Source organism: Limnohabitans sp. (genome assembly GCF_046052825.1).
GTDB lineage: Bacteria > Pseudomonadota > Gammaproteobacteria > Burkholderiales > Burkholderiaceae_C > Limnohabitans.
The window spans coordinates 1-57,671 of sequence record NZ_JAVLFP010000102.1 but is presented as its reverse complement, the minus strand read 5'-3'; the positions used below and the strand labels follow the sequence as shown (position 1 = coordinate 57,671).

The window sequence follows — 57,671 nt, the reverse complement described above, 5'->3', positions numbered from 1 at the left end:
TCATGCAAAAACAACACGGCATCGGCATGCACAATTTGTTCCCATGCCCGGGCAATGCCCATCCGCTCGACCTCGCCCACTTCAGGATGTTCACGCAATCCCGCCGTGTCCACAACGTGCAGAGGAACCCCCTCAATTTGTATGGTTTGTTGAACCACATCGCGGGTGGTTCCGGCAATCGGAGTGACGATGGCAAGCTCGCTCCCGGCCAACGCATTGAGCAACGAGCTTTTGCCGGCATTGGGCTGCCCAGCAATCACTACGCGAATACCTTCTCGCAACAAGGCGCCTTGGCGGGTACGCGCCATCACTTCAAGGAGTTTTTCTTGCAAGCGTGCAAGTTGTCCTGCCGCGTCGGCTTGTTGCAGAAAATCAATGTCCTCTTCTGGAAAGTCGAGCGTCGCCTCTACCAACATGCGCAAGTGAATGAGTGCATCGCGCAAATGGTGAATCTCAGCAGAAAACTCTCCGGACAGCGAGCGTGTGGCACTGCGTGCAGCGGCTTCGGTGCTCGCGTCAATCAAATCAGCCACAGCTTCGGCCTGAGCCAAATCGAGTTTGTGGTTCAAAAATGCACGTTGGGTGAACTCTCCAGGCTGCGCGAGTCTGAGGCCGGTTAAAAGCGGCGCTGCGTTGCCGTGTGTGCCAGCCGCCAGCTCCAAACACCGCGCCAACAACAACTGAAGCACCACAGCACCACCATGGCCCTGAAGCTCAAGCACATCCTCTCCGGTGTAGCTGTTGGGTGCAGCAAAGTACAAAGCCAAGACGTGGTCAATTGGGACGCCACCATCATCTTTAACCGGCAAATACGTGGCCTCACGTGCCTTGAGCCTACGGCCACACACCGCCTCTACCAGTGGCACTAGATGCTTCCCGCTCAGCCGTACGATTCCGACCGCTCCACGCCCAGGTGCGGTTGCAATGGCAACGATGGGGGCGTCGTGTTGTGACAGCATGGTGTGGTTTGTCTGGAAAAAACCCCGCCATTCAAAAGAACTGCGGGGTTTGAGGACAACAACGCTCTTGACTTAGAACTTTGGCAAATTGAACTGTGGCGGTACACCCATGCGGGTATTGATGATCCATTGCTGAGCAATGGACAAGACGTTGTTGGTGATCCAATACAGCACCAAGCCCGCAGGGAAGAAGAAAAACATGACGCTGAATGCCAAGGGCATGATCCACATCATTTTGGCTTGCATCGGGTCTGGTGGCGCGGGATTCAGAGCAGTTTGCAACATGGTTGTGGCTGTCATGACCAACGGCAAAATGAACAACGGGTCTGGTGCTGCCAGATCGTGAATCCAGCCAATCCACGGGGCGTTGCGCATCTCCACGGTTGACAGCAAAACCCAATAAAGTGCAATGAACACTGGTATTTGAATGGCGATGGGTAGGCAACCTCCCATGGGGTTGACTTTCTCTTCGCGGTAGATCTTCATCATCTCCATCTGCATTTGTTGCGGGTTGTCTTTGAGGCGCTCTCGCATTTCCATGATGCGCGGGTTAACCGCTTTCATTTTTGCCATGCTTTTGTAAGCATGTGCATTGAGCCAGTAAAACCCAGCTTTGAGCAAAAGGACCAACGCCACGATAGACCAGCCCCAATTGCCCAAGTAATGGTTGAGTTTGTCGAGCAACCAATACAGAGGTTTAGCCATGATGGTTAACCAACCGTAATCTTTGACCAACTCCAATCCCGGGTAGATAGCTTCGAGCTTTTTCTCTTCTTGCGGTCCGGTATAGAACGTGGCAGAAACGCTTTTCGCCTCGCCTGGCTTGATGGTTTCCAAGGGGGCAATCATGGTCGCTCGGTAACAACAGTCGGGCATGGCTGAGCCAATGTCAACTGCGTCCATCGAAATATTGCGATTCAGTCCGTCAGGCAAAACCCATGCGCTGACAAAGTAATGCTGCACCATGGCGATGTATCCATTGGTCGCCTCTTTTTCGACGTCTACTTTTTTCTTTTTGATGTCTGCAAACTCGACCTTTTGGTATTTCTTTGCCTCTGTATAGACGGCCGGGCCGGTAAACGTTGAATAAAAGGACGACTCCCCATCTGGCTTGTTGCCATCTCGCACCAATTGGTAATACAACTGAAGAGAAACATCTTGATTGCTGGCATTGATGATTTCGTGCTTAACAGCAATGTCATATGCGCCTGGCTTGAGCGTGTAGGTCTTGAGCAGTTTGACACCATTCTCAACCGGCGACTCGAAACTGATCGATAAGTCCTTGTCCTCCGCCTCTAACTTGCGGGGCCCAGGTCGAAGCGTCATGATTGTTTTATGGGTCGGAAATGCTGTTCCAGACGCGCTCGCGATCAGCCCAGTTTGTGCCAGGTAGACACGGTCTTTGCTGTCATCCAACAGAACTTCGTTGTGGCTTGGACGATGCACATCAATGTGCTTGAGCAGTTCAGCGCGCGACAGCGTTCCCCCTTCGGTGTCAAACGTGAGCTTGAGAACGTCCGTGAGAATTTCCACTTTCTCACTTTTAGCTTGGCTTTGAGATACGCTGACAGGTAGATTCATGCCTGTGGCAACTGGGACATTGACGGCCGTAGGCACCGAAGTTGCGCTCGTGGAATTTGCGCTCGTAGCATTCGAACTTGCTTGTGGTGTTGTTTTTTGTGATGCTGGCGTTGGGAAAAACGTGGCCTTTTGTCCGTTGTGTACCTGCCACTGATCCCACAGCAAGACCATGGAAAAACCAAAAATCACCCACAAAATGGTGCGGCGAATGTCGTTCATGAAGTTTTCTTTCCGGAGTTGGAAGATGACAAAAAAGTAAAAATTTTCAATTCTTTGGGTACGGGGTCGCATCCGCCGCCACACCAAGGGTGGCAGCGTCCTAAACGTTTCAGTATCAAGTAACTGCCATTTTTTGCACCGTGAATGGTCAAAGCCTGTAGGGCATACACAGAACAGGTAGGTTCAAAACGGCACGCCGAGCCCAACCAAGGACTCAACAAAAGGCGATAGGCCTGAACACAACGAGTCAGCAATGCCTGCATCATGTGACAGCAATCTTCTCAAACAATTGTGTCAGCTCGGCCCTGACTGCGTGCTTAAGCGTCAGCGAGGACGCACTCACGAAATGTTTTCGATCAAATCCTGTCCTGAGACGAACCACATAGGCAGTGGGTTTGAGGCGCCCCTTGAATGATGCACAGACATGGTGAATTTGTCTTTTGATCAGGTTGCGCGTCACGGCGTGCTTGGCCCAGCGCTTTGGTGTCACTGCACCTAGCATCAGCATACCTTCGGCAAACAGGGCCGGGGTTTTCTCAAACCCAGGCCCTGTGAAGGCTTTGTCGGCATGTCGCCATTCGTGCAAAACAAAATGTGGTGTTCTTGCCACCGAGCTTGCGGCCATGACGGCTTGAAACTCTGACCACTGCTTCAGACGTTCCACGGCACGTAGCTCGCGGGTCTGTTCAGGGGCCAAAGATTAGACTGCCAAACGCTTACGGCCTTTGGCGCGACGTGCGTTGATCACTGCACGGCCGCCGCGGGTTTTCATACGGACCAAGAAACCGTGGGTACGGGCACGGCGAGTTTTAGAAGGCTGGTAAGTGCGTTTCATATTGATTCCAAATATCTGAACCCTGATGATCAGGGAAACCGATGATTATCTCAAATTTTTATCTTCTCCACAAGACCCGCTTGCGATACGCCTTTTAGGTTAATTTTTTGACCTGTCAATATTTTCGGCTTCTGTGGATAATTTTTTGATAAAGTGGCGATTCGTGTGCTTTTTCACACAGCTATCCACAGAAAGAATCATGACTCAGGGATCCTCCCCATCCAGCAATCCTGACCATTTACCCGATGGTTCTGGCGATGGATTATGGCAAGCGTGTGTTGATCAATTGGCGCAAGAACTCCCAGAGCAGCAGTTCAACACATGGATCAAACCCTTGGTCGCAACGGTTGCACAAGATCTCAGCCGGGTTGTTGTTCTGGTTGGAAATCGTTTCAAACTGGACTGGATTCGCGCCCAATATGCCAACCGAATCTCTGCGATCTTGCATCAAATGTATGGGCAGCCCGTTCAACTTGAGTTAGCAATCACTCCCAAAGAGACGCCCGTAAAAACTAGGCCCGCATCTTTTTCGCAAGAATTAGAGTCACTGCCTGAGAGCTTGATTGGCTTAGAAGAAACTGCACCTAGCGGACCCAGAACGAGGCTCAACACCGCTTTGACATTTGAAAGTTTGGTTGAAGGCACTGCCAACCGCATGGCGCGTGCTGCAGCCATGCATGTTGCCACCATGCCAGGTCAACTTTACAACCCCTTGTTCATCTATGGTGGGGTGGGGTTGGGTAAGACTCACTTGGTCCATGCTGTGGGCAATAAGTTATTGGCTGAGCGACCAGACGCCAAGGTTTTATACATCCACGCAGAACAATTTGTTTCCGATGTGGTTAAAGCGTATCAGCGCAAAACGTTTGACGAATTCAAAGAGCGTTACCACTCACTGGATCTGTTGCTGATTGATGATGTTCAGTTTTTTGCCAACAAAGAGCGAACCCAAGAGGAGTTTTTCAACGCTTTTGAAGCGTTATTGGCTAAAAAATCACACATTGTGATGACCAGTGACACCTATCCAAAAGGCCTGACAGATATTCATGAACGTCTGGTGTCTCGCTTTGATGCTGGTTTGACCGTTGCCATTGAGCCACCAGAGCTTGAAATGCGCGTTGCCATCTTGATCAGCAAAGCACGTAATGAAGGAACCGAAATGCCTGAAGAAGTCGCATTCTTTGTGGCCAAAAATGTGCGCTCAAACGTACGAGAACTCGAAGGTGCGCTGCGAAAAATTTTGGCTTATTCGCGTTTCAACCAAAAAGAAATTTCTATTCAACTCGCTCGTGATGCCTTGCGTGACTTGCTATCAATTCAAAATCGACAGATCTCTGTCGAGAACATTCAAAAAACAGTGGCTGACTACTACAAAATCAAAGTCGCTGACATGTATTCAAAAAAACGTCCTGCCTCGATTGCAAGACCAAGACAAATAGCCATGTACCTTGCAAAAGAACTGACTCAAAAAAGTTTGCCAGAGATTGGTGAGTTGTTTGGTGGTCGAGACCACACAACTGTGCTTCATGCGGTGCGAAAAATCAGTGCTGAACGTTTGCAATTGAGCGAACTCAATCAACAACTCCACGTTCTTGAACAGACGCTCAAAGGCTAAATCCACGATGTACAAAGTTGTGGATGGATCATGAACAACAAGCAAGTTATCCACAGAAGTGTGCCGAATGTAAAAGTTATCCAGATTATTGAAGCACTCGAAAACAAGCTTGCCAACACCTTTGAAAGCGACCCAAGTGCTTGAAAAAAAAGAGGAAAATACAGTTGTCCACAGAAACATGCTGTGCTTATCTACTACTACTAATTTAAATTAAGAAATCAAGAGGAAACCATGATCGTTTTGAAGGCTACCCAAGACAAGGTACTTGCCGTCTTGCAATCCGTTGCAGGGATCGTTGAACGTCGCCACACCCTACCCATCTTGGCCAATGTGCTGATCCGCAAAACTGGTGGATCGCTCCAATTAACGACCAGTGACTTGGAAATCCAAATCCGCACGACGGCTGAACTTGATGGCGATGCAGGTAGCTTCACTACCACCGTTGGTGCACGCAAGCTCATCGATATTTTGCGCACCATGCCATCAGACCAAACTGTCAGTTTGGAATCGAATCAAAGCAAACTTATCCTCAAAGGAGGTAAAAGTAGATTCACGTTGCAAACTTTGCCAGCAGAAGATTTCCCGTTGGTGCAAGAAGCAGCAACTTTTGGCCCTGCTTTCAGCGTCCCCCAAAAAACGCTGAAAGATTTGTTACAACAAGTCTCCTTTTCAATGGCCATCCACGACATTCGTTACTACCTCAACGGGATTTTGTTTGTCGCAGAGGGTAAACAGCTCAGCTTGGTTGCCACGGATGGTCACCGCTTGGCTTACGCTTCGGCAACTTTAGAGATTGAAGTTCCTCGACAAGAAGTCATCTTGCCTCGCAAAACAGTGCTGGAAATGCAGCGCCTCTTGAGCGACAAGGAAGGTGCCATCGAGATGCAATTTGCCAGCAATCAAGCCAAATTTGGTTTTGATGGCATGGAGTTTGTTACCAAATTGGTCGAGGGGAAATTCCCTGATTACAACCGTGTGATTCCAAAGAACCACAAAAATACCATCACCTTGGGTCGTACAGCATTGTTGGCCACATTACAGCGAACAGCAATTTTGACCAGTGAAAAATTCAAAGGTGTTCGCTTGAATTTAGAACCTGGTGTGCTGCGTGTTGCTTCGAGCAACGCAGAGCAAGAAGAGGCCGTCGATGAACTTGAGATTGACTATGCAGGTGAGGCCATTGAAATTGGCTTTAATGTGACGTATTTGATAGATGCTCTCACCAACATGGACCAAGACATGGTTCAAATCGATTTGGCAGATTCCAACAGTTCAGCACTCATCACCATTCCAGATAACACAACGTTCAAATATGTTGTGATGCCAATGCGCATCTGAGTTGCAATTGCCCCTTATTTTTTTGATAGATCACGCAAGGCCCTTGGCCTTGCGAACGAAGACTTGCCATGACTGAACCTACTCCAACTACCAACAATCAAGCTGCTGCCGTTGAGGGCTATGGTGAAGGATCGATTCAAATTCTTGAAGGACTTGAAGCGGTACGCAAACGCCCTGGGATGTACATCGGAGACACATCAGACGGCACAGGTTTGCACCACTTGGTTTTCGAGGTGGTGGACAACTCAATCGACGAAGCGCTTGCAGGACACTGTGATGACATCGTGGTCACCATCCACAGCGACAACTCCATCAGTGTGACTGACAACGGTCGTGGTATTCCGACCGGCGTCAAGATGGATGACAAGCATGAGCCTAAGCGCAGTGCCGCTGAGATTGCTTTGACCGAATTGCATGCTGGAGGTAAGTTCAACCAAAACAGCTACAAGGTTTCTGGTGGTTTGCACGGAGTAGGCGTGTCGTGCGTCAATGCATTGTCCAAGTCCTTGCGTCTGATTGTTCGCCGCGATGGCAAGGTTCATACGCTTGAATTTGCCAAAGGGTTTGTTCAGAATCGTTTGATTGAAGTTGTCAACGGCGTTGAAGTCTCTCCCATGAAAGTCACTGGAGAAACAGAAAAAAGAGGGACCGAAGTTCACTTTTTACCGGACGTTGAGATCTTCACCCAAAACAGCGATTTTCATTATGAAATTTTGAGCAAACGCTTGCGAGAGCTGAGCTTCTTGAACAACGGTGTGCGAATTCGTTTACTCGATGAGCGCACGGGCAAGGAAGACGACTTCTCGGGTGCGGGGGGTGTCAAAGGCTTTGTCGATTTCATCAACTCAGGTAAAAAAGTTTTGCATCCCAATGCTTTTTATGCCGAAGGGGATCGTCCTGCTGACACATATGGTGGCATTCCCGGCACCAGCATTGGTGTCGAAGTTGCGATGCAATGGAATGACGGCTACAACGAGAGCGTGCTTTGCTTTACCAACAACATTCCACAGCGCGATGGTGGAACTCACCTGACGGGTTTGCGTGCAGCGATGACGCGCGTGATCAACAAATACATCGAAGAGCACGACTTTGCCAAGAAGGCCAAGGTTGAGGTGTCGGGAGATGACATGCGCGAGGGTTTGTGCTGTGTGTTGTCTGTCAAAGTGCCCGAGCCTAAATTCAGCAGCCAAACCAAAGACAAGTTGGTGTCCAGTGAAGTCCGCGCGCCGGTTGAAGACATCGTGGCCAAAACGCTCACGGATTATTTGCAAGAGCGCCCCAACGACGCCAAGATCATTTGCGGCAAGATTGTGGATGCAGCACGTGCCCGCGAGGCGGCGCGCAAAGCAAGAGAAATGACCCGCCGCAAAGGTGTCTTAGACGGCATGGGCTTGCCTGGAAAGCTGGCCGATTGCCAAGAAAAAGACCCAGCGCTGTGCGAAATCTACATCGTCGAGGGTGACTCTGCGGGGGGTTCTGCCAAACAAGGGCGTGACCGTAAATTTCAAGCCATCCTTCCTTTGCGTGGAAAGATTTTGAACGTTGAAAAAGCGCGCTATGAAAAGCTGTTGACCAGCAACGAAATTTTGACGCTGATCACGGCTTTGGGAACGGGTATTGGCAAAGCGAGCGCCGAGTCAGGCAAGTCAGCCACCGATGATTTCAACGTTGACAAATTGCGCTACCACCGCATCATCATCATGACCGACGCAGACGTTGACGGTGCCCACATTCGAACCTTGTTGCTGACGTTCTTTTACCGTCAGATGCCTGAGTTGGTGGAGCGAGGCCACATCTACATTGCCCAACCACCTCTTTACAAAGTCAAAGTTGGCAAAGAAGAGCAGTACCTCAAAGATGGCCCTGCGCTCGACACGTTCTTGTTACGGATCGCGCTCAAAGATGCCAGCATCACCACAGGCGGGGCCAATGCACAAACATTGACGGGAGACACATTGGCTGAGTTGGCGCGCAAGCATCAACTGGCCGAGGCCGTCATTGCGCGCTTGAGTGGGTTCATGGATGCAGAGGCACTTCGTGCCATGGCTGACGGTGTATCGGTCAATCTGGACACGTTGGCCGAAGCCCAAGCGTCTGCAGTGGCGATGCAAGCCAAGTTGCGTGAGTTGGGCAGTGGCTCGGAAGCGTCAGGCGAGTTTGATGTTCGTACCGACAAACCGATTTTGCGCATCAGTCGCAGCCATCACGGCAACGTCAAGAGCAGCGTCATCACACAAGACTTTGTGCATGGTGCTGACTATGCTGCTTTGGCCGAAGCGGCCCAAACCTTCCGTGGGTTGCTCAGTGAAGGCTCTCGTGTGCAGCGTGGGGAAGGCGAGAAGGCCAAAGAAGAAAAAGTCAGTGACTTCCGTCAAGCGATGCGGTGGTTGATTGCTCAGGCCGAGCATGCAACGGCACGCCAACGTTACAAGGGCTTGGGTGAAATGAACCCAGCGCAGCTTTGGGAAACCACCATGGACCCGAATGTTCGACGTTTGTTGCGTGTGCAAATTGACGATGCGATCGAGGCCGATCGCGTGTTCACCATGCTCATGGGTGACGAGGTCGAACCCCGTCGCCACTTCATCGAAAACAACGCGCTGCGCGCTGCAAACATCGATATTTAATGGGCTCTTCTTGCTTCTTGTAGGTTCGAACGGTGCTCCGCCCCTGTGTCGCTACCTTATGGCGTGCGACACGTTACGTGAAGTTACGCGTCTCAACCCATCAAGCCGGCACGAAAGTCGTCTACCGCCTGCGCTAACTCTTCGCGTGTGTTCATCACAAACGGGCCGTATTGCGCAATCGGTTCATGCAAGGGTTTGCCAGCGATCAAGATCGCACGTGTATTTGCTTGCGCACGCAGCACCACACCGTCGCCACCGTTGCTCAAGATGGCCATGCGTTGTGCAGGCACAGCCGTTGGAGCGCCTGCTGTGACAACGTCTAACCCGCCACGGTACACGTAAAGAAACGCATGGTGGCTCGATGGAATGGCTTGCTCCAGAACGACGCCATCTTGATCGGGGAAATGCACATCCACATACAGCGGCTCGGTGTGCTCGCGTGTCACCGCCCCCGTCACATCGTGTGACGCGCCTGCAATCACACGCACCAACACCTGTTCAGGTGTGGTGACTTCAGGAATCTCAGCGCTCTGAATGTCGCGGTACCAAGGCTCACACAACTTGTCCTTTGCAGGCAGGTTGAGCCAAAGTTGAAACCCTTCCATGGCCCCTTCTTCTTGCTCGGGCATTTCGCTGTGCACAAGGCCTCGTCCGGTGGTCATCCACTGCACGCCACCGTTTTGCAGCAAGCCCTCATGACCGCCACTGTCACGGTGTCTCATGCGACCCGCAATCATGTACGTCACGGTTTCAAAGCCGCGGTGTGGGTGGTTGGGAAAACCGGCAATGTAGTCATCGGGTTTGTCGCTGCCAAAGGCGTCGAGCATCAAAAAAGGGTCTAGACGCTGCTGCAAGTCGTGAGACAGCAGACGTGTGAGGCGTACGCCTGCGCCATCTTGTGTGTCTTGTCCGCGCACCAAGCGCTCAACCCCACGCGCGTGTGAGATCGTGTTCATGCGACTTGGTATCCCTCTTCAACCATGACCTGTGCCAGGTCTTCATGGGGATGCGTGCTCTGAACATCGACTTTGTTGTGTGCACGGTCAACCGCTACCTTGGCTTGCGGGTCCAGCCGTAACACGGCCTTTTTCACGGCCATCTCGCAGTGAGTGCAAGTCATGCCGTTTACTTGGAATGTGTGATTCATGAGTCTCTCCTTAACCAGAGAGTAAGCTTACCGCGTATGAGTGAGAACACCTGTGACATTGGAATTGGCGGCATGACCTGTGCCTCGTGTGTGGCACGTGTCGAGCGAGCCATTGCCAAGCTTCCGGGTGTGTCCGGCGTCAGCGTCAACTTAGCCACCGAGTCCGCACGCGTGGTTTGGCAGGATTTCGAGCCCAGCCACGATGCGCGCCTGCGTCGCGCTGTGCGCGATGCAGGCTATGAACCCTTGGCCCCAGAGCACCTTGAACAACAAGCGACTGGCCCGTGGGTGGGGTTTTCTCCGGTATTGGCTGGATTGGTGTTGAGTTTGCCCTTGGTGCTGCCCATGTTGGGTGATGTGTTGGGCCAGCACTGGATGCTGCCTGCTCTGTGGCAATTTTTGCTGGCCACGCCGGTGCAGTTTGTCTTGGGTGCGCGGTTTTACAAGGCGGGTTGGCACGCCTTGCTCGCGGGCACGGGAAACATGGACTTGTTGGTGGCCTTGGGCACCACTGCCGGGTGGGCCTTGTCGGTGTGGCTGTGGAGGTCGGCTTCAGAGGGTGCCATGGTGCACTTGTATTTCGAGGGCTCGGCCGTGGTCATCAGCTTGGTGTTGCTGGGTAAATGGCTAGAAGCCCGCGCCAAGCGCCAAACCACCGACGCCATTCGTGCGCTGCATGCCTTGCGTCCCGCGCGCGCGCGCGTGATCGGGCCCGATGGCGAGCAAGACATACCCATTGAAGAGCTGTTGGTCGGCGACCGTGTGGCGGTCTTGCCGGGCGAGCGTGTCCCCGCCGATGGCCTGGTGCTCGAGGGGGACTTTCAGCTGGACGAATCCATGCTCACGGGCGAACCGCTGCCTGTGCCCAAGGGTGTTGGGGCCCGCTTGACGGGTGGCAGCATCAACGGGGACGGCCGCGTGGTCATGCAGGTCTTGGCCACAGGAACCGCCACCGTCTTGGCCCACATCATCCGTTTGGTGGAAGACGCGCAATCGGCCAAGGCCCCCATTCAGCGTCTGGTGGACCACGTCTCCGCCGTGTTCGTGCCCGTGGTGCTGTTACTGGCCTTGCTGACCTTGTTGGGATGGTGGTGGAGTGGCCATGGTGCGGAACTGTCGCTGATTCATGCGGTGGCAGTCTTGGTCATTGCCTGTCCTTGTGCCCTGGGTTTGGCTACCCCGGCGGCCATCATGGCGGGAACCGGCGTGGCAGCCAAGCATGGGATCTTGATCAAAGACGTGCAAGCCTTGGAGGTGGCGCACCGTGTGGACACGGTGGCGTTTGACAAAACAGGCACCTTGACGGTGGGCCAGCCACGCCTGTTGTCACTCATGCCCCTTGCGGACGCATCAGAGGGTGCAGATGCTTGGTTGGCCATGGCCGCCAGCTTGCAAAGCGGCAGCGAGCACCCCTTGGCACGCGCGGTGGTGCAGGCAGCCAAAACCCAGAACATCGCCTTTGCCGCCCCACAAGCCGTGCGCGCAGTGCCCGGCTACGGCAGCGAAGGCCAAGTGCAAGAGCGCGTGTTGCTGCTGGGTAGCTTGCGGTGGATGACTGCCTTGAAGTTGACTGGCTCCGCCAGTCAGGCCGCGCCCTGGGAGACGCAAGCCTTGGCCTTGCAGAGCCAAGGCGCCACCGTCTCGGTACTGGCCGAGCGCGTTGGTTCGGGCGACATGGCGCAGCTGTTGCCGCGCGCCTTGTTGGCGTTTGGCGACGAACCCAAGCCCGGCGCGCAAGCCGCCCTGGCCGCGTTGCGTGCACGTGGCCTGCGCCTGGTCATGATCTCTGGCGACAACGCGGGCGCAGCGCATGCCATGGCCCAACGCCTGGGACTGCACGGTGACGAGGTCCACGCAGAGGTGCTGCCGGCTGACAAATCGGCCCTGGTGCAGCGTTTGCAGCAGGGTCAGAACGGGGCCCGTCGGGTGGTGGCGTTTGTGGGCGACGGCATCAACGACGCGCCTGCACTTGCCGCCGCTGATGTGGGCATGGCGATGGCCAACCCCCATGGGGGCGGCACCGACGTGGCCATGCAAGCCGCAGGGATCACGCTCATGCGAGGAGACGTGACCTTGGTGGGCGCGGCGCTGGACATTTCCAGCCGCACCGTGGCCAAGATTCGACAAAACTTGTTTTGGGCTTTTGCCTACAACGCAGCAGGCATTCCGCTGGCGGCCTTTGGGTTGTTGAGCCCGGTGGTGGCGGCTGCGGCCATGGCCTTGAGCTCGGTCAGTGTGATGACCAACGCCTTGTTGCTCAAGCGTTGGTCACCCCGTGCAGAGCCTGAAAAAACTCAGTGACCGTTGTGGCCGGGTGGCTTGGGACTGTTGGAGAACCAGGCCACATACAGCGCTGGTAACACCAACAAGGTCAGCAGCGTGGCGGTGAACAAGCCGCCAATCACCACAATGGCCAAAGGACGTTGCGTCTCAGAACCGATGTCATGGCTCAGTGCCATTGGCAGCAACCCCAGCGCGGCCAGCAAGGCCGTCATCAGCACCGTGCGCAAGCGCTGCAGGGCGCCTTCTTTCACGGCGTCGATCACAGAGAGACCCGCATTGCGCAGTTGCTGAAAGACCGACAACATCACCACCCCGTTGAGCACCGCCTGGCCCGACAACGCAATAAAGCCAATCGCCGCAGACACCGACAGGGGGATGCTGAAAATCCACAACGCGACAAAACCACCAATCAAGGCCAACGGCACATTGAGCAAAATCAGCCCCGCTGTTTTGAACGAGGAAAACGCATCAAACAACAGCACAAAAATCAACAACAGCGAAATGGGCACCACCACGGCCAAACGTTGCATGGCGCGTTCTTGGTTTTCGAACTCTCCCGACCAGGTGACGGCGTAGTTGTCGGCAATTGTCACGTTCTTGGCCACACGTGCTTTCATGTCGGCCACGATAGAGCCCATGTCGCGGCCTTTGACAAAAATGCCAATGGCCATGGTCCGGCGCCCGGCTTCGCGCGCAATGTTCATCGCGCCACTGGCTTGTCGAATGGTCGCCACGTTTTCCAAGGTGGTGTAGCCGCCACCTGGCATGGCGATCGGCGTTGTGGGCAGGTTGGCGGCTGTGCGCTTGTCACCGGGCAAGCGCACCACCACGCTGAACTTGCGCTCACCCTCCCAAATTTGGGTGGTGGCGCGGCCCGCCAATGCCGACTCAATCACGTCTTGAATATCGCCCACATTCAGCCCTAAGCGAGAGGCGCGTTCACGGTCAATGTCCACCACCAGCTGAGGCACCTCGCCCAAGCGGTCTATTTCGGCGCGTTGAACCCCTTGAACTTGTTTGAACTCACGTTGCATGGCCTCGGTGGTGCGACGCAACTCGGTCAAGTCATCCCCCGAGACCTTGACCACAATCTGTCCCTTGATTTGCGAAATGGACTCCAACACGTTGTCGCGGATCGGCATCGAGAACGCTGGATCCACGCCGGGAATGACGGCCAATTTTTCATCCATCTCTTCAATCAACAGGTCGCGCGTCATGCCCTTGCGCCACTCCTCGGCGGGTTTCACGTCAACAAACACCTCGGCCATGCTGAGGGTTTTGGGGTCGGTGCCGTCTTCGGGCTGGCCGGCTTTGGACACCACGGTGCGCACTTCGGGGATAGTCAATAACTGAATACGCGCTTTGCGCAAAATTTTGGATGCTTCTTCTTGCGATACGCTGGCAGGCATGTCCCAGTTGACCCAGAAGGTGCCCTCGTTAAGCTCGGGCAAAAACTCCGAACCCAAATGGGCGGCTGCCACGATGGAGAGGGCGAAACAACTCAGCGCGACCGTGACGACTTTGCGGGGCTTCTCAATCGCCCAATCCAGCACCGGGGTGTAGACCTGTTTGGCCCATGCCACCAGACGGTTGTCTCCGTGTGGAATGCCTTTGCGCAGCATCCAGTAAGCGAGCAAAGGCACCAAGGTGAGCGAAAAAATCAAAGCACCCACCAAGGCCGTGGTCACCGACAAAGCCATCGGTTGGAAGATGCGGCCTTCATGGCGTTGCAACGCAAAAATTGGGATGTGCGCCGCAATGATGATCAACATGGAGAACAAGGTAGGACGCCCGACCTCATTGGCCGCATTGGTGATCAACGTTCGCCGCTCTTTTTCGTTCATGCCCTCGCCGCGTTCGGACAAGCGGTGCATGATGTTTTCAATCACGATCACCGCGCCGTCCACGATGATGCCGAAATCCATGGCGCCCAAGCTCAGCAAGTTGGCGGGCACGCCCATGATCTTGAGGCCCAAGAACGTGGCCAGCAAGGCCAGCGGAATCACCACCACCACCGCCAATGAGGCGCGCAGATTGGACAAGAACAGGTACAGCACCAACGAGACCAGCAGCGCCCCCTCGACCAAGTTTTTGAACACGGTGGTCAAGGTTTTGCCCATCAACCACGAGCGGTCGTAGAAGGGCTCGATTTGCACCCCATGGGGCAGCACGCGGTTGTTCAGGTCGGCAATTTTTTCTTTCACGCCTTTGAGCACGACGCTGGGGTTTTCACCTTTGCGCATGATCACGATGCCGGTCACGACATCGTCGTCCATGTCTTGGCCGACGGTGCCCAAACGGGGCACCGCGCCAATGCTGACTCTGGCCACGTCACGCACCAGTACCGGCGTGTTGCTGCGCGCGGTGACCACGATCTGGCCAATGTCGTCGGCCGAGCGCAACAGGCCCAGGCCGCGGATGGCGAACTGCTGAGTGCCTTGCGCCACATAGCTGCCGCCTGCGTTGGCATTGCCACGACCTAAGGCCTCTTGCAGGTCCTGCAACGTGAGCTTGTAGGCGCGCAGCTTTTGCAAGTCAGGTTGAACCTCGTATTGTTTGATGTAGCCGCCCATGCCCACCACGTCGGCCACACCAGGAATCTTGCGCAGGGCGCGCTCGACGGTCCAGTCTTCGATGGTGCGCAAATCGGTGGAGGTCTTGCCGTCGCCCTTGAGTCGGTAGCGCATGATCTCGCCCACCGGTGTGGCATTGGGCATGACGTCGGCTTCAACGCCGGGCGGCAAGTCGACACCCCGCAAGCGCTCGTTGACCTGTTGACGCGCCAAATTGACCTCAGCTTTGTCGTCATAGGTCACCACGGTGAAGGACAAACCAAACTGCGTGTGTGAGAACACCCGTATGGAGTTGGGCAAGCCCGACAAGGCCACCTCAATGGGCAGTGAGACCTCTTTTTCTACCTCTTCGGCAGCGCGTCCTGGGTAGAGCGCAATCACCGTCACTTGGGTGTCGGTGACGTCGGGGAAAGCTTCAACCGACAGGTTCTTGAAGGCAATCACACCCGACATCACAAACAACAAGGTGCCCAGCAGAATGAACAGCGGCTGGTTCAACGCATAGTGGATCAGACGTTTCATTTTTGTTCCGTGCTGCTGCCACCGACCGATGTGTGTGGTTTGGCTTGGTCTTCGGCGTTGCGGAATTCACGTGCCAGCAACAAGTTGTTGTCTTTCACCACCTGCTCATTGGCTTTGATGCCTTCGATCACCAACACCTCTTGCAGGCCTTCATAGCCGAGCTTGATCCGTCGCGGTTCAAACACCCCAGGCTCAGTTTGCACATAAGCCCAATGCTCTGTGCCTTGAAGTTGCACCGCGCTGGCGGGCACCAACACACCGGCAGCCAACTGGCGCTCAATGCGTGCTGTACCCAGCATCTCGGCCTTGAGCAAACGCGAGTGGTTGTCGACCACGGCGCGAACTTTGATGGTTCGGCTGGTCGGGTCAATGAAGTCTCCCGTGGCGGCAATCGTGGCTTCAAACTTTTGACCCGCAAAACTGGGCAAGACCAACGCAATCTTGGTGCCTGGTTTGAGGGACGCCACGTCGGACTCACGCGCGTCAATCTGCACCCACAGGGAGCTGGGGTCCGTCACCACAAACAAAGCCGGGTTGCCTGGGCCCCCCTGGTCTGGCCGCACTTCCAGGCCGGCGCTCAAGTTGCGCTCGACCACCACGCCAGACACGGTGGAAGAAAGTCCCAGTTGCTGGTTCACCGAATGGCCGCCGCCGTACATGCTGGTGCGTGCTTGTGCGCGGGATACCTCGGCCTGAGCCCGCGAAGCGTCGGCTTGCGCCTGTTCTAAGTCTTTGCGAGACACGATGCCCGCGTCGAACAAGGTTTGCTGGCGTGTCAAGGCGCGTTCGGTCAACAGTGCATCGGCCAGGGCTTTGGCGGTGTCGGCTTGGGCGGCGCCGAAGTCGGGCGAAGCAAACGAGGCCAAGACTTGGCCGGCCTTCACGTATTGACCGACGTCTGCATGGAGTTGCACCACACGGCCCGCAAACGCGGGGTAGATGCGTTGCGTGCGCTCTTCATTCCATACCAAGCGTGCTGGCAAATCTATCGTCACACTTTGCGCCGCTATGGCGGCGGTGGTGCCCAGCAGCGCCAGTTGCGGGTGACCTGCCGGAAACCGCAATTGTTGGCCTTGCACGATGGGTTGGGCCATCACAGGGTGTGTGGCGAGTTCTGGCTTACTCATCCAGTAATAGCCCAAGCCTAGCAAAGCCACCAGGCCGGCGGCGGCGCTCCAGCGCTGTAGGGGTGAATTCAATAGGGCTTGGCGCGTCGGTTGCGTGTGGTTGTCGTGGTTCATGGTGTGGCGTGGTTCAGCGTGTGGGGTTGTTTTCAGACGGGGCGCGAAGTTGCCACGCGGTGTGCGCTTTGGCGTAGTCGGCGCGGGTGTAGGCGGCCTCGATCAGGGTGGCGCGCAAGGTGCGCCGCGCATCCAGCAAGTCGGTCAAAGACGAGGCGCCTTGGGTGTAGGCCAACTCGGCTTGCTCGGCCACCCGGCGCGCGCGAGGCAAGATGTCTTGTTCGTACAAAGCTTCGCGCTGTTGTGCAGCATTTCGCTCTTGCAACAAGCGCTGAAAGTCGGCCACGGCTTCGTGACGCGTTTTCTCTAACAGGGCTTGGGCTTGCGTCAGCTGCGCCTGGGCGCGGCCAATTTCACCTTCGTAGCCATACCCCCATTGCAGCGGCACGGACACACGCAACTCCAGCAAGCGCGTGGACTGCGTGGGGTAGTGGTCCAGGCTGCTGCCCAAGGTCAGGTCAGATTTTTTTTGGGCTTGTGACAACTCCAGCGCGGCACGTGCGGCTGACACACGTTCAAGCGCCGCCAACACATCGGGGCGTTGGTCGATCCACGCATCTTGCACAGCGCTGGCGTTGAGCATCTTTTGCAGCGCGGGCCAGTCGGCTTGGATCACCCACTCTTTCAGGTTGATGCGCAGGTTGGTGAACTGACCCAGCAGCAGCAAGGCCCGTTCTTGGTCGAGTTGCGCGCTGTGCGCGTCGGCTTGTGCCCGTTGCGCTTCGATTTCTAGCCGCGCTGAATCTTGGGCTGAGAGATCGCCGGCTTTCAGGCGCAGGGTGGCGCTGTGTGCCAACAGTGTTGCACTCTTGGACAGCGCTTGCATCTCGCGGTTGCGCTCCAACGCAGCCAGCAAATCGAAATAGGCCGAGGCCGCGCCGAGTTGTTGCATCACCCGCATGTCTTGCAAATCTGCAGCTGCTGCGTTGGCTTGCCGTTCGGCACTTTGGGTGCGCAAGCCGCGTTTGTTGCCTCGCTCCCAAGTCCAGTCGATGCCGCCAGACTTGTCGATTCTTTTTTGACCCAAGGAGCCGGCACCAATGCCATGCTCCAGGTCGATTTGGCTGGTTTTGGCCGTGAAGACCGGGAAGGGCGACCGATCTGCGGCCAGCACATCGGCGCGAGCGGCTTCGGCGGCTTGTCGTGCCATCGACACGTCTAAGTTGTTGCGTGCTGCTTCCAGCACCTGGGGCAGACCCAGGGTTTCGGCGCTGGTCACGCCCCCCCACAGGCTCAAAGAGATGGCCAACACCCAGCTCAGGCGGCGCGGATACAGGTTCTGTCGTATGCTCATGCTGCGTTTATCGCGCATCCTCCCTGACCAAGGCCTGACCACTACTTTTTTCTACTTTTGTGCGAATCTTGCTGATCGAAGACGATGCCGTGTTGCAAGCGGTCATGCTGCGCAGCCTCAGCGATGCCGGTCACCGCGTGGACGCGGCCAGCCATTTGGAGGAAGCGGCCCACTACTGGCAGGTGCAGGCCTATGACGCCGTCTTGTTGGATTTGAATTTGCCTTTGAATGGTCAGCCCCATTCGGCCGCCGGTAGCGGCTTGCAGTTGCTGCGTGAGGCGCGCCGCCGAGGTGACCGCACCCCCGTGTTGGTGTTGACGGCGCGCAACAGAACGGATGAGCGCATTGCCGGTTTGGATGCCGGGGCGGACGACTACTTGGGCAAACCCTTTGATCTGGAAGAGGTGGAGGCCCGTCTGCGTGCGTTGGTTCGGCGCACCCAAGGCGCGGATGACCGGGTCCAAGTGGGCCGCCTGGTGTTGTTGCGTAAGAACCGCCGCATCGTGGTGGACGATGTGGATCTGGCCTTGCCCGCGCGAGAGTTTGAAGTGCTCTGGGAGCTGATGACGCCACCCGGGCGCACGGTCAGCAAACGCGTCTTGTCCGACAAGTTGTCGGGCTTTGACGAGGCTTTGGGCGACAACGCTTTGGAGGCTTTTATTTCTCGTTTGCGAAAAAAACTGGCCCACACGGGTGCGACCATCCGTACCCTTCGTGGCATGGGTTACCTGCTAGAGGAGCAGGTATGAGTGCCGAGCGCCTGACCGCCAAACCCTCATTGCGCAATCGCTTGTTGCGCCATGTCTTGTTGCCTTTGGCGCTGACCTGGTTGTTGGGCTCTGTTTTGGTTGTTGGCATTGCCAGCTACTTCACCCAGCAGGCGTTTGACCGCGCGTTGCTTGACGATGCCTATTTAGTCGCCAGCCATGTGCGGCGCAATGCCGATGCAGGTTCTGGAGGGGTGGAGTTGAGCTTGTCGGCCCAAGAAATGAGCACCGTTTTGTTTGACCAAAGCGAGTCGTTGTTCTTTGCGGTCCTGCGCCCCGACGGCAGTTTGGTCGCAGGACATGCGGGCTTGTCTGGAAAGCCAGAGTCGGCAGGGCAGCCCGTGTTTGGTGCCCTGGATTACCAAAACCGCAGCTTGCGCAGCGTGACCATTCGCCGCGAGCAACCGGTGGATTTTTATGTGGTGATGGCACAAACCACCACCAGCCGTGATCGTTTGTTGCAGCGTTTGCTGGCATTTTCGATGGCGCCCCAGATTTTGTTGCTGATGGGCTTGGCCTTGTGGTTGCAGCGCGCCATCGAGACCGACCTCAACCCCTTGGCCGAGCTCACGCGCTTGGTGGGCAAACGTGATGCACGAGACCTCACGCCGGTGCCCGTGTCTGGCAGCACCCGAGACGTGCAGCGCTTGGGCCAGGCGGTCAACGCCTTGTTGGGGCGAATCGGCCAAAGTGTGCAGGCGCAACGAGAGTTTTCGGGCAACGTGGCCCATGAGTTGCGAACCCCCTTGGCCGGCATTCGGGCCTTGGCCGAGTATGGCTTGCGGCATCACGACCCACAGGTGTGGCGCGAGCAGTTGCTCGGCATTGCGCAGAGTCAAGAGCGCGCCAGCCATCTGGTCGACCAACTCTTGGCGCTTGCTCTGGCCGACGAAGCGCAGCAGAGCTTGGCGCATGAGCGGGTGGCGCTGGATGTGTTGGTGGGGGAGGCCGTGTTGCGGTTTTTGCCACGTGCCGATGCCGCTGGCGTGGACCTTGGCGCACGCGGTGTTGAGCAACCTGTGTGGGTGATGGGCAGTGGCGCGTTGATCGAGGGGGTGCTCAACAACCTGCTAGACAACGCCTTACGCTACGGGCGCGCCCCACAGGGCGAGAGCCGAATCACGGTGGCGGTCCACGACGCGCCACAAGCCGTGGTCTTGTCTGTCAGTGACAACGGCCCCGGTGTGTCGGCGCCCCAAATGCAGCAACTCACCAAACGCTGGGTGCAAGGGTCTGCGGGCGAAGCGCTCAAAGAGGGCTCGGGCTTGGGCTTGGCCATCGTCAGCGAGTACGCCCGTTTGTTGGGTGTTCAGGTGACGATGCAGGGCGAGTCGCCCAGCGGCTTGCGCGTGAGCTTGACGTTTGCCAAGACACCGATGGCTTCAGGCCCGGCGCACCCCTTGTAAAATGGCGGCCTGCTTGGCAGGGCGGCACACAGCCCCTGTATCCCAAAGGCTGGTTGTTTATGTTGTACCCCCAAGAATTTGACGTCATCGTGGTTGGTGGTGGCCATGCCGGCACCGAGGCCGCGTTGGCCGCTGCGCGCATGGGCGCCAAAACCCTGCTGTTGTCGCACAACATCGAAACCTTGGGCCAGATGAGCTGCAACCCCTCCATTGGCGGCATTGGCAAAGGGCACCTGGTCAAAGAAGTGGATGCGCTGGGCGGCGCCATGGCGTTGGCGACCGACGAAGGCGGCATTCAGTTTCGCATCTTGAACAGCTCCAAAGGCCCAGCCGTGCGGGCCACGCGGGCGCAGGCCGACCGTATTTTGTACAAAGCGGCCATCCGTCGTCGACTTGAAAACCAGCCCAACTTGAGCTTGTTTCAGCAAGCGGTGGATGACTTGATGATGGATGGCGACCGTGTGGCGGGCGCGGTGACGCAGGCTGGTATCCGCTTCAAAGGCCGCACCGTGGTGCTCACCGCTGGCACTTTTCTAGACGGCAAGATCCATGTGGGCTTGAACAACTATTCGGGCGGCCGTGCCGGCGACCCGCCTGCGGTGAGCTTGTCTTCGCGGCTGAAAGAACTCAAGCTGCCGCAAGGCCGCTTGAAAACCGGCACGCCACCGCGCTTGGACGGACGCACCATCGACTTCAGCCAATGCACCGAACAACCAGGGGACGGCATGCCCGGCGGCTTACCCGGCGAGGTGCCGGTGTTCAGCTACATGGGCCGGGCGATGATGCACCCCCAGCACATGCCGTGCTGGATCACCCACACCAATGCGCGCACCCATGACATCATCCGCTCCGGGTTTGACCGCAGCCCCATGTTCACCGGCAAGATCGAGGGCGTGGGCCCACGCTACTGCCCCAGCGTGGAAGACAAAATCAACCGCTTTGCCGACAAAGACAGCCACCAGATTTTTCTGGAACCTGAAGGCCTCACCACCCACGAGTACTACCCCAACGGCATTTCGACCAGCTTGCCCTTCGACATCCAGTACGAGCTGGTGCGCTCCATGAAAGGGCTGGAAAACGCCCACATCATTCGCCCGGGTTACGCCATCGAGTACGACTACTTTGACCCGCGCGAGCTCAAGCGCAGCTTTGAAACCCGTGCCATTGGCGGCCTGTTTTTTGCCGGACAGATCAACGGCACCACGGGCTACGAAGAGGCCGCAGCGCAGGGTTTGTTTGCCGGCATCAACGCGGCTTTGCAATGCCGCGCTTTGGCCGGACAGGCCAATGACTTTGGCGGCGCTTGGACGCCTGGGCGTGACCAGGCCTATTTGGGCGTGTTGGTCGACGACCTGACCACCAAAGGCGTGACCGAGCCCTACCGCATGTTCACCAGCCGGGCCGAGTTCCGCTTGCAGCTGCGCGAAGACAACGCCGACATGCGCCTGACCGAGCTTGGTCGCCAGATGGGGCTGGTCGATGACCCGCGTTGGGAAGCCTTCAGCCGCAAGCGCGATGCTGTTTCACGTGAAACAGAACGCCTGAAGTCGGTCTGGGTCAACCCCCGCAATTTGCCATCCGCTGAGTCTGAGCGCGTGCTGGGCAAGGCCATTGAACATGAGCACAACCTGGCCGATTTGTTGCGCCGTCCAGACGTGAGTTATGACGCCCTGATGTCGCTGGATGGCGGTCGCTACCAAAGCCCCGAGCTGGTGGCTGGTTTGGGTGGTGACGACGTTTCACGTGAAACCACCCGTGCCGTGGTGGAGCAGGTGGAAATCGCTGCCAAGTACTCGGGCTACATCGACCGTCAGCGCGACGAGGTGCAGCGCGCTGCCCATTACGAAAACCTCAAGCTCCCTGAAGACCTGGACTACAACCAAGTCACCGCGTTGTCCATTGAGGTGCGGCAAAAGCTCAGCCGTCATCGCCCAGAAACACTGGGGCAGGCTTCGCGCTTGTCCGGCATCACGCCGGCAGCGATGTCCTTGTTGCTCATCCACCTCAAGCGTGCGCGTGTCAAAGGCTTTGTGCCTGAGATTTCGGCGGCGGATGAGGCCCCTGACGCGGTGACAACCTGACCATGTCGCACCCCTTGGCTGGCGCTTTGCGCCAAGGTTTGCTGGAGCTGAGCTTGTCTTTGGATGAGGCTGCGCAGGCGCAACTCTTGGCCTACATGGATTTGATTGCCAAATGGACCAAGGTCTACAACCTCACGGCCGTGCGGGATGCGCAAGAGATGTTGACGCACCACTTGCTCGACAGTCTGGCGGCGGTAGCGCCTTTGCGTCGCGAGTTGGCCAAGCTGTCAAAGCCCGAGGTGCCGTTGTCCGTGCCGCTGCAAGCGACAGGCGCTGCCTTGTCTGTGGCGCACCCTAGGTATCGTTTGTTGGATGTGGGCGCAGGAGCCGGTTTGCCGGGTGTGGTCATCGCCATCACGTGCCCGGACGTGTCGGTGACGTGTGTCGACACGGTGGCCAAAAAAGCGGCGTTTGTCCAGCAGGTGGCGGCCAGTTTGCGCTTGCCCAATTTGCGCGGTCTGCACGCCCGGGTTGAGACCGTGGTCGACCCGTTCGATGTGGTGTGTTCGCGTGCCTTCGCCTCGTTGGTGGACTTCACCACTTGGTCCACTTCGGCGCTGGCACCGCATGGTGTGTGGCTGGCCATGAAGGGCAAGCACCCCGAAGCAGAGATTCAGGCCTTGCCACCAAGTGTCAAAGTGTTTCACGTGGAACCATTGACCGTTCCCGGCCTGGATGCCGAGCGTTGTATCGTTTGGATGCGCGGTTAAACTCCCACCCCCATTCCCTGTTTTAAGGTTTGCATGTTCGGTGTGTCCGACTACGGCGCTTTTGTCGTGGCCATCATTGTTTTCTTGGCGATTCCCGGCCCCGGCAATTTGGCTTTGCTGACCGCGACGGCCAAGGGCGGCGTGCGAGCTGGATTGGCGGCAACCTTGGGCGTGATTGCGGGCGACCAAGCGTTGTTGTGGCTGGCGGTGGCGGGCGTGGCTGCTTTGTTGCTGACCCATCCGGGTGTGTTCTACACCGTGCAGTGGCTGGGTTCGATTTACCTGGTTTGGTTGGGTGCCAAGTTGCTCAGTGCCAAACCAGGGGATGCCCCGGTGCTCGAGCTCAAGCCCCACCACTACGCGCGACAAGCGTTCGTCATCACGCTGTTCAACCCCAAAGCGATTGTGTTTTACATGGCGTTTTTCCCGCTGTTTGTCGACCCAACGGTGCATCAGGGCTGGGTGACCTTTGCGGTCATGGCTGCCACCATCGCGGCGCTGACCTTCGTTTATGGCTTGGTCGTTGTGGTGTTGGCACATTTTCTGGCGGCGCGGGTGCGTGCAAGTGCCCTCGTCTCGACCCTGTTGAACAAGACCGCAGGCTTATTGCTGATTGGTTTTGGTCTGAAACTGGCCTTGTCCAAATAACCCTCATTACCGAAAGCTCCCATGGCCAAAATCTTCTGTGTTGCCAACCAAAAAGGTGGGGTGGGCAAAACCACCACCACGGTGAACTTGGCCGCAGGCTTGGCTTCGGTCGGTCAGCGCGTGTTGATGGTGGATTTGGATCCGCAAGGCAACGCCACCATGGGTTCGGGCATCGACAAGCGCCAACTCACGCTGTCGGTGTATGACGTGCTGCTCGAATCTGCCAGCATCGCGGAGGCGCGGGTCCGAAGCAACTGGGGTGACGAAGGCGCACGTGCCAAAGCCCCTACCTACGATGTGTTGGGCGCCAACCGTGACTTGGCCGGTGCTGAAGTCGAGTTGGTGGACTTGGACAACCGCGAAAACCGGCTCAAACAGGCCTTGGCTACGGTAGCCCAAGACTATGACTTTGTGCTGATCGATTGCCCGCCCTCATTGTCCATGTTGACGCTCAACGGCTTGTGCTCGGCCCACGGTGTGATCGTCCCCATGCAGTGTGAATACTTTGCGCTGGAAGGTCTGACCGACTTGGTCAACACCATCAAGCAAGTCCATGCCAACCTCAACCGCGAGCTCAAAATCATTGGTTTGTTGCGCGTCATGTTTGACCCCCGCATCACCTTGCAGCAGCAGGTGAGTGACCAACTCAAGGACCACTTTGGTGACAAAGTGTTCAATGCGGTCATTCCGCGCAACGTTCGTCTCGCCGAGGCGCCCAGCTTTGGCTTGCCGGGCGTGGTGTTCGACCCCTCAGCCAAAGGCAGCCAAGCCTTTGTTGACTTTGCTCAAGAGATGGTCAAGCGCGTTCAAACGCTCTAAGACTGGCCGCGCGCATGTCCACCGTTCTTCTTTTGCCTGGCTGGCACAACAGTGGGCCCGACCATTGGCAAAGCCTGTGGGAGGCGCAACATGGCGACACCCGCGTGGTGCAGCATGACTGGTCTTTTCCGCTGCGGGGCGATTGGATGGCGCAACTCGAGGAGGCGGTCTTGGCGCACGACGAGGTGGTACTGGTTGCCCACAGCCTGGGGTGTATTTTGGTCTCGGCATGGGCCGCGCACTCCCAGCACACCGACCGCGTGCTCGGCGCTTTGTTGGTGGCTCCTGGCGACGTGGAGCGGCCGGAATTGCAGCACGTGCTGCACAGTTGGAGTCCGATCGTGCGCGAACGTTTGCCGTTTCAAAGCGTGTTGGCCGCCAGCCGCAACGACCCCCATTGCAGCTTCATGCGCGCCAGTCGATTGGCCATGGACTGGGGCTCAAGACTGGTCGACGTGGGCAATTGCGGATATGTCAACAGCGACTCAAATTTGGGTGACTGGCCGCCAGGCCGCGCCTTGTTGGACGAATTCAAAATCAAAGAGAAAACACACCATGGTCACTAAAAAACCCAAAGGCCTAGGCCGCGGACTCGAAGCCTTGTTGGGCCCCAAAGTGGACGACAGCGCGCTGGCCAAAGCCGCGGCCAACGAGGGCTTGCCCCACACCTTGCCCTTGAGTGAGATGGTGCCTGGCATGTACCAGCCGCGCACACGCATGGACGAGGGCGCCTTGTACGAGTTGGCCGAAAGCATCAAAGCCCAGGGCATCATGCAGCCGATTCTGGTGCGCCAACTCACCGACGGCCCCAACGCCGGCAAATACGAAATCATTGCCGGTGAACGCCGCAGCCGCGCCGCCAAACTGGCTGGGCTCGACACCGTGCCCGTGCTGGTGCGCGACGTGCCCAACGAGGCCGCTGCGGCCATGGCCTTGATCGAAAACATCCAGCGCGAAGACCTCAACCCACTGGAAGAAGCCCAAGGCCTGCAACGCCTGATCAAAGAGTTTGGCCTGACCCACGAAACTGCCGCCCAGGCAGTGGGCCGCTCGCGCAGCGCCGCCAGCAATTTGCTGCGCTTGCTCAACTTGGCGGATCCCGTGCAAACCATGCTGATGGCGGGTGATTTGGACATGGGCCATGCCCGTGCCTTGTTGGCCCTGGACCGCGCAGCCCAAATCACCGCCGCCAATCAAATCGCCGCCAAACACATGTCGGTGCGCGAGGCCGAGAGCCTGGTGAAAAAACTCAGTGCCGAATTCAACCTGGTGCCGCAAAAGCCCAAAAAAGAAAAATCCCGCGATTTGAAGCGGGTAGAAGAAGAGCTGTCCGATTTGCTCACCGCCCAAGTGGACGTGCGCATCAAAAAACGGGTCAAACGCCAAGGTCGCATCGAAGAAATGGGCGAGCTGGCCATCCAGTTTGGGTCTTTGGATGAGCTCAATGGCTTGATTGACAAGCTCAGGGGCTGACAGGCCTTCAACCCACCCAGCGCTTCAGAGGCACCATGGCACTTTCTCTTGCGACAGACGTGGGGATGGATAAGGGGGATCGCCTGCAGCATGATTTGTTGGCTGAGCGCAGGCGGCTTTTTTCCAATCACTGTTTGCAGTTGACGTTGGCCGCGTCGGTGTTGTTTTATGCCTTGGATAACCCGGCCTACGACCACCGCATCTATTTGTTTTGTGCCGCCACCGGTCTTGTGTTGATGCTGATGTTGCAACGCGGCGTGTCCACGCTGTTTGCGGCCAATGTGTTGTTGGTGATGGGCTTGTTCACGTTCACCTGGGTGTCGGCACAGACCGGGGGGGTGAACTCACAGAAAAATATTTGGACCAGTTTGTTGCCAATGGTGGCCTTGCTCACCGCTGGGCGAACGGCAAGTCTGTGGTGGTTAGGCCTGATTTCGGTGGTTCAAATGGGCCTCATGGCGGTGGGCGTTGCCGGATGGATCGACACCCGTGTGGACCTTCAGCAAGCCGTTGCTTGGGGCGTACTCAACCAAGTCTGCGTGGTGGGCGCTTGGGTGATGGGCATCTACCTGTATGAGCGCATGTACCGTCAGCAGGTGGTGGCCAACGAGCAGCGCAACCAAGAGTTGGAGACGACGAGCCAAGACTTGCTGCGCGCGCAAGCGCACAAAGACGAATTCATGGCCTCTGTCGGGCACGAACTTCGCACGCCGATGAATGCGATATTGGGCTTCAATGGCTTGTTGCGCAGCCAACTCGAAGACCGACCCGAAGACGTGGCGGTGGTCGACCACATTCGCCGTGCCACCGAGCAACTGCTGCAGGTGGTCGACGACATCTTGGACTTTTCACAGCTGCAAGCGGGGCGGTGCGTCTTGCATGCCGAAACCTTTGACGTGTCCCAAGCGATCACGCGCATGCTTGTACCTTACCAAGCGCGGGCAAAAGCCAAGGGCTTGGGCATGGGACTCACGTTCACCCCTGCCGCGCCTGTGTGGACGCATGCCGACAAAGCACGGCTCACGCAAATCGTGCACAACTTGGTCGACAACGCCATCAAATTCACCCACCAAGGTCGTATCGACGTGCGTGTCGCCTGGTCGACGCAGGGGCTTGAGGTGGTGGTTCAAGACACCGGCATTGGCATTGCGCCGGATCGGCAGCAGGTGATTTTTGACCGTTTTGAGCATGCCAACATCCAAACCAATCGCCAATACGGTGGCACGGGCTTGGGCATGGCCATTTGTGAACGCTTGGTGGCTTTGCAAGGCGGCACGCTGGGCCTGAGCAGCGAGCTGGGCTCAGGCTCACGCTTTTGGTTCAAGCTGCCTTTGCCGCAGGTGCCCGCTCCAAGCATTGCAGGTGTGGGGGCCACCGATGTGACACAAGAGGCCTTGCGGTTTTTGGTGGTGGATGACAACGCGGTCAACTTGATGGTAGCCGGGTTGATGTTGAAGAAACACTTTCCCAATGCCAAGCTGCAACAAGCCGACAGCGCAGCGCATGCGCTTGAGCTGCTGGGCGCAGAACGCTTTGATGTGGTCTTGATGGACATGATGATGCCTGGCATGGATGGTCTGGAAGCCACCCGCATCCTGCGACACACCTTTCCTGCACCGACATGTGACATGCCGGTTCTGGCGTTGACGGCCAGCGTCAACCCGGTCGACCGTGAACGGTGTTTGGCCAGTGGCATGGACGATGTGTTGCACAAGCCCTTGGACCCCAGCGAGACGGTAGAGCACATCACACGCTGTGTGCTGCAGCACAGAAACAAGGCGGCGTCATGAACCTGAAGGCCTTGCTTTCACAGCTTGCGCCGTGGCGGGCTGTCATGCCCACCCGCTTGCGGGAAAACAACATGCAAGCCTTTGCGCTCACCTGTTGCGTGGTGTCAGCGGCACTTTGGATTTGCGTTGGCTACGGCGCGCGCGCGCAAGCACTGGCCGCAGGCTTCATGGCCAGCGTCCTGATGTTGGCGGTCTTGGCGGTGTGCCTGGGCTTGCGTCTGCGCACCTGCATTCAAGCCGTGCTTTGTCTGGCCCTGGGGGACTTGGCCTATGCCGCTTGGGCCACCGGCGGCATTTACTCTCCCTTCTTGGCTTGGTTGACGGTTTTACCCGTGGTGGCCTTTCACTTGCTGGGACGTCAACAGGGATGCGTCTGGGCGGGCTTGGTGGCCGTGTTCGTGGCGGGTGCGGCCTACGCCACCGCCCATCAGGGGCTGGACCCCAGCTTTGTTTTAGATGCCACATTTGCGCCACTGGCGTTTGTCACCCATTGGGTGGTGCCTTTGACCTTGATGCTGGGCCCCTTGTTTTATGACCAGCTGTACAAGCGCAGTGTGTGGACCAGCAAAGAGCGCACGCAAGCGTTGGAGCTGAAAAAACAAGAATTGCTGCGTGCCTCAGAAATTCGTGAAAACTTCATTGCCACGGTCAGCCACGAGCTGCGCACGCCCATGAATGCCATTTTGGGCTTCAACGCCATGCTGTTGTCGCGCGTGCAAGACCGTGAGCAAGCAGTCAAAATTTTGAACCACACCCGCCAGTCGGCGGACCACTTGCTCACCGTCATCAACGATGTGCTGGATTACACCCAGTTACAAGCGGGGCAACTCAGCGTGCACAAGGACACCTTTGCCCTCAGAGACACGGTCAACAGTGCGTTTGGTCTGTTTCATGTGCGCGTACAAAGCATGCGCATCACCTATGACTGCATCATCGACCCAGATGTGCCCGTGTGGGTGTATTCAGACCGTCACCGCTTGATGCAGGTGTTGGTGAACTTGTTGGGCAACGCCATCAAATTCACCCACCAAGGCCATGTGACCTTGCGCGTGCGCGCGCATGACAACGGCGTGCGATTTTTGGTCGAGGACTCCGGCATCGGCATTGCCCGGGAACAGCGCGCACGGATGTTCCAGCGGTTTTCGCAAGCCGATGACAGCATTCAAACTCGTTATGGCGGCAATGGCTTGGGCTTGTCCATCTCTCAACGTTTGGTCAACGCGCTGGGGGGCGAGATTGACTTTGAAAGCGAACCGGGGCGAGGTGCCGTGTTTTGGTTTGACCTGCCTTTGCGCGAGGTGGTGGCGCCACACCTTGCGCCGGTGCAAGTGGGCGCGCTCCACGCCAGCGCAGACCGCGCGTTGCGATTTTTGGTGGTGGACGACCATCCCATGAACCGTTTGTTGATGCGCCAAATTTTGCAAAACACATGGCAGCATTGCGTGTTGGTGGAGGCAGAAAACGGGATCAAAGCCTTGCAGGCACTCAAGACCCAAGCTTTTGATGTGGTGCTGATGGACATGGTGATGCCCGAGATGGATGGCATCGAAGCCACCCACAATTTGCGCATGGCCATGCCAGCGCCCGCCTGCCACACGCCGGTGTTGGGACTGACGGCCAATGTCAATCCGCAGGATTTGGCGCGTTTCCAAGCCGCTGGCGTCAACACCGTGTTGCTCAAACCCTTCGACCAAGACCGGTTGTGCCAGCAAGTGGAGGTCTTGCTGGGCTTGCGCGTCAGCGACTGAAAATTTTCCCTGGATTGAGGATGTTGTGAGGGTCCAGGGCGTGTTTGATGGTGCGCATCATGTCCACCGCGCCGTGGCCTGTTTCGGCCAGTAAGAAGTCCATTTTGTGCAAGCCAATGCCGTGTTCACCCGTGCAGGTGCCTTCCAGCGCCAAGGCGCGTTGCACCAGTTGGTGATTCAGCTTTTCAGCGGTTTCACGCTCGGCGGGAATGTTGGGGTCGATCAAATAGCCAAAGTGAAAATTACCGTCTCCCACGTGGCCGACCAAGAAATAAGGAATGCCAGAAGCGTCGGCCTCTGCCACCGAGTCCAGCAGGCAATCGGCCAGTCGGCTGATGGGCACGCAGGTGTCGGTGCTGATGGCGCGGCAACCGGGGCGACTTTGGATGGCCGCGAAATAGGCGTTGTGACGCGCGGCCCACAAGCGTGTGCGCTCTTCGGGCGTGGTGGCCCATTCGAACGACAGGCCGCCATGTTCGGTGGCAATCTCTTGCACGGTCTCGGCCTGCTCTTTCACACCGTTGGGTGAACCATGAAACTCCATCAACAGCATGGGCGACTCTTTCAAGCCCAATTTCGCGTAGGCGTTGACCATGCGCACGGTGTTGGCGTCGATCAACTCCACGCGCGCAATCGGCACCCCCATTTGGATGATGGTGATGGTGGCTTGCACCGCAGCCTCAATGCTGGGAAAAGAGCACACCGCCGCAGACACCGCCTCCGGCAGGGGGTACAGGCGCAGCGTGACTTCGGTGATCACACCCAGCGTGCCCTCGCTGCCCACCATCAAACGTGTCAGGTCATAGCCGGCGCTGGATTTTTTGGCGCGGGTGCCGGTGCGAATCACCTCGCCGCTGGCGGTCACCACCTCCAGAGCCAACACGTTCTCGCGCATCGTGCCGTAACGCACGGCGTTGGTTCCGCTGGCGCGGGTTGCACACATGCCGCCAATGCTGGCATCGGCCCCGGGATCAATGGGGAAAAACAAGCCCGTGCTTTTGATCTCCTCGTTGAGTTGTTTGCGTGTCACGCCGGGTTGCACCGTCACGGTCAGGTCTTCGGCGTTGATGCTCAACACCCGGTTCATCCGAGCCACATCCAGGCTGATGCCGCCTTGCACCGCCAACAGCTGGCCCTCCAGTGAGGACCCGACGCCAAAAGGAATCACGGGCACTTGGAATTTCGCGGCCAGTGCCACGGCTTGGGCCACGTCTTGGGTGCTTTCGGCATACACCACCGCAGCAGGGGGCGGCACCGTGGTGAAGGCCGACTCGTCGCGGCCGTGTTGCTCGCGCACGATCTGTGCCGTGGAACAGTTGGCACCAAAGCGATCGGCCAGGGCATCGAGCAAGGCCTGTGGCACTTCACGCTGGTTGACCTGTGGAATCAAGTGTTCGAGGGATGTGGGGGCGTTCATGGGCGGTCTCCGTTGTTGAGAAAGATTCTACGGACAAGCCCCGTTCCAAGCCGAGGGCCCGCGCACAGCGCCCAGGGCTTGGTGGGAAGGGCACAATACCCCAAACGACACCAGGACCTTCCCTCTAGGACCAACACCATGGGCAACCGACTGACAAAAATCGCCACCCGCACCGGAGACGCCGGCACCACGGGTTTGGGCAACGACCAACGCGTGTCCAAAAATAGCTTGCGCGTGCACGCCATGGGTGAGGTCGACGAGCTCAACTCGCACATCGGCGTCTTGCTGTGCGAGCCCATGGGCGCAGACGTGCGTGAGGCGCTGGTTGAGATCCAACACCAGCTCTTCAACTTAGGCGGTGAGTTGTCGATTCCTGGCTTTGAGTTGCTCAAAGCCGAGGCCGTGATGGCTTTGGATGAAGCCTTGGAGACCTACAACGCCCAACTGCCGCGCTTGCAAGAGTTCATCTTGCCTGCAGGCAACCGCGCTGCATCGCTGGCCCATGTGTGCCGCACCGTGGCACGCCGCGCTGAGCGCGCGGTGGTCGCCTTGGGCAACGAAGAAGCCATTCAAGAGACTCCTCGCCAATACCTCAACCGCTTGAGCGACTTGATGTTTGTCTTGGCCCGCACGCTCAACCGCATCGACGGTGGCGACGATGTCTACTGGAAGAGCGAGCGGATGCAGCGCGACACCGCTGCATAAAGCGCCCAAGAGCCAGACGGCTCAGGCGGACGACGAGGCCATCAGCGCGTCGTCAAAAATCGCCACCGCACGCGTCCACCCGGCGGATGCGCCGCGGATCTTGTGTGGAAAGCAGCTGATGTAAAAGCCCGTGGGTGGCAGCGCTTCGAGGTTGTGCATTTTTTCGATGTGGCAGTAGCCAATGTCACGACCGGCTTTGTGGCCCTCCCAAATCAGCGAGGCGTCCTGCGTCTCGCCATATTTTTTGGCCGTGTGCACAAAGGGCGCGTCCCAGCTCCAGGCGTCGGTGCCGGTCAGGCGAATGCCGCGCTCCAGCAGATACATGGTGGCCTCATAGCCCATGCCGCAACCGCTGGACACAAAGTCGTTGTGCCCGTAGCGCGACCCGGCACGCGTGTTGACCACCACAATCTCCAGAGGACGCAAGGTGTGGCCAATGCGCTGCAACTCTGCCTCCACGTCCGCGGCGGTCACCACATAGCCGTCGGCGAAGTGGCGAAAGTCCAGCTTCACGCCAGGTTGAAAGCACCACTCGAGCGGCACATCGTGGATGGCAATGGCGGGCTTTTTGGTGCCCAACGCGTTGTCCATGGTGGAGTGAAAGTGGTAGGGCGCATCCAGGTGGGTGCCGTTGTGCGTGGACAGCTGCACAAACTCCACCGCCCAGCCTTCGCCATCGGGCAAGTCTTCTTTTTTCAGCCCCGGAAAAAACGGCTCAATCTGCGCGTACGTGTTCTCGTGGGTGAAGTACTCGATCTTGGGTGCGAACGCGGGCGGATCGCTGACCACATCGTTCTCTAAAAAAATGGACAAATCCACAAAACGGCGGCTCATCGGTATCTCCTGAAATAGTTCTGAGCGCAGAGCTTAACTTGGTGTTCTCTCGGGGGCTATGCAGGGCTGTCGCCTGTTAATCTTGGCGCATGACCACGCCAGCGTACATTCCCCAAATTCGCCTTTACCAAGATTGGCTCAGCCAGCACAAAGGCCTGAGCTTTGACACCTACGACGCCTTGTGGCGCTGGTCCACCACCGACTTGAATGCGTTTTGGCAAAGCATTTGGGACTACTTTGACCTGCGCTCGCCCACACCGCACCAAGCGGCGTTGGTGAAAAACGCCATGCCCGGTGCCCAGTGGTTCACCGGCGCGCACCTGAACTATGCACAACAGGTGTTTCGCCATGTCGAGGCCGCCCACGCAGCGGGCTTTGCGGCGCTGGTGAGCCGCAACGAAAAAGGGCTGCACCAAGAGCTGTCGTGGCCCGAGCTCCAACGCCAAGCCGCTTCACTGGCGCTGCACCTGAAAGCCCAGGGCCTGCAACCCGGTGACCGTGTGGCGGCGTACTTGCCCAATATTCCCCAAGCCATGGTGGCTTTCTTGGCCACCGTGAGCTTGGGTGGCGTGTGGAGCATTTGCGCGCCAGACATGGGCGCGCCTGCGGTCCTGGACCGCTTTGCCCAAATCGAACCCAAAATTTTGCTGGCCTGTGACGGCGTGAGCTACGGGGGGCGTGACCATGACCGTTTGCAAGTGGTCGCCGACATGCGGGCCCAATTGCCCACGGTGGAACATGTGATCTTGCTGCGCAACCTCGACCCCGATGCCCACATGCCCGACAGCACCGACTACGCCAGCACCATCGCCCGCGACGACGAAGCCACCGCGCAATTCGAACCGGTGTGGCTGCCGTTTGACCATCCGTTGTGGATTGTGTATTCGAGCGGCACCACCGGCTTGCCCAAACCCATCGTGCATGGCCATGGCGGCAGCACCATCGTGGCCTTGGCCTTGAAGGTCTTGCACAACGATGTGGGTTGCAGCTACCACCCCAACAGCTGGGGCGAGCGCTACCACTGGTACAGCTCGACGGGTTGGGTGATGTGGAACGCGCAAATGAGCGGCCTGCTCAATGGCACCACGTGCGTGATCTTTGATGGCAATCCGGCGGGCACCGACAAAGACCAACCCGATTGGGGCACGCTGTGGCGCTTTGCAGCCGAAACTGGTGCCACCTTTTTTGGTGCCGGTGCTGCCTTCTTTGCCAACTGCTTGAAGTCGGGCTTGGGCCTGTCGCAATGGCCGCCCTTGGCCCGCGTGCGCGCTTTGGGCACCACCGGCTCGCCCTTGAGCGAAGACGCGCAGCGTTGGGGCACCGAACAGTTCCGCACTCTGCGTGGCATGGCGGCCCGCTCAGGCATGGCGGGCGCACAAGCCGCAGACCAAGACGTGTGGTGGTGCAACATCTCGGGCGGCACCGACTTTGCAGGGGCCTTCATCGGGGGCAACCGTGAGTTGCCACTCATTCCCGGCCAAATGCAATGCCGCCTGCTCGGGTGTGCGGTCGAGTCTTGGAACGAACAAGGTCAGCCTGTGGTCGACGCGGTGGGCGAATTGGTGTGCACCCAACCCATGCCGTCGATGCCACTGTATTTTTGGAACGACGCGAGCCATGTGCGCTACCTCGCCAGCTACTTTGACATGTACCCGGCCGGGCACGGACGTCAGCCCGGTGGTGGTGACGCTTCGCCCGAGATGGGCGCGGTGTGGCGGCATGGCGACTGGCTCAAGGTCACGCCACAAGGCAGTTGCGTGATTTATGGCCGCAGCGACGCCACCATCAACCGCCATGGTTTGCGCATGGGCACCAGCGAGTTGTACAGCGCGGTGGAGGCCTTGCCCGAGGTGATGGACAGCATGGTGGTGGACTTGGAGTACCTGGGCCGCGACAGCTACATGCCCTTGTTTGTGGTGCTGCGTGACGGCCTGGTGCTCGATGAGACCATGAAGGCCAAACTCAACGACGCCATCAAAACTGCACTCAGCCCGCGCTTTGTGCCGAATGACATTTTTCAGGTCGCGCAAATCCCTCGCACCCTCACCGGCAAGAAGCAAGAGCTGCCCATCAAAAAACTCATGCTTGGCCAGCCGCTGGAAAAAGTGGTCAACCAAGACGCCATGGCCAACCCGGGCTGCCTGCCTTGGTATGTGGACCTGGCCCGCCGCCATTTGGAGTCGGCATGAGCTTGCCTGCCCCCGCCCTTGAACATGTGTGTGACCTGGCGGTCACCATCGATGCCCCGGTGGAAGTGGGCACCACGGCCATGGGCCTGCGCCGCATGATTCCCATCACCGGCGGCACGGTCACAGGCCCGCGGATGCAAGGGCGCATCGTGGCGGGTGGGGCCGACTTTCAGTTGATCGTGGGCGACGGCACCCAAGCGCATTTGGATGCGCGCTATGTGTTGGAACTCAATGACGGCACGCGGGTGTTTGTGCAAAACAAGGCGCTGCGTGTGGCCAGTGCCGAAGACTCAGCGAAGATTCGTCGCGGTGAGCCGGTGGATCCGGCGCGGGTGTACTTTCGCTGTCAACCGAGCTTTGAGGCGAGCACGCCGCAGTGGGGGTGGTTGGCAGAGCACCAGTTCATCGGCGTGGGGTTGCGGTTGCCGGATGCGGTGCATTTGAGTTTTTACAAGGTCTGTTGAGGTTCGGGCGCTTGCTTCGTTTGCCTGCTTCGTTTTTCCTTCCTTCTTTCGCTCGTTCGCTTCGCCAAGGCGAACAGCCAGCACCCGCTGCTGCTCCGCGCTGCGCGCTTGATGTCGCCGCATCGGGCACTGACTGCTCGCCTTGGCTACGGGCGAGAGTTAGGGTGAGGGCGGCTTGGCGTTGTGTGGTTTCGCGCTGAGACTTAGCGGGGTCACAGGTGGTTGGGCGAACAGCCAGCACCCGCTGCGGCTCCGCGCTGCGCGCTTGATGTCGCAGCATCGGGCGCTGAGGGCTCGCCTTGGCTGCGGGCGAGAGTCAGGGTGAGGGCGAGGGCGAGGGCGGCTTGGCGTTGCGGGGTTTCGCGCTGAGACCGGGTGGGGTCACAAGCGGTTGGGCAACCACAGCGCGATGATGGGAAACGCGATCAAGATGATCAAGCGCAAGATGTCGGTGATGACAAACGGAATCACGCCTTTGAAGATGGTCATGAAGCTCACGTCTTTGACCACGCTTTTGATCACGAACACGTTCATGCCCACCGGCGGGTGAATGAGGCCCAGCTCCACGGTCATGACGATGATGATGCCAAACCAGATCGGATCAAAGCCAAGCTGCAAGATGACGGGGTAGATGATGGGCACGGTCAAGATGATCATGGCCATAGCGTCCATCAAGCAGCCCAGCACCAGGTACATCACCATGATCAGGGCCAACACACCGTAGCGGCCAATGCCTAAGCCGGTCAAGAACTCGGTCAGTTTTTGCGGGGTTTGGGTGATGGTCAGAAAGTAACCAAACAGCAGCGCGCCAATCAGCACCGTGAACACCGCTGCCGAGGTGCGGGTGGCGGACAACAAGGCTTCACGTATGCCTGCGCGGTCGAGTTTGCCGCGCAACACACCCAGCAGAAAAGCACCACTGGCCCCTACGCCGCCCGCTTCGGTGGGGGTGAAAAAGCCGCCGTACAAACCGCCAATCACAAACAAGAACAGGGTCAGTGGGGCCCATACCTCTTTGAGGCCGTTCACGCGCTCACCGAAGGACTTGCGCTCGCCAGCAGGCAGCCAATCGGGGCGAAATTGCACGATCAAGACAATGGTGATCACGTACATGGTCATGGCCAACAAACCCGGCACGATGCCCGCCATGAAGAGCTTGCCGATGTCTTGCTGCGTCAAGATGGCATACACCGCGAGCACGGTGGAGGGTGGCAGCATGGCACCCAGTGTGCCGCCCGCGGCAATCACGCCGGTGGCAAACGATTGGGGGTAGCCGAAGCGGCGCATCTCGGGGTAGGCCACGGCAGAAAACGTGGCGGCGGTGGCCACCGACGAACCACAAATGGCCGCAAAGCCACCACAAGCCAGCACCGTGGCCACACCCAAGCCGCCGCGCAAATGGCCGATGAAGGCGTTGGCGGCGCGAAACAGTTCACGGCTCACACCCGACACCGACACAAACGCGCCCATCAGCATGAACATCGGAATCACGCCAAAGGTGTAGTCGGTCACGGTGCGCATCGAGGTTTGGCCCACCAGCTTCAAGGCCGGGCCCATGCCCGCGATGTAGCTGTAGCCCACCACGCCCACCAAGCCCATGGCCATGCCCACCGGCACGCGCAACAGCATCAAGACAAACAAGACCACAAAGCCGATCACGGCCACAGCATCGGTACTCAGTTCCATGGTCACTCGTTGGTTTTGATTTCGGGGTGATCTTCCAGCGCTTCGGGCTGCATGATCAGCCGCCAGGTGCGGATGCCAATCAGCAGCACCGCACACACATCACCCATCCATGCCACGGCAAAGAAGGGCCAGGTGGGCAGGTTCAGGTCGTAGGTGAGCACGTTGTCGCGCATCGTCACGGCCACTTTGTCGAACAGCATGATGGTTTGCACCGTCACCACAAACAACAGCACCAGGGTGGCAAACACGTCGATGAAGCGGCGCATGCGCGGGCTCGCGCCGGTCCACAGCAAGTCCACCGTGATGTGGCTGCCACGGTAGCTGGTGGCGGCAATGCCCCAAAAGATCAAGATGCCCAGCAGCATGCGACCGAAGTCGTAGCTGTCGGGGATCGAGGTGTCAAAGAACTTGCGCAGCACCACCGCAATGAAGATGTTGGCCGCCACAATGCCGACAAACAAGGCGGCCATCCACTCGATGGCATCGATGATGCGATCGAACGGACTCTTGGCTTTCTCAGTCAAACCCGTCATGCCGCAATCACAGGCCCGACTTGTACTTGGCCAGCGATTGCTTGAAGGCCGACATCACCGCCACCGGGTCTTGTCCTGCCTTTTTCACGTCGTTGGCCCACTGCACTTCCACCGGGGCCACGGCTTGTTTCCAAGCGCTGAGTTGGTCGGGGGTGAGTTTGTAGACCTCGCGGCTGGGGTCGGCGGCCAGTTTGACGCGACCCGAAAGTTCAAAATCGGCCCACGCACTGCCCACCTTCTCGGCCCACTCGCTGGTGCAGTGGCTGTCCACCGCTTTCTTTTGGTTGGCCGACAAGGCGTTGTACTTGTCGTTGTTCATCACCCACACGAAAGGCGTGGCGTACAGCGGCACATCCATGTGGTACTTCACCACCTTGTCGATGCCAAACAGCATCACCGAACCCCAGGGGAAGGTGATGGCCTCTGCCACACCGCGCTCGAGCATGTCGCGTGACTCGGGTGCCGAGGCTTGCACGTTGGTGCCACCCAAGAGCGTGATCATTTGGCCCACCGTCGAGGTGGCGGGACGCACCTTCATGCTTTTGATGTCGGTGGGCAGCACGATTTTTTTGCGCGAGTGAAAGGCGCCCGGGTCATGCGCGAAGGCAAAGCAAAAGTGCACGTCTTTCATTTCTTTGGCCGCGTAGGCGCGGTACCACGCGTCAATCGCAGCCGAGCCCGCTTTGGCGTTGCTGATCATGAAGGGCAGTGAGGCGGCTGCAAAGACGGGGAAACGCCCCGGCTGGTAACCAGGGTTCACGTAAGAAAAATCGGCGATGCCATCGCGCGCCATGTCGTAGTGGTCAAACGCTTTGCCCAGTTGCTCTGACGGAAACATGGTGGCGGTGAGTGTGCCGCCAGAGGCCGCTTTCAAGCTCTCGCCCCACGCCACCAAGGCCGGGTTGAGCGCGTGCTGTGCCGGCACCCAGCTGGCGAACTTCAAGGCCACGGGTTTGTCTTGCGCTTGGGCGGCGCCCAAACTCAAAGCCAGGGCAGCGGTGGTGAGCAGGGTGCGGGGAAGTGAGAGTGACATGGACAGGTCTCGCAATGAAATGGGGAGAAGTTGAAATCAAAGCCACCACAGCGCAAGAGACGCGTGGCGGGGTGAGGGCTTATTTGTAATCGCTCACGCCCCCGCTGACTACGGGTGTTTCCCCCTGTCAACCTTTGTCTGCGTGAGGTGCGCGCACGCGTGGCATCCAGCGGATGGGTTGCGCGCGTACCTCGCGTGCCGGTGCGCCGTGCGCACGCAAGGTCAGGTCCAGGGCCTGGCCGGCTTCGTCGCGCAAGGCGGCTTCGCGCGCTTGGTCAATCGCCTGCGCGCGGGCTTGTGGCGAGTCAAACACGGCACCGTGTGCCAGGTGGCGCACGATGTGCAACAGGTTGTCGCGCCCGCGGGTGTGGGTGCTGCCATAGCCTTTGATCAGACGGCCGCACTGCGCCAATGCCAGCCCCAAAGCCGGGTGCGCGCGTGCGCCTGCCTCGACAGCAGCCAGCCACTCGGTGATCAGCGCTTGTTCTTGCGCGTAGCGGTGACCAAAGCGTCGCAAGCCGCGCAAGCTGCTCAAGAACCGCAGCAGCAGCAAGCCACCCACGGTGTGCGTGCCCACCTTGATGGGCAGACCCAGTGGCGCTTTGCCTGCGGCCACACGGCGTTGTTCCCAGGCCATCAAACGTTCGGCCAAGGCATTGGGCAACAGACCTGCAAATTCCGGCACGCCGGGTTTGAAGTGGTCGTACAGCTTGACCACATCGTCGGCTTTGGCTTTCACCTCATCGCGCACGCGTTGCAGGCGCGAGGCGCGGCTTTTCAAATCGGCCACGCGCACGATGTCGTCAAACGCCATCCACAAGGCCAACCAACGCGCCGCCTCTTCGGTGGCACGGCTTTGCCCATGCGCGCCCGCTTGTTCGGCCGTCCAGACGGCTTGCAAACGTTGCACATACAAGGCCGCATAGTCTGTGCCTTGGTAGTCCATCAAACGGGCGTGGCCCAAGCGCAGCATGGTGTGCACGGCGGCTGGAAACAAAGCCGCCACGCCCTCTGGCAGCGCTGGCGCATCCGCGGCGCTCCCTGTGGGGTCAGCCACAGGCGCCAGCACGGCATCGACATAGCGCGACTGGGTGCGTTGCTGTTGCACGGCGTCCAGCCCCAAGGCAAAGCCGCGCAAGCTGGCCTGCTGGCTGGCGTTGCCCGTGGCGTGGCCGTCCAAAATGGCGGCCTCGTAATCGGCGCGCTGCATGGGCAGCACACCGCTGGCAGCGATGCAGCCCAGCATGGTGGCGCTCACCACGGTGCCGGCTTGGCGGGTCAACGCGGCCATGTCGAGCACATGGCTGGTGCGGCTGTGCTGTTGCAGCAACTGCACCAAGGCCGCGTCGTCTAAGCGGCCATCGCCGAGTTGCATTTTTTCTTGCGTGGTCAAGGCCCGGTTGCTGGCGCTGACCACACAGGTGCGGTCCGCCGAGCACAGGCCCAGCGCGGTTTGCCTGGCGGTTTCCAGCAACTCCGACGACACCAGCAAGTCCAAGCGGCCGGGCAAGGGGTTGAGGCCAAACACCGGGCGTTGCCCGCCCAAGGCGCGGCTGTGGGTGGGAAACACTTCCAGGTAATAGGTGGTGGCGCCGGTGCGTTGGGCCACGCCCGGCACCGAGGTGGCTTGGGCCGGGTAGCCCGCGTGACGCGCCGCGTCCACCAGCCAGTCGGCCAGCACACCGCCGCCTTCACCGCCCAGGGCGCACAACAAAATCGAAATCGGTTGGGTCATGTCAGTCTTTCATGCCTGTTGCAGCGCGCGGACCAGCCCCGCCCGCCATGTGGCCAGCAAACGCTCCCACACGCCTGGGTTTTGCACCACCTCGGCCCGGTAGAACGAGGGGCACAGCGTGGCCGCATGTGCGTTCTCGCCACACAAACCGCAGCCCACGCAGCCGTCGATCACGGTGGCCACTGGGTCGACCTTCAAGGGGTCGGGGTTGTCTTTCAGGGTCAGCGTGGGGCAGCCGGAGAGGCGAATGCAGGCATGGTCACCGTTGCACACGTCCTCGTCCACGCCGTACTTCACGCGTTGCACCCGCTCGCCTTGCTTCAGCAAACTGGCGATCCAGGGCTTGATGCGGCGTTGCCGCTCCAGTTGGCATTCGCCTTCGGCCACGATCACCTTGAGGCCGGTGAAGTCCGAGGTGAAGGCCTCCACCAAGGTCTCGCGCACCTTGGCCACTTCGTAGGTGTGCACGGTGCGCAGCCATTGCACGCCCAGGCCTTGCAGGGTGCGCTCAATGGTTTGGTTGGTGTGCGCCAGGCTTTGCCATTTGTCGGCGGCGGCGAGTTTGGCGGCGTCGTCTGGGGTGGAAATGATGTCTTGCGTGCCCGTGGCCGAGGTGTAGCCATTTTTAAAAATCAGCAACACCGCGTCGCCCCCGTTGAAGAGCGCACTTTGAACCCCGGTGAGCAAACCGTTGTGCCAGAAGCCACCGTCACCCATGATGGAAAGCACGCGCCGTTGCATCGACGGCGACACACCGGCCCGGCTGGCCAGGCTCATGCCGTAACCCAAAATCGTGTGGCCAGTAGAAAACGGCTCAAACGTGCCCAGCGCGTGGCAGCCAATGTCAGCCGACACATGCACCGCGCCGATGTCTTGTTGCGCCAACTTGATGGCCGAAAACACGGGCCGTTCTGGGCAGCCAATGCAAAACCCGGGCGGGCGTGGCGGCAGGGTTTGGCCCTGGGCTTGCAGCGCCTGCGCCACATCGGCGCGGCGTGCTTGGTTGCCTTGCAGCCACGCCTGCACACCCGACGTGGCGGTGGCTGTGGCGTCGGTTGCGCTGGCGGCAGACGCTGGGTCCACGGACACCGTCACATAACGGTTCACAAACTGCAGCAGGCCTTGCGCCATCACCTCGGCGGTGTATTCGCCGCCTTGGGGCAACACGTCTTTGCCGTGCAAGGGGGTTTGCAGGTCACGGCGGCGCAGCAAGGTGGCCACTTCTTGTTCGATGTATTCGGGTTGACCTTCTTCCATCAGCAACACGCCACGCTTGCCTTGGCAGAAGTTGGCAATTTGATCGGGCAGCAAAGGGCAGGTCACGTTGAGCACCAACAGGGGAATGCGGCTGTTGCCAAAGGCGTCGGCCAAGTCGAACTGCTGCAAAGCGCGGATCAAGGTGTTGTAGAGGCCGCCTTGCACGATGATCCCCAAGTCGCGGTGCTCGCCGTCAAAGTGCTCGTTCAGGCCATGCGCCTCGATGTAGGCGCGTGCGGCCGGAATGCGTTCTTGGTGCTTGAGCTTTTCTTGGCCAAACGTCACCGGTGGATGGGCCAGGCGGCTGTAGTCGAACTTGGCGGGCTCAGCCAGCAGGTGCAACGCCGACTGCGCGGGTGCTTGGTTGTCTTTGGCCACAAAGCTGCCGCGCACATGGCAGGCGCGGATGCGCAACTCCATCAAGGTGGGCATGTTCGACGCTTCGGAGAGCCGAAAGCCGTGCTCCACCATGTCGACCATGCGGCTCAGATCGGGACGTGGGTCCAGCAAGACCATGCCAGACTTGAGTGCGTAGGCGTGGGTGCGCTCTTGAATCACCGACGCGCCTTCGCCATAGTCTTCGCCCACCACAATCAGCACGCCGCCTTTGACACCCGGTGACGACAAATTGCTCAGCGCGTCCGCCGCCACATTGGTGCCGACGATGGACTTCCAGGTCACGGCCCCGCGCAAGGGGTAGTGGATCGAGGCGCCCAACATGGCCGCTGCCGAGGCTTCGTTGGCACAGGCCTCGACATGCACGCCGAGCTCTTGCATGTAGTCCTTGGCTTGCACCATCACATCCAGCAAGTGCGATACCGGTGCGCCTTGGTAGCCGCCCACATAGGCCACGCCCGATTGCAGCAGCGCTTTGGTGATGGCCAAGATGCCTTCCCCATGAAAGGTCTCGCCCGCGCCCATGCGCAGCATTTCCACCTCTTTGCTGAATGAAACTTCCATGGTTTGTCTCCTGTGGTGTGTGCAGTGTCAGGGGTTGCGGGCTTGGGCTTTGCCGCCTGGAGTCTAGTGGGGGACACGCTGCGCTTCCTTGTCAGGGGCGACACGCCTAACGCCTTGTGTTCAGCCAGGCGCGTGCGCCTGTTGCTGCACCCAAACCCTGAACCGCGTCAGCACCTCGGGTTCTGGGCCCACATCGGGCGTGATCAGGTAGTAACCGCGTGTCCCGCGCAAGGCCTTGGGGCAGGCCACCACCAATTCGCCGCGTGCCAACTCACCCGCAATCAAGAGCCGAGGCATCAAGGCCACACCCAGGTGGTGGGTGGCGGCCACCGCCAGCATGGAAAACAACTCATAGCGTGGCCCACCCAGGGCATTGGGCGCGCTCACGCCCATGGCGTCAAACCACTGGCGCCAACCTTCGGGCCGCGTGCTTTGTTGCAGCAGCGGCAGTTGTGCCAGGGCTTTGGGGGTCAAGCTGGCGCGCCCGTCCATGAGTCGGGGGCTGCACACCGGCACCACGTCTTCGTCCAGCAGTTTGTCGGCACGCGTGCCGGGCCAGTTGCGCACTTGTTCGGGCGTGCCGGTGTAGAGCGCGGCATCGAAGGCGGTGTCGGCAAACAAAAACGGCCGTGTGCGGGTGTCGATGTGCACCGTGATGTCGGGGTGATGCTGGGCCAGGGTGGCCAGACGCGGAATCAGCCAATGGGTGGCAAAGGTGGGCACGGCAGCCAAGGTGAGGTGGCCGCCGGTGCCCTGGCGCGTCATGGTGTCGAGGGTGTCGCGCTCCAGGCCATCCAAGCGCTGCGCCACTTGGCGGGCGTAATCCACCCCTGCTGGCGTGAGTGCCACACCGTGGCGGGTGCGGCGAAACAGCTTCAACCCTAAAAAGTCTTCTAACAGCGTGACTTGGCGTGACACCGCACTTTGTGTCAACACCAGCTCTTGCGCAGCCCGCGTGTAGCTCTCATGACGAGCGGCGGCGTCGAAACACAACAGCGCTTGGGTAGAGGGTATTTTGCGGCGCATCAGAGTTTCAGATATCAGAGTTGAGCATAACTGGATGTTAAATCACCGTTTCTGTCGGGAGCCCGGGGCATTTAAGATCACCCCCAACCTTTATTCAGACACACAGGAGATCTCTCATGGCCCACGCCGCTTTCAATTGGCAAGACCCGTTTTTGCTGGACCAACAACTCACCGACGAAGAACGCATGATCCGCGAAGCGGCAGCGGCGTACTGCCAAGACAAGTTGCAGCCCCGGGTGCTCAATGCGTTTCGCAATGAAAAAACCGACATCGAGATTTTTCGCGAGATGGGTGAGTTGGGTTTGTTGGGCCCCACCATCCCCACCGAGTACGGTGGCCCTGGCCTGAACTACGTGGCCTATGGCTTGATTGCCCGTGAGGTGGAGCGTGTGGACTCGGGCTACCGCTCCATGATGAGCGTGCAGTCGTCCTTGGTGATGGTGCCGATCAACGATTTCGGCACCGAAGAGCAAAAACAGAAATACCTGCCCAAGCTGGCCACCGGCGAGTGGATCGGTTGCTTTGGCCTGACCGAGCCCGACCACGGCTCGGACCCCGCCAGCATGGCCACCCGCGCCAAGAAAGTGGCGGGCGGCTACCAGCTCAAGGGCAACAAGATGTGGATCTCCAACAGCCCCATCGCCGATGTGTTTGTGGTGTGGGCCAAAGAGGTCAGCGAAGGCGGTCAAGTCGGCCCCATCCGCGGCTTCATTTTGGAAAAAGGCATGAAGGGCTTGAGCGCCCCGGCCATCCACGGCAAGGTGGGCTTGCGTGCCTCGATCACCGGTGAAATCGTGATGGACGGCGTGTTTGTGCCCGAAGAAAACGCCTTCCCCGAAGTGCAAGGCTTGAAAGGCCCGTTCACCTGCTTGAACAGCGCGCGCTACGGCATTGCCTGGGGTGCTTTGGGTGCCGCCGAAGACTGCTGGCACCGCGCCCGCCAGTACACCTTGGACCGTCAACAGTTTGGCCGCCCCTTGGCCGCCAACCAGTTGATCCAAAAGAAACTGGCCGACATGCAAACCGAAATCGCGCTGGGTCTGCAAGGCTGCTTGCGCCTGGGGCGCATGAAGGACGAAGGCACGGCCAGCGTGGAAATCACCTCCATCTTGAAGCGCAACTCGTGCGGCAAAGCCTTGGACATTGCCCGCATGGCGCGCGACATGATGGGTGGCAACGGCATCAGCGACGAGTTTGGTGTGGCCCGCCACCTGGTCAACCTTGAGGTGGTCAACACCTATGAGGGCACGCACGACATCCACGCCCTCATCTTGGGCCGTGCGCAAACCGGCATCGCGGCATTTGCCAACTGAAAAAGCCTTGTGAAGGCGCTCCTTCGCAGGCCTTGACCACCCGTGAGCGGATGAAAATCAACCACTGAGTGGATGATTTTCATCCAATACAATGGCGCCATGCACATCCGACATCTGGCGCCACTCTTGGCAGATAGCCTGTCCGACTCCCCTGTGGTCGTCATCAATGGCGCACGTCAAAGTGGCAAAAGCACTTTGGCGCAAAGTTTGTCTTTGGACGGCGTCGCGCCGCGCCGCTACATGACCTTGGATGACGCCGTGGTCTTGAATGCCGTCAAGTCAGACCCTGCAGGATTCATCCATGGCCTGCAAGGGCCTGTCACACTTGGCGAGGTCCAGCGCGCGCCAGAACTCTTTTTGCCGATCAAAGCGGCGGTGGACCGCGACCGTCAGCCCGGCCGCTTCTTGTTGACGGGTTCTGCGGATGTGATGTTGCTGCCCGGCATGGCCGACTCTCTGGCTGGACGCATGGCGGTGTTGACTTTGTGGCCGTTGTCTAGCGCCGAAGTCTGCGACAGTGCTGAGCGCAACCGGGCCGACACCTTGTTTGCAGGTGACTTGTCCAACACGCAACTCACGCCAAGCGACAAGTCGGAACTGATGGGGCAATGGCTGGGCGGCGGGTTTCCAGATGCGCTCACCAGAACCAGCACATCACGCCGCGCCGCCTGGTTTGATGCGTATGTGCAAGCCATTTTGCAACGCGACATACGCGAGTTGGCCAACATCGAACAACTGACAGAGATTCCAAATTTGCTGCATTTGTTGGCCACACGCAGTGCCACCTTGCTCAACTTTGCCGAGCTGTCTCGCACCGCAGGCATTGCACAAACGTCGCTCAAACGCTACTTTGCTTTGCTTGAAATGTTGTTTTTGGTGGTGCGTCTGCCCTCGTGGCAGCGCAACCCTGGCAAGCGATGGGTCAAAGCGCCCAAGGTGTTTTTGCCTGACAGCGGACTGCTGTGTCATCTCATGGCGATGACGCAAGAGCGTCTCACCGCGCAACCGAACTTACAGGGCCGGGTGGTGGAAACCTGGGTGCTGTCTGAATTGCTCAAGCATGTGGCTTTTTCAGCCATGGGGTTGACGTTGTGGCACTACCGGACCCAAACCAACATGGAAGTGGACTTCATTTTGGAAAATCGCATGGGTGAAATTTGCGGCATCGAAGTCAAGGCCAGCACCACGGTCGACGGCAAAGATTTCAAAGGTTTGCGCCATTTGCAAGAAACAGAGCCTGCTATTTTTAGACGCGGCATCGTGTTGTATGCCGGACGAGAACTGGTGCCGTTTGGCGACAGCCTGTGGGCCGTGCCGATGTCGTTCTGGTCGGCGTGAGCTCAGAGCAAGAGGACTTGGAGCCCTAGAACAAGCCGGGACATGGGTGTTGTCCCGGTGTCGCTTTTCTCGGCATGCGTTTAACGTCGGCCTCTAGACAAACAAGATCTGGAGCCCCTTCTTGACCGACTTCAAAGCCACCCCTCTCAATCGCCGCCAAACCTTGCAAGGCCTGGCGGCCTCGCTGACCAGTTTGGCCGCACCCGCGTTCATCAGCCAAGAGGCCCAGGCGCAAGACAAATTCCCCAGCAAGCCCATCAGTCTGATCGTGCCTTGGCCCGCAGGCGGGCCCAGCGACGCTGTGTTGCGTGCATTTGCCGAAAGTGCTGGCCGTGCCTTGGGCGTGGCCGTGGTGCCCGACAACAAACCGGGCGCCGGTGGAATTTTGGGGGCCTCTGCCATGGTGAGCGCCAAACCCGATGGCTACACCATCACCCAATTGCCGTTGGGCATTTACCGCTTGCCCCACATGCAAAAAACCAACTTTGACCCGATCAAAGACATCACCCACATCGCGTGCTTGACGGGCTACACCTTCTGCTTGGCTGCATCCATGGATGCGCCGTTCAAAACCCTGCAAGAGATGGTGGCCTATGCCAAAGCCAACCCCGGCAAGTTGGAATACGCACACACCGGCACCGGCACCACGCCCCATCTGGCAATGGAAGAGTTCAGCCAAAAAGCGGGCATGGTGCTCAACCCCATCCCCTACAAAGGCGCGGCCGAAATTGTGCAGGCGGTCTTGGGAGGCCACGTGCGCTTGATGAGCAGCACCACCGAAATCTTGCCGCTGGTGCGCGAGGGCAAGCTGCGCTTTTTGGCCACCTTGGGCAGCAAACGCACCAAGGCGTTTCCCGAGGTGCCCACCGTCAAAGAGAGCGGCTGGGACACCATTTCTGAGTCGCCCTTTGGCATTGGCGGCCCCAAAGGCATGGACCCGGCGGTGGTGCGCGTGCTGCACGACGCGTTCAAGAAAACCTTGGACGACCCCAAGGTGATCGAAACCCTTGATCGCTTTCACCAACCGGCGATTTACATGAGCAGCGAGGACTACACCAAGTACGCCTTGCGCACGTTCGAGGCCGAGCGCGCCACGGTCGACCGCTTAGGGCTGGCCAAGAAAACCTAGGCCTTGGGCCTGCGGTTGACCAGCACAATCCCCACGGCCACACCGCACAAGGCCACCAGCAAACCCGCCGTGATGGGCTCGCCCAGCCACACGGCGCCGGTGATGAGCGCAAACACGGGCGTGAGGAAAACAAACGCGTTCAAGCGCGTGGCTGGGTAATTGCGAAGCAACCACATCCATACCAAATAGCTCATGAAGGCACCCACCACCGTTTGCAAGCCAATGGACAGGTAAGCAAACGTACTCCACGTTTGTGGCCAAGACTCAGCCATCGCCCAAGACGCCAAGGGCAGCACACAGGTGCTCACGCCCACTTGGTAAAACAAGGCTTTTTCGGCGCTCAAGGTGGACAAGCCCGTGCTGCGCACCACCACGGTGGTGATGCCCCACAACATCCCTGCCGCCAGGGCCACGGCGTCGCCGAACCATGGCCAGTCGGCCTCGCTGGTGCTGGCAGCCCCGCCATCTTTGAGGGCCAGTCCCATCGAGACAAATGCCAAGCCCAGCCCCAGCCATTGGGTCCAGCCCAAGCGCTCGCTGCTGACACGCAAGGGCAACAGCAGCGCCACCCAAAAAGGCGCAGCATACAAAAACAGCGTCAGGCGCGTGGCCGTGGTGTGCTGCAAACCCAAGTAGATGCAGATGAACTCGCCACAAAACAACAGTCCCGCCACCAAGCCCGGGCGCAAGCTGGCATCGTGCGCAAACAAAGGAATCTTGCGCACTCGACACCACAACCACAGCAAGGCCGTGGCTCCGGCAAACCGCACCGCGGCTTGCAGCATGGGGGGCACCTCGGCCAGCGTGGCTTTGACCATCACTTGCTGGAAGCCCCAAAACAAACAACAGGCCAGCAACAAGCCAATGGCCAAGGGGTCGAGGTGTGAGCGTCGTGCGTGCATGGGATTGAACTTAACATGGATCACTTTCTCTCTGGGATCAACCCCAACATGCAACGACGCGCATTCAACCAACACCTTCAACGCAGTGCGTTGGCCCTGGCCTTGGCCCCGTGGATGAGCGCTTTGGCCGCACCCAAGACGCGTGACCATGCTTGGCGCACATCGCCTTTTGCCTTGGGGGTGGCCAGCGGTCGTCCACGCGCAGAGTCGGTCGTGTTGTGGACGCGTTTGATCTTGTCCGATGAAGACCGCGCGGTGTTGGGCGACACCACCTTGCGCGTGCAGGTGGAGGTGTTTGCCGACGCAGCGTTGAAACGGCGCGTGCAACACGCCGAGGTGTTGACCGATGCCAGCCGTGGCCACAGCGTGCACCTGCATGTGATCAAGCTGCAACCCGGCACCGACTATTGGTACCGATTTCGCCAGGGCGATGCACACAGTGCCGTGGGCCACACCCGCACGGCACCGGCCCTCAATGCCGATGTGCGCCAGTTGCGCATCGCACTCGCCTCATGCCAGCACTACGAGCAAGGCCAGTATGTGGCGCACCAAGAGATCGCCCAGCAGCCGCTGGACTTTGTGTTGTTTGTCGGCGACTACATCTACGAAAGCAGCAACCCGCAATATGCCTTGCGCAAGCACAGCGGACCCGAGCCCAAAACCTTGCCGCAGTACCGCGAGCGCTACGCGCAATACAAACGCGACCCGATGCTGCAAGCCGCACATGCGGCACACCCCTGGGTGTTGATGTGGGATGACCACGAAGTAGTCAACGACTACGCCAACGACCAAGACCGCAACTACACCGACCCGCAACAGTTTTTGTTGCGCCGCGCGGCGGCTTACCAAGCCTACTTTGAACACCAGCCCGTGTTGCTGGGGCCTGATGCGAACAGTCCGCAAGGGGCCTCGATGCGCTTGTATGACCAACTCAGTTGGGGTCAGCTGGCCGATGTGTGGACCCTGGACTGCCGCCAATACCGCAGCCCCCAGGCCTGCCCAGACCCGGTGCGCGGTGGCGGACGCATGGTCACCCAGTGCGAGGCCTTGGACGACCCACAACGCAGCATGTTGGGCGCAGCGCAAGAGCGGTGGTTGGGCCAAACCTTGAGCACCTCCACCCGCACCTGGAAGTTGCTGGGGCAAGCCACCATGATTGCCCCCACCAGCATTCCTGCGCCGGTGGGGCGTGCCACGTACACCGATGCCTGGGATGGTTACCCGCAAGCACGCCAGCGGCTGCTGCAAACCGTGGTCGACGCGCGTTTGCAAAACGTGGTGACCTTGGGCGGCGATGTCCACATGAACGTGGCGAGCAACTTACGCTTGTTGCCCAACGACCCGCTCTCGCCCATCGTGGCCAGTGAGTTTGTCACCACCTCCATCACCTCCCGTGGCATGGGCGACAACATGCTGGCCGTCATCAAAGCCAGCAATTCGGATGTGGTGCATGCACGCGCCGATGAGCGCGGGTACAGCTTGATCACCGTCACGCCTGAGCGTGTGCGTTGTGATTTCAGAACCACCGCATTTCCGGCAGGCAGCGAAGCGGGCATGAAGACGCAAGCCAGTTTTGTGGTCCACAAAAACAAGGCCGGCGTGCAAAGTTTGTGATACCCAGGGCATCCCTGTCTCAGCGCCTCTTTTTATAAAGACGCCGTAACAGGGTGCCCATCCACGCTCGTGTGGACGCCTTCTGTTGCAAGAAGGAGGTGTCCCATGGCCCAATTTCCCCAACTCAACACCCGCGCCTACGATGACGCGCGCCAAGACATCCGCAACGGCGATGTGCTCATGGCCAGTGGTTCGTACATGTTTTCTAAGCTGATTCAAAAAGCCACCAACTCCTGCTGGAGCCATGTGGCCTTTGTCATGCGGCTCGACGAGATTGACCGCGTGATGGTGTTGGAGAGCATCGAAGGCAAAGGCGTGCGCACCGTGCCGCTGAGCGAGTATGTGAAGAACTTCGAAGGTACAGGCCAGGGCTACCAAGGACGTTTGGCCATTGCACGCCATCAAAACTTTGCGGCCCAAGCCACACCCGCCAAATTACGCGCCATGGCGCAGTTTGCGGTGGATCGCTTTGCACGGCCTTATGACGAAGAAGAAATCGCCCGCATCACGGCGCGCATCGTGGGCGCGTTCATCGGTTTCAAGAAAGGCGAGATCAAGCGCAACGAGGAATACATCTGCTCCGAATACGTGTTCGAGTGCTACAAGCAATTGGGTTTGAACATTGCCTATGACAAGCGAGGCTTTGTGGCCCCCGCTGACTTTGCCAACGACGCCAACATGCGTTTGCTGTGGGAGTTGGATGTCGCGCGCTTGCCTTGAGGCGGTGCGCAATCTGCAAAAATGCAGCCACGCGACGCCACCCAGCGTCATCCTCCACTGACCGAGAAAGCTCCTCCATGTCGTTGATCGAAATTCGCAAGCGCTGCCTGATCGTTGAAACCACCTACCACGAGGGTGGCCCAGTGGTGGACAAGCCCCTCAAGCTGGCTGCCGCGTGCGCTGTCATTCGCAACCCCTATGCCGGTCGTTACGAACCTGACCTGATGCCCTTCATGGCCGAGTTGCGCAGCTTGGGCACCTTGCTGGCGCAAGAGCTGGTGGACACCTTGGGCAAAGACAACATCGAGGTCTACAGCAAAGCCGCCATCGTGGGTGTCAACGGCGAGATGGAACATGGCGCGGTGTGGCACGAAGCTGGGGGCTGGGCCATGCGCTCGCTGTTGGGTGACCCCAAGTCGATGGTGCCTGCGGTCAAGGCCGTGGCCAATGCGGGCTACCGCATGATGGTGCCCGTGCACTACATCCACGCATCGTATGTGCGCAGCCACTTCAACAGCATCGAGGTCGGCATTCAAGATGCGCCGCGCCCCAACGAAATCTTGTTTGCCTTGGTCATGGGCACGGGTGGTCGCGTGCATTCGCGCCTGGGCGGCTTGCTCAAAGAAAACGTGTCGGTGCACGACGGTCAGCGCTGAACCTCGTCACGTTTCATGCGCACGGCCACCCTCGGGTGGCCGTTTGTTTTGGTGTCTGCCTCAGCGTCCGCGCACCCGCGCCACTGCTTCCGGCAGGTTTTGCCAGGCCGGTTGTTGGGGCGCATAGCGGGCGCGCATCCAACCCACCAATTCGGCAATTTGTGCGTTGTTCAGGCTGTGCGCAAAGCCAGGCATGAAGCCAATGTCGCGTGAGGCTGGGCGTTGCACGCCCTCCAAGATGACCCGAATCAAGTTGTCAGGTCGCTCGCTGTGCAGGTTGGTGTTGAGCGCCAAAGGTTGGTTCAAGCCCAGCAGTTGCGGGCCGTCGCCATCGTGGTGGCAGCTGCTGCAACTGCCTTCGAATTGGCGTTGCGCGGCATTGGGGGCAGGTGCCTTGGCGGCAGCGGTTTGAATCAAGCGGCTGGCTTGGGCTGCCAAGGCCGCCGTGTCGGTCACGGGGTTGAGGCTGCTCAGGTACACCGCCATGGCGCGCAGGTCGGCATCGGGCACCACGGCCAGCTCACGCACCACCTCGCCCATGGGGCCGGCGGCCATGCCGTGTTCTGGGCTGTGGCCACGGCGCAAATACTGGAACAAGGCGTCCTCGGTCCACGGCACGGGGCTGCGGTTGAGGGCGGTCAGTGCGGGCGCTTCCCAGCCGTCGACCATGGCGCCTTGCAGGTAGGCGGTTTGTGACTTTTCAGCACCCAGCCAGCCTCGTGGTGTGTGACAACCTCCGCAGTGGCCCAAGCCGTTGACCAACTCAGCACCACGGTTCCAGGCTTCAGACTGTTGGGGGTTGGCGGTGTATGGCGTTTCGGTGTGGAACAGCGCATTCCACAAGCCCATCAAAGGCCGCACGCTGAACGGAAACGCCAACTGGGTGCTCGGCGGGCGGGACGCCACGGCAGGTTGCGACATCAGGTAGGCGTACAAAGCCATCATGTCGTCGTCGCGCATCTGTGCGAAGGCGGTGTAGGGGAATGCGGGGTAGAGCCGATGCCCGTCGCGTGACACGCCTTCGCGCATGGCGCGTTCAAACGCGCGGTATGACCAAGCACCGATGCCACTCTCGCGGTTGGTGGTGAGGTTAGTGGTGTAGACGGTGCCAAACGGTGTGGCCATGGCGCGGCCACCCGCGTTGCGTTCACCGTCTTCGGTGGTGTGACAACCCGCGCAATTGCCCAGGGCCGCCACTTGTTGGCCGCGTGCCAACATGCTGGCGCTGAAAGGCGAGGTGTCGAGCGGGCCCACCAGCGGCAAGCTGCTGCGCCAACCCAGCAAAGCGGCGCTCACGGTGAACACCCCCAGCCCCAAAGAGGCCAGCTGTCCCCAGCGGCGACGCCATGCCGACGCCACGCCCGGTTGGCGGCTGCGCGGCGTGCGTCGAGCCCAGCCCGACTTGGAGGGTGTGACGGTGTCGGCAGGCGGCGTGGGCGGTGGTGTGTGGCCCAAGGGGTGCAAGGCGGCGCGTACCACTTCGGGTGTGAACGGCGGGTTGCGAAAGCGAATGCCGGTGGCATCAAAAATGGCGTTGGCAATGGCGGCGGTGCCCGGCACCGAGGACGACTCGCCCGCACCCAGTGACGGCTCGCCCGGACGCGGCATGTGCATCACCTCAATCACAGGCACTTCGCGGAAACTCAAAATCGGGTAGCTGCCCCACTCTTGGCTGGTCACGCTGCCGGTCTGTGGGTCCACTTGCACTTGCTCTTTGAGGGCGCGGCTGGTGGTTTGCACCACGTTCCCATGGACCTGGTGTTGCACGCCTTGCGGGTTGACCATCAAGCCCGCATCGTGGCCCACCACCACGCGCTTCACATGCACTTCGCCGGTGTGTTGGTGCACCTCCACATCGGCCACCCAGGCGGCCCACGCCGCACCAAAGCCCGGCCATTTGCTGTGGATGTAGCGCGCATAGGCAAAGCCTTGGCCTTGCAACCAGTCGCCCTGGGCCGGTTGTTGCTGTGGCAGGCGGTGTGGCTTCCAGTGGGCGCGCTCGGCGGTGGCTTGCACCAGCTCATGGGCACGCGGGTCTTGCAAGATGCGCAAGCGGTAATCCACCGGGTCGACCTTGGCTGCGCTGGCCAGCTCGTCAATGAAGCTCTCGTGCGCAAACGAGTTGGGCAGGGCCGACACACCGCGCAGCCACGAGGCACGCAAGATGGCGGGCATGTCGTTGACGGTCACGCGCAAGTTGTCGTACGCGTAGGGCGGGCGTGCGGTGCGGTCGCCCATCTCATACGCACGCGACACCGGGTCGAGCGTGCGCGTCAGCAACAGGGCCAAGGTAGGCGCGCCGTTCGATGGGTAGGCGGTTTGAAAGTCATAGGCCGCAGGCGTGCCGTCGGCCTTCAAGCCACCGCGCACTTGCATGAGTTGTGCCGCGCCCTTGGGCTCCCAGGCATGCTCTTGCTCGCGCGTGAGTTGCACCCGCACCGGCGCGCGCACGGCTTTGGACAGCAAGGCCGCATCCGCCGCCACGTCGTCGGCCCCGTTGCGGCCATAGCAACCGGCGGCTTCCATGCGCACCACGTCTACTGCGGTGTCGGCCAGGCCCATCAGCAGCGCCAGATCGGCACGCAGCACATGCGGGTTTTGGCTGCCGGCCCAGACCCGCAGTTGGGTCTGGGGTGCGTCAGGGTCACCGTCTTGCATCCACGCGGCCACGGCACACGAGGGGCCGATGGAGGCGTGCATTTGGTAGGGCCAAACATAGGTGCGGTCCAAGGTGTGGGCTGCATCGTGCAAGGCTTGGTCCACCGCGCCTTCGTTGACCAGCTCACGTGGCGTGCTGGGGTTGTTGCGCAAGGCTTGTTCGGTGTCGTCCAGGCCACGCATGCCGGGCCACGGCTTCCAGTGCACCACCAGTTCGCGCAGCGCTTGTTCGGCGTGTTCTTCACGTTCGGCCACGATGCCCACAAAGTCGCGTTGCGTCACCACGGCCCGGATGCCGGGAATGTGCGCGATCGACTGTGCGTCTACCCGCTCCAAGGTGTTGCCCACAAAGTCGCCGCTGTCAGCGCCCGCGTAAGGCGGGCGCACCACACGGCCATGCAACATGCCGGGCAAGCGCATGTCGTGCACAAAAATTTGCTCCCCGGTGGCTTTGGCCAGCAGGTCCACCCGAGGCAAGCTGCTGCCCACCAGCCGGTAGTCGTCGGGCGATTTGACCGATGTGTTGGGGTCCAGCATCAAGGTCGTGTGCTGTTCGCGCACCCAGTCGCCGATGTCGGCCTGTCGCGCGGGCCCGTGCAGCACGCCGTCGCGCAGTTGCACTTGGCTGGGGGCCACTTGCCAGCGGTGCGCGGCTTGTGCCAGCAGCCATTGCCGCGCTTGTGCCGACGCCAAACGCAAAGGCTGGGCATGAATCTGCAATGACGTGCTGGCAATGGTGGCGCCTTGGTTGGGCGCGGCGGCGGTGCTGCCCATCACCAGGTGCACCCGCTGTGGTGGCACGTCCAGCTCTTCGGCCACCACTTGCGTGAGCGCGGTGCGCAAGCCCGTGCCCAAGTCCACATGGCCGTGCAAGGCGGTCACGCTGCCGTCGTCCCATACGGCCAGCAAAATCTCCACCCCTTCGGCGGGGTTGCCCGCCACCAACGCGGGTTGACCTGGCGCAGCTGGCGGTGCGGCGGGCGGGTCGCGCACCACCAGCAGCACGCCTTGGGCCTGGTGTAAGTCGGCGCGTGAACGCACCTGTTGGGCGCGCAGCGTGCTCATGCGGGGTGGGCCATCAACGAGGCGGCGCGGCGCACCGCATCCATGATTTCGAGGTGCGCGCCGCAGCGACACAAATTGCCAGCCAGGGCTTGGCGAATTTGGGCGTCGCTGGGTTGCGGCGTGTGGGCCAACAAGGCGACGGTCATCATCACCATGCCGTTCAAGCAATAGCCGCACTGGGCGGCTTGCGCGTCGATGAAGGCTTGCTGCACCGCATGCAACTTCTGCGCATGGCCCAGCCCTTCCAGCGTGGTGATGGCGCGGTCTTGCACCTCACAGGCCGGGATCACACAAGCCCGTGCCGCCACGCCGTCCACCAGCACCGTGCACGCGCCGCACTCGCCCAACCCGCAGCCAAACTTGGGGCCATTGAGCCCCAGGTCGTTGCGCAAGGCGTTCAGCAAGGTGGTGTGCCGCGTCAGCGGCAGGTGGTGCGATGCACCGTTGACAGACAGATGGACGGGTTGCATGGTGTGAGGTGTCGCGTCAGACGCTCAGGTAGTTGCGGCGAATTTCGTCGTCGTCCACCAGCGCCGCCATCGGAGCTTCGTGGCAAATTTGCCCTTTTTCCAGCACGTAGGCGCGGTCCGACACCCACTGCGCAAAGTGCAGGTTTTGTTCAGACAACAAAATGCTCACGCCCTCGGCTTTGAGTGCCAAGATCATGTCGGCCATTTGCTCCACGATCACCGGGGCCACGCCCTCAGACGGTTCGTCCAGCAACACCAGCAAGGGGTTGCCCATCAAGGTGCGCGCCACGGTGAGCATTTGCTGCTCCCCGCCGCTCATGCGGCCCGCGGAGCGGTCTTGCATTTCACCGAGGTTGGGGAACAGCTTGAACAGCTTCTCGTGCGTCCAGTAAGGCGCGGGCGTGCCATCGGGAAAGTGGCGTGCGGCCTGTCGGCCCACGCTCAGGTTTTCCAGCACCGTGAGTTCGCTGAACACGCGGCGGTCTTCCGGCACAAAGCCCAAGCCTTGGCGGGCCACTTGGTAGGGCTCGGCGTGCGAGATGTCGTGGTTCAAAAACGCCACGCGGCCGCTGCGTTTGGGCACGAGCCCCATGATGGCTTTGAGGGTGGTGGACTTGCCTGCGCCGTTGCGCCCCATCAGGGCCACCACTTCGCCGCGTCCGACGTGCAGGTCCACATCGAACAAGATGTGCGCGGCACCGTACCAGGCGTTGAGGCCTTGCGCTTGCAGCAAGGTGTTGGGGCTGGTGTTCATGCCGGTTCTTTTCGTTCAAAGGTTTTGCCGCTGCCAAAGTACACCTCTTGCACCTTGGGGTGGTCGCGAATCTCTTGCGCCTGGCCTTCGGCAATCAAGCGCCCACGGGCCAGCACGATGATGCGGTCGGCAAAGCCAAACACCACATCCATGCTGTGCTCGGTGAACAGCACGGCCATGCCGCGTTGTGTCACCAGCTCACGGGTCAAGGCCATCAGTTTGTTGCGCTCGGACGGTGCCATGCCGGCGGTGGGCTCGTCCATCAACAGCAAGCGCGGTTGGTTGGCCATGGCAATGGCCAGCTCCAGGCGCTTGACATCGCCATAGGCGAGTTCGCTGCACGGCCGGTCGGCTTGTTCAACCAGGCCCACTTGGGCCAGCAAGGCCAAGGCGTCGGCACGGCGGTACAAGGTGGCACGCCGCCACACGGCAAACAAACGCGCGTCGTCAGACAGCAAGGCCATTTGCACGTTCTCGGCCACGGTGAGGGAACTGAAGGTTTCGGCGATCTGGAAGGTGCGGCTCACGCCCATTTGCCACACCTCGCGCGGCTTGCGCCCGACCAAGCTGTGACCGTCCAGCGTGATGCTGCCGCTGTCAGGTTGCAACTGGCCGTTGAGCATGTTGAACGTGGTGGACTTGCCCGCGCCGTTGGGGCCGATGAGCGCCAACAACTCACCGGGTGCGAGGCTGAAGCTGATGTCGTCCACCGCCCGGTTGCCACCAAACGATTTGCCCAGCCCTTGAACGTGAAGCAGGCTCATAAGGCGCTCCTTTGACGCGGCGTGCGTGTGTGTAATTTGCTGCTGACAAAACCTGCCAAGCCCTGTGGGAAGACCATCACCAACAGCAAGATGGTGCCGCCCAAGACGGCGCGCCAATAGTCGGTGCTGCGGGCGATGGTGTCTTGCAGACCGGTGAAGGTGATGGCGCCCACCAGCGGGCCCACCACGGTTTGCACGCCGCCGAGCAAGACCATGACCAAACCATCGACCGACTTGGACACACCCAAGGCGTCGGGCGAAATACTGCCTTTGGAGAAGGCAAACAAAGCGCCCGCCAAACCGGCAAAGGCCGCCGCCACCACAAAGCCCGCCCACTGCAAACCTTTCACGTTCATGCCAATGGCTTCGGCGCGCAGCACCGAGTCACGGCTGGCCCGCAAGGCATAGCCAAACGGCGCAAACAGCATGCGCCGCAGGGCGTACACGCTCAAGCCGCACAAGGCGAGCGTGAGGTAGTAGTACATGCGCTTGTCGGCCAGCCAGGGGCTGGGCCACACGCCGGTGAGCCCGTTGCTGCCACCGGTGAAGTTGTCCCACTGGAAGCAAATCGACCACAAGATTTGGCCAAAGGCCAAGGTCAACATGGCCAGGTACACGCCCGACAGGCGCACACAGAACCAGCCAAACACAGCCGCCGCCACGGCGGTGAGCAGCGGTGCACACACCAAGGTCAACTCCATGGGCATGTTCGCGCGCAAAGCCAGCAAGGCGGCCACATAAGCCCCCAACCCAAAGTAAGCGGCGTGACCAAA

Annotated in this window: 47 protein-coding genes (1 of these 47 running past the window's edge); 23 read left to right on the top strand and 24 right to left on the bottom strand. The window is 59.5% G+C overall.

What is annotated here, in order from left to right:
• The 5 genes from mnmE to rpmH all read right to left on the bottom strand — a co-directional run.
• Positions 1 to 959 carry the 5' portion of a tRNA uridine-5-carboxymethylaminomethyl(34) synthesis GTPase MnmE gene (gene mnmE / locus ACKWJN_RS16430; RefSeq protein ID WP_408598702.1) on the bottom strand. The gene continues 466 nt to the left of window position 1, outside the view, so only the first 959 of its 1,425 coding nucleotides appear in the window; the start codon lies at positions 957 to 959; its stop codon lies off the left edge, out of view.
• 72 nt (positions 960 to 1,031) lie between these two features.
• Entirely contained in the window at positions 1,032 to 2,759 is a 1,728-nt protein-coding gene (yidC, locus tag ACKWJN_RS16425) for a membrane protein insertase YidC (RefSeq protein WP_408598700.1), read from the bottom strand.
• Positions 2,756 to 3,025, bottom strand: coding sequence for a membrane protein insertion efficiency factor YidD (yidD, locus tag ACKWJN_RS16420; RefSeq protein WP_408598698.1), 270 nt, complete (start codon positions 3,023 to 3,025; stop codon positions 2,756 to 2,758). The genes yidC and yidD overlap by 4 nt, the downstream gene beginning before the upstream one ends.
• Positions 3,022 to 3,456, bottom strand: coding sequence for a ribonuclease P protein component (gene rnpA / locus ACKWJN_RS16415; RefSeq protein ID WP_408598697.1), 435 nt, complete (start codon positions 3,454 to 3,456; stop codon positions 3,022 to 3,024). Before rnpA ends, yidD begins: the two co-directional genes overlap by 4 nt.
• A 3-nt stretch (positions 3,457 to 3,459) precedes the next feature.
• Positions 3,460 to 3,594 carry a 50S ribosomal protein L34 gene (rpmH, locus tag ACKWJN_RS16410; protein WP_005798102.1) on the bottom strand — a complete coding sequence of 45 codons (135 nt, stop codon included), beginning with the start codon at positions 3,592 to 3,594 and terminating at the stop codon, positions 3,460 to 3,462.
• Positions 3,595 to 3,793: 199 nt separating this feature from the next.
• On the opposite strand from rpmH, the gene dnaA reads away from it, so the two are divergent.
• The 3 genes from dnaA (at position 3,794) to gyrB (ending at position 9,174) form a co-directional block, all read left to right on the top strand.
• On the top strand, positions 3,794 to 5,209 hold the full coding sequence (gene dnaA / locus ACKWJN_RS16405) for a chromosomal replication initiator protein DnaA (protein ID WP_408598693.1): 1,416 nt from the start codon (positions 3,794 to 3,796) through the stop codon (positions 5,207 to 5,209).
• Positions 5,210 to 5,440: 231 nt separating this feature from the next.
• A complete protein-coding gene (gene dnaN / locus ACKWJN_RS16400; protein WP_408598691.1) occupies positions 5,441 to 6,547 on the top strand; it encodes a DNA polymerase III subunit beta in 1,107 nt (368 codons plus the stop codon).
• 68 nt (positions 6,548 to 6,615) lie between these two features.
• Positions 6,616 to 9,174: a DNA topoisomerase (ATP-hydrolyzing) subunit B gene (gene gyrB, locus ACKWJN_RS16395; RefSeq protein WP_408598689.1), complete on the top strand. Its 2,559-nt coding sequence runs from the start codon at positions 6,616 to 6,618 to the stop codon at positions 9,172 to 9,174.
• Between the two features lie 92 nt (positions 9,175 to 9,266).
• Here the strand turns inward: gyrB and ACKWJN_RS16390 are convergent, their stop codons facing one another.
• A complete protein-coding gene (locus ACKWJN_RS16390; RefSeq protein WP_408598688.1) occupies positions 9,267 to 10,130 on the bottom strand; it encodes a pirin family protein in 864 nt (287 codons plus the stop codon).
• Positions 10,127 to 10,321, bottom strand: a complete 195-nt coding sequence (locus tag ACKWJN_RS16385; protein WP_408598687.1) for a heavy-metal-associated domain-containing protein — start codon at positions 10,319 to 10,321, stop codon at positions 10,127 to 10,129. Before ACKWJN_RS16385 ends, ACKWJN_RS16390 begins: the two co-directional genes overlap by 4 nt.
• A 36-nt stretch (positions 10,322 to 10,357) precedes the next feature.
• On the opposite strand from ACKWJN_RS16385, the gene ACKWJN_RS16380 reads away from it, so the two are divergent.
• Positions 10,358 to 12,622 (top strand): heavy metal translocating P-type ATPase, encoded by a 2,265-nt coding sequence (locus ACKWJN_RS16380; protein WP_408598685.1) that lies wholly within the window; start codon positions 10,358 to 10,360, stop codon positions 12,620 to 12,622.
• On the opposite strand, the gene ACKWJN_RS16375 is transcribed toward ACKWJN_RS16380, so the two are convergent.
• Genes ACKWJN_RS16375 through ACKWJN_RS16365 form a run of 3 tightly spaced genes read right to left on the bottom strand, consistent with a single transcriptional unit; the run spans position 12,616 to position 18,234 of the window.
• Entirely contained in the window at positions 12,616 to 15,699 is a 3,084-nt protein-coding gene (locus tag ACKWJN_RS16375; RefSeq protein ID WP_408598684.1) for an efflux RND transporter permease subunit, read from the bottom strand. The genes ACKWJN_RS16380 and ACKWJN_RS16375 overlap by 7 nt on opposite strands.
• Positions 15,696 to 16,940, bottom strand: a complete 1,245-nt coding sequence (locus ACKWJN_RS16370) for an efflux RND transporter periplasmic adaptor subunit (protein ID WP_408598682.1) — start codon at positions 16,938 to 16,940, stop codon at positions 15,696 to 15,698. The genes ACKWJN_RS16375 and ACKWJN_RS16370 overlap by 4 nt, the downstream gene beginning before the upstream one ends.
• Positions 16,941 to 16,953: 13 nt before the next feature.
• The gene (locus ACKWJN_RS16365) at positions 16,954 to 18,234 is read right to left on the bottom strand and encodes a TolC family protein (RefSeq protein ID WP_408598680.1); all 1,281 of its coding nucleotides are present in this window, start codon (positions 18,232 to 18,234) and stop codon (positions 16,954 to 16,956) included.
• A gap of 59 nt (positions 18,235 to 18,293) precedes the next feature.
• On the opposite strand from ACKWJN_RS16365, the gene ACKWJN_RS16360 reads away from it, so the two are divergent.
• From ACKWJN_RS16360 to ACKWJN_RS16315, 10 genes are all read left to right on the top strand, one after another.
• Positions 18,294 to 18,983 carry a response regulator gene (locus ACKWJN_RS16360; RefSeq protein ID WP_408598678.1) on the top strand — a complete coding sequence of 230 codons (690 nt, stop codon included), beginning with the start codon at positions 18,294 to 18,296 and terminating at the stop codon, positions 18,981 to 18,983.
• Positions 18,980 to 20,407, top strand: coding sequence for a sensor histidine kinase (locus ACKWJN_RS16355; protein WP_408598676.1), 1,428 nt, complete (start codon positions 18,980 to 18,982; stop codon positions 20,405 to 20,407). The genes ACKWJN_RS16360 and ACKWJN_RS16355 overlap by 4 nt, the downstream gene beginning before the upstream one ends.
• A 59-nt stretch (positions 20,408 to 20,466) precedes the next feature.
• Positions 20,467 to 22,488 carry a tRNA uridine-5-carboxymethylaminomethyl(34) synthesis enzyme MnmG gene (mnmG, locus tag ACKWJN_RS16350; protein ID WP_408598674.1) on the top strand — a complete coding sequence of 674 codons (2,022 nt, stop codon included), beginning with the start codon at positions 20,467 to 20,469 and terminating at the stop codon, positions 22,486 to 22,488.
• Between the two features lie 2 nt (positions 22,489 to 22,490).
• Positions 22,491 to 23,198 (top strand): 16S rRNA (guanine(527)-N(7))-methyltransferase RsmG, encoded by a 708-nt coding sequence (gene rsmG, locus ACKWJN_RS16345; RefSeq protein WP_408598673.1) that lies wholly within the window; start codon positions 22,491 to 22,493, stop codon positions 23,196 to 23,198.
• A gap of 33 nt (positions 23,199 to 23,231) precedes the next feature.
• Positions 23,232 to 23,846, top strand: coding sequence for a LysE family transporter (locus ACKWJN_RS16340; protein ID WP_408598672.1), 615 nt, complete (start codon positions 23,232 to 23,234; stop codon positions 23,844 to 23,846).
• A gap of 21 nt (positions 23,847 to 23,867) precedes the next feature.
• A complete protein-coding gene (locus ACKWJN_RS16335; RefSeq protein ID WP_408598670.1) occupies positions 23,868 to 24,665 on the top strand; it encodes a ParA family protein in 798 nt (265 codons plus the stop codon).
• A gap of 14 nt (positions 24,666 to 24,679) precedes the next feature.
• Positions 24,680 to 25,231, top strand: a complete 552-nt coding sequence (locus ACKWJN_RS16330) for an RBBP9/YdeN family alpha/beta hydrolase (protein ID WP_408598669.1) — start codon at positions 24,680 to 24,682, stop codon at positions 25,229 to 25,231.
• A complete protein-coding gene (locus ACKWJN_RS16325) occupies positions 25,221 to 26,138 on the top strand; it encodes a ParB/RepB/Spo0J family partition protein (RefSeq protein WP_408598667.1) in 918 nt (305 codons plus the stop codon). The genes ACKWJN_RS16330 and ACKWJN_RS16325 overlap by 11 nt, the downstream gene beginning before the upstream one ends.
• Positions 26,139 to 26,272: 134 nt before the next feature.
• The gene (locus tag ACKWJN_RS16320; RefSeq protein ID WP_408598665.1) at positions 26,273 to 27,928 is read left to right on the top strand and encodes a hybrid sensor histidine kinase/response regulator; all 1,656 of its coding nucleotides are present in this window, start codon (positions 26,273 to 26,275) and stop codon (positions 27,926 to 27,928) included.
• Entirely contained in the window at positions 27,925 to 29,676 is a 1,752-nt protein-coding gene (locus ACKWJN_RS16315; RefSeq protein ID WP_408598664.1) for an ATP-binding protein, read from the top strand. The genes ACKWJN_RS16320 and ACKWJN_RS16315 overlap by 4 nt, the downstream gene beginning before the upstream one ends.
• Here ACKWJN_RS16315 and ACKWJN_RS16310 read toward each other — a convergent pair.
• The gene (locus tag ACKWJN_RS16310; RefSeq protein ID WP_408598663.1) at positions 29,666 to 31,093 is read right to left on the bottom strand and encodes an FAD-binding oxidoreductase; all 1,428 of its coding nucleotides are present in this window, start codon (positions 31,091 to 31,093) and stop codon (positions 29,666 to 29,668) included. The two genes, ACKWJN_RS16315 and ACKWJN_RS16310, sit on opposite strands and share 11 nt — an antisense overlap.
• A gap of 138 nt (positions 31,094 to 31,231) precedes the next feature.
• Here ACKWJN_RS16310 and ACKWJN_RS16305 point away from each other — a divergent pair, with 138 nt between their 5' ends.
• Positions 31,232 to 31,798 (top strand): cob(I)yrinic acid a,c-diamide adenosyltransferase, encoded by a 567-nt coding sequence (locus ACKWJN_RS16305; RefSeq protein WP_408598661.1) that lies wholly within the window; start codon positions 31,232 to 31,234, stop codon positions 31,796 to 31,798.
• A gap of 21 nt (positions 31,799 to 31,819) precedes the next feature.
• Here the strand turns inward: ACKWJN_RS16305 and ACKWJN_RS16300 are convergent, their stop codons facing one another.
• Positions 31,820 to 32,632, bottom strand: coding sequence for a cyclase family protein (locus ACKWJN_RS16300; RefSeq protein ID WP_408598659.1), 813 nt, complete (start codon positions 32,630 to 32,632; stop codon positions 31,820 to 31,822).
• A gap of 89 nt (positions 32,633 to 32,721) precedes the next feature.
• Here ACKWJN_RS16300 and ACKWJN_RS16295 point away from each other — a divergent pair, with 89 nt between their 5' ends.
• Entirely contained in the window at positions 32,722 to 34,821 is a 2,100-nt protein-coding gene (locus tag ACKWJN_RS16295; protein WP_408598657.1) for an acetoacetate--CoA ligase, read from the top strand.
• On the top strand, positions 34,818 to 35,285 hold the full coding sequence (locus ACKWJN_RS16290; RefSeq protein ID WP_408598655.1) for a DUF3237 domain-containing protein: 468 nt from the start codon (positions 34,818 to 34,820) through the stop codon (positions 35,283 to 35,285). Before ACKWJN_RS16295 ends, ACKWJN_RS16290 begins: the two co-directional genes overlap by 4 nt.
• Before the next feature lie 381 nt (positions 35,286 to 35,666).
• Here ACKWJN_RS16290 and ACKWJN_RS16285 read toward each other — a convergent pair whose 3' ends face one another.
• The 6 genes from ACKWJN_RS16285 to ACKWJN_RS16260 all read right to left on the bottom strand — a co-directional run bounded on the left by ACKWJN_RS16285 (position 35,667) and on the right by ACKWJN_RS16260 (position 43,515).
• Entirely contained in the window at positions 35,667 to 36,971 is a 1,305-nt protein-coding gene (locus ACKWJN_RS16285; protein ID WP_408598653.1) for a TRAP transporter large permease, read from the bottom strand.
• Between the two features lie 2 nt (positions 36,972 to 36,973).
• Positions 36,974 to 37,504: a TRAP transporter small permease gene (locus ACKWJN_RS16280; protein ID WP_408598652.1), complete on the bottom strand. Its 531-nt coding sequence runs from the start codon at positions 37,502 to 37,504 to the stop codon at positions 36,974 to 36,976.
• A 7-nt stretch (positions 37,505 to 37,511) separates the two neighbouring features.
• On the bottom strand, positions 37,512 to 38,537 hold the full coding sequence (locus ACKWJN_RS16275) for a TRAP transporter substrate-binding protein (RefSeq protein ID WP_408598650.1): 1,026 nt from the start codon (positions 38,535 to 38,537) through the stop codon (positions 37,512 to 37,514).
• A 127-nt stretch (positions 38,538 to 38,664) separates the two neighbouring features.
• Positions 38,665 to 40,272, bottom strand: coding sequence for an indolepyruvate oxidoreductase subunit beta family protein (locus tag ACKWJN_RS16270; protein ID WP_408598648.1), 1,608 nt, complete (start codon positions 40,270 to 40,272; stop codon positions 38,665 to 38,667).
• A 9-nt stretch (positions 40,273 to 40,281) separates the two neighbouring features.
• Positions 40,282 to 42,489, bottom strand: coding sequence for a thiamine pyrophosphate-dependent enzyme (locus ACKWJN_RS16265; protein ID WP_408598647.1), 2,208 nt, complete (start codon positions 42,487 to 42,489; stop codon positions 40,282 to 40,284).
• 120 nt (positions 42,490 to 42,609) lie between these two features.
• The gene (locus tag ACKWJN_RS16260; protein ID WP_408598646.1) at positions 42,610 to 43,515 is read right to left on the bottom strand and encodes a LysR substrate-binding domain-containing protein; all 906 of its coding nucleotides are present in this window, start codon (positions 43,513 to 43,515) and stop codon (positions 42,610 to 42,612) included.
• A gap of 116 nt (positions 43,516 to 43,631) precedes the next feature.
• Between ACKWJN_RS16260 and ACKWJN_RS16255 the strand changes: the two genes are divergently transcribed.
• The 3 genes from ACKWJN_RS16255 (at position 43,632) to ACKWJN_RS16245 (ending at position 47,295) form a co-directional block, all read left to right on the top strand.
• The gene (locus ACKWJN_RS16255; RefSeq protein WP_408598645.1) at positions 43,632 to 44,828 is read left to right on the top strand and encodes an acyl-CoA dehydrogenase; all 1,197 of its coding nucleotides are present in this window, start codon (positions 43,632 to 43,634) and stop codon (positions 44,826 to 44,828) included.
• A gap of 99 nt (positions 44,829 to 44,927) precedes the next feature.
• Entirely contained in the window at positions 44,928 to 46,166 is a 1,239-nt protein-coding gene (locus ACKWJN_RS16250; RefSeq protein ID WP_408598643.1) for an ATP-binding protein, read from the top strand.
• A 121-nt stretch (positions 46,167 to 46,287) separates the two neighbouring features.
• Positions 46,288 to 47,295 carry a tripartite tricarboxylate transporter substrate-binding protein gene (locus tag ACKWJN_RS16245; RefSeq protein ID WP_408598641.1) on the top strand — a complete coding sequence of 336 codons (1,008 nt, stop codon included), beginning with the start codon at positions 46,288 to 46,290 and terminating at the stop codon, positions 47,293 to 47,295.
• Here the strand turns inward: ACKWJN_RS16245 and ACKWJN_RS16240 are convergent.
• Complete coding sequence (locus tag ACKWJN_RS16240; protein WP_408598640.1) at positions 47,292 to 48,197, bottom strand: DMT family transporter; 906 nt, start codon at positions 48,195 to 48,197, stop codon at positions 47,292 to 47,294. The two genes, ACKWJN_RS16245 and ACKWJN_RS16240, sit on opposite strands and share 4 nt — an antisense overlap.
• A 15-nt stretch (positions 48,198 to 48,212) precedes the next feature.
• Here ACKWJN_RS16240 and ACKWJN_RS16235 point away from each other — a divergent pair, with 15 nt between their 5' ends.
• The 3 genes from ACKWJN_RS16235 to ACKWJN_RS16225 all read left to right on the top strand — a co-directional run bounded on the left by ACKWJN_RS16235 (position 48,213) and on the right by ACKWJN_RS16225 (position 51,187).
• Positions 48,213 to 49,811 (top strand): alkaline phosphatase D family protein, encoded by a 1,599-nt coding sequence (locus ACKWJN_RS16235; RefSeq protein WP_408598638.1) that lies wholly within the window; start codon positions 48,213 to 48,215, stop codon positions 49,809 to 49,811.
• Between the two features lie 105 nt (positions 49,812 to 49,916).
• Positions 49,917 to 50,531 (top strand): YiiX/YebB-like N1pC/P60 family cysteine hydrolase, encoded by a 615-nt coding sequence (locus ACKWJN_RS16230; RefSeq protein WP_408598636.1) that lies wholly within the window; start codon positions 49,917 to 49,919, stop codon positions 50,529 to 50,531.
• 77 nt (positions 50,532 to 50,608) lie between these two features.
• Positions 50,609 to 51,187 carry an amino acid synthesis family protein gene (locus ACKWJN_RS16225; RefSeq protein ID WP_408598634.1) on the top strand — a complete coding sequence of 193 codons (579 nt, stop codon included), beginning with the start codon at positions 50,609 to 50,611 and terminating at the stop codon, positions 51,185 to 51,187.
• A 60-nt stretch (positions 51,188 to 51,247) separates the two neighbouring features.
• Here the strand turns inward: ACKWJN_RS16225 and ACKWJN_RS16220 are convergent, their stop codons facing one another.
• From ACKWJN_RS16220 to ACKWJN_RS16200, 5 genes are all read right to left on the bottom strand, one after another.
• The gene (locus tag ACKWJN_RS16220; protein ID WP_408598632.1) at positions 51,248 to 54,910 is read right to left on the bottom strand and encodes a molybdopterin cofactor-binding domain-containing protein; all 3,663 of its coding nucleotides are present in this window, start codon (positions 54,908 to 54,910) and stop codon (positions 51,248 to 51,250) included.
• Positions 54,907 to 55,380, bottom strand: coding sequence for a (2Fe-2S)-binding protein (locus ACKWJN_RS16215; protein ID WP_408598630.1), 474 nt, complete (start codon positions 55,378 to 55,380; stop codon positions 54,907 to 54,909). The genes ACKWJN_RS16220 and ACKWJN_RS16215 overlap by 4 nt, the downstream gene beginning before the upstream one ends.
• A 16-nt stretch (positions 55,381 to 55,396) precedes the next feature.
• Complete coding sequence (locus ACKWJN_RS16210) at positions 55,397 to 56,134, bottom strand: ABC transporter ATP-binding protein (protein WP_408598628.1); 738 nt, start codon at positions 56,132 to 56,134, stop codon at positions 55,397 to 55,399.
• Positions 56,131 to 56,898 (bottom strand): ABC transporter ATP-binding protein, encoded by a 768-nt coding sequence (locus ACKWJN_RS16205; protein WP_408598626.1) that lies wholly within the window; start codon positions 56,896 to 56,898, stop codon positions 56,131 to 56,133. Before ACKWJN_RS16205 ends, ACKWJN_RS16210 begins: the two co-directional genes overlap by 4 nt.
• Positions 56,895 to 57,671: branched-chain amino acid ABC transporter permease (locus ACKWJN_RS16200; protein ID WP_408598624.1), on the bottom strand; the 777-nt coding region annotated here is incomplete at its 5' end. The genes ACKWJN_RS16200 and ACKWJN_RS16205, both read right to left, overlap by 4 nt.

Excerpts from the sequence above, each read along its gene's own strand:
- ACKWJN_RS16315 (WP_408598664.1), top strand. The coding sequence starts at position 27,925 with ATGAACCTGAAGGCCTTGCTTTCACAGCTTGCGCCGTGGCGGGCTGTC.
- ACKWJN_RS16280 (WP_408598652.1), bottom strand. The coding sequence starts at position 37,504 with ATGACGGGTTTGACTGAGAAAGCCAAGAGTCCGTTCGATCGCATCATC.
- ACKWJN_RS16225 (WP_408598634.1), top strand. The coding sequence starts at position 50,609 with ATGTCGTTGATCGAAATTCGCAAGCGCTGCCTGATCGTTGAAACCACC.
- ACKWJN_RS16370 (WP_408598682.1), bottom strand. The coding sequence starts at position 16,940 with ATGAACCACGACAACCACACGCAACCGACGCGCCAAGCCCTATTGAAT.
- mnmG (WP_408598674.1), top strand. The coding sequence starts at position 20,467 with ATGTTGTACCCCCAAGAATTTGACGTCATCGTGGTTGGTGGTGGCCAT.
- yidC (WP_408598700.1), bottom strand. The coding sequence starts at position 2,759 with ATGAACGACATTCGCCGCACCATTTTGTGGGTGATTTTTGGTTTTTCC.
- ACKWJN_RS16340 (WP_408598672.1), top strand. The coding sequence starts at position 23,232 with ATGTTCGGTGTGTCCGACTACGGCGCTTTTGTCGTGGCCATCATTGTT.
- dnaN (WP_408598691.1), top strand. The coding sequence starts at position 5,441 with ATGATCGTTTTGAAGGCTACCCAAGACAAGGTACTTGCCGTCTTGCAA.
- ACKWJN_RS16365 (WP_408598680.1), bottom strand. The coding sequence starts at position 18,234 with ATGAGCATACGACAGAACCTGTATCCGCGCCGCCTGAGCTGGGTGTTG.
- ACKWJN_RS16270 (WP_408598648.1), bottom strand. The coding sequence starts at position 40,272 with ATGACCCAACCGATTTCGATTTTGTTGTGCGCCCTGGGCGGTGAAGGC.
- rsmG (WP_408598673.1), top strand. The coding sequence starts at position 22,491 with ATGTCGCACCCCTTGGCTGGCGCTTTGCGCCAAGGTTTGCTGGAGCTG.
- ACKWJN_RS16295 (WP_408598657.1), top strand. The coding sequence starts at position 32,722 with ATGACCACGCCAGCGTACATTCCCCAAATTCGCCTTTACCAAGATTGG.
- ACKWJN_RS16250 (WP_408598643.1), top strand. The coding sequence starts at position 44,928 with ATGCACATCCGACATCTGGCGCCACTCTTGGCAGATAGCCTGTCCGAC.
- ACKWJN_RS16380 (WP_408598685.1), top strand. The coding sequence starts at position 10,358 with ATGAGTGAGAACACCTGTGACATTGGAATTGGCGGCATGACCTGTGCC.
- gyrB (WP_408598689.1), top strand. The coding sequence starts at position 6,616 with ATGACTGAACCTACTCCAACTACCAACAATCAAGCTGCTGCCGTTGAG.
- yidD (WP_408598698.1), bottom strand. The coding sequence starts at position 3,025 with ATGATGCAGGCATTGCTGACTCGTTGTGTTCAGGCCTATCGCCTTTTG.
- ACKWJN_RS16325 (WP_408598667.1), top strand. The coding sequence starts at position 25,221 with ATGGTCACTAAAAAACCCAAAGGCCTAGGCCGCGGACTCGAAGCCTTG.
- ACKWJN_RS16335 (WP_408598670.1), top strand. The coding sequence starts at position 23,868 with ATGGCCAAAATCTTCTGTGTTGCCAACCAAAAAGGTGGGGTGGGCAAA.
- ACKWJN_RS16310 (WP_408598663.1), bottom strand. The coding sequence starts at position 31,093 with ATGAACGCCCCCACATCCCTCGAACACTTGATTCCACAGGTCAACCAG.
- ACKWJN_RS16230 (WP_408598636.1), top strand. The coding sequence starts at position 49,917 with ATGGCCCAATTTCCCCAACTCAACACCCGCGCCTACGATGACGCGCGC.
- ACKWJN_RS16375 (WP_408598684.1), bottom strand. The coding sequence starts at position 15,699 with ATGAAACGTCTGATCCACTATGCGTTGAACCAGCCGCTGTTCATTCTG.
- ACKWJN_RS16285 (WP_408598653.1), bottom strand. The coding sequence starts at position 36,971 with ATGGAACTGAGTACCGATGCTGTGGCCGTGATCGGCTTTGTGGTCTTG.
- ACKWJN_RS16355 (WP_408598676.1), top strand. The coding sequence starts at position 18,980 with ATGAGTGCCGAGCGCCTGACCGCCAAACCCTCATTGCGCAATCGCTTG.
- rpmH (WP_005798102.1), bottom strand. The coding sequence starts at position 3,594 with ATGAAACGCACTTACCAGCCTTCTAAAACTCGCCGTGCCCGTACCCAC.
- ACKWJN_RS16240 (WP_408598640.1), bottom strand. The coding sequence starts at position 48,197 with ATGCACGCACGACGCTCACACCTCGACCCCTTGGCCATTGGCTTGTTG.
- ACKWJN_RS16385 (WP_408598687.1), bottom strand. The coding sequence starts at position 10,321 with ATGAATCACACATTCCAAGTAAACGGCATGACTTGCACTCACTGCGAG.
- ACKWJN_RS16265 (WP_408598647.1), bottom strand. The coding sequence starts at position 42,489 with ATGGAAGTTTCATTCAGCAAAGAGGTGGAAATGCTGCGCATGGGCGCG.
- ACKWJN_RS16305 (WP_408598661.1), top strand. The coding sequence starts at position 31,232 with ATGGGCAACCGACTGACAAAAATCGCCACCCGCACCGGAGACGCCGGC.
- ACKWJN_RS16210 (WP_408598628.1), bottom strand. The coding sequence starts at position 56,134 with ATGAACACCAGCCCCAACACCTTGCTGCAAGCGCAAGGCCTCAACGCC.
- ACKWJN_RS16235 (WP_408598638.1), top strand. The coding sequence starts at position 48,213 with ATGGATCACTTTCTCTCTGGGATCAACCCCAACATGCAACGACGCGCA.
- ACKWJN_RS16275 (WP_408598650.1), bottom strand. The coding sequence starts at position 38,537 with ATGTCACTCTCACTTCCCCGCACCCTGCTCACCACCGCTGCCCTGGCT.
- ACKWJN_RS16255 (WP_408598645.1), top strand. The coding sequence starts at position 43,632 with ATGGCCCACGCCGCTTTCAATTGGCAAGACCCGTTTTTGCTGGACCAA.
- ACKWJN_RS16260 (WP_408598646.1), bottom strand. The coding sequence starts at position 43,515 with ATGCGCCGCAAAATACCCTCTACCCAAGCGCTGTTGTGTTTCGACGCC.
- ACKWJN_RS16215 (WP_408598630.1), bottom strand. The coding sequence starts at position 55,380 with ATGCAACCCGTCCATCTGTCTGTCAACGGTGCATCGCACCACCTGCCG.
- ACKWJN_RS16205 (WP_408598626.1), bottom strand. The coding sequence starts at position 56,898 with ATGAGCCTGCTTCACGTTCAAGGGCTGGGCAAATCGTTTGGTGGCAAC.
- ACKWJN_RS16390 (WP_408598688.1), bottom strand. The coding sequence starts at position 10,130 with ATGAACACGATCTCACACGCGCGTGGGGTTGAGCGCTTGGTGCGCGGA.
- ACKWJN_RS16330 (WP_408598669.1), top strand. The coding sequence starts at position 24,680 with ATGTCCACCGTTCTTCTTTTGCCTGGCTGGCACAACAGTGGGCCCGAC.
- ACKWJN_RS16300 (WP_408598659.1), bottom strand. The coding sequence starts at position 32,632 with ATGAGCCGCCGTTTTGTGGATTTGTCCATTTTTTTAGAGAACGATGTG.
- ACKWJN_RS16290 (WP_408598655.1), top strand. The coding sequence starts at position 34,818 with ATGAGCTTGCCTGCCCCCGCCCTTGAACATGTGTGTGACCTGGCGGTC.
- dnaA (WP_408598693.1), top strand. The coding sequence starts at position 3,794 with ATGACTCAGGGATCCTCCCCATCCAGCAATCCTGACCATTTACCCGAT.
- ACKWJN_RS16220 (WP_408598632.1), bottom strand. The coding sequence starts at position 54,910 with ATGAGCACGCTGCGCGCCCAACAGGTGCGTTCACGCGCCGACTTACAC.